The sequence below is a fragment of the Rhodanobacter sp. KK11 genome, from assembly GCF_033345435.1.
In the GTDB taxonomy this organism is placed as follows: domain Bacteria; phylum Pseudomonadota; class Gammaproteobacteria; order Xanthomonadales; family Rhodanobacteraceae; genus Rhodanobacter.
In genome coordinates, this window is record NZ_JAWPMI010000006.1 from 57,672 (window position 1) to 112,720 (window position 55,049).

The window sequence follows — 55,049 nt, forward strand, 5'->3', positions numbered from 1 at the left end:
CCCGCGCCGCTCGCCGCAGCGCGCGCTGGCCCGGCGCAACCTGGTGTTGCAGGAGTTCTTCGAGACCAACCTGATCAGCGCCGCGCAGCTCAATGCCGCGCAGGCGGCGCCGCTGGACATCGTCAAGAACGGCCAGCTGCCGCACAACCGCTTTCCCGCCTTCATGGACCTGGTGCGCAAGCAGATCACCGCCGACTTCGACGAACAGGCGCTGCGCGAGGGCAACCTGTCGATCTTCACCACGCTCGATCCGGCCGCGCAGCTGTACACCGAGCAGGCGATCACCAGCACGCTGAAGGGGCTCGGCAAGCGTGGTGACGGCGTGCAGGCGGCCGCGGTGGTGACCGATGCGCACAGCGGCAGCGTGCTGGCCGTGGTCGGCAGCAGGATTCCGGGCGACCCGGGCTTCAACCGCGCACTTGACGCGCGCCGGCCGATCGGCTCGACGATCAAGCCGTTCGTCTATCTGGTGGCGCTGACCCAGCCCGAGCGCTGGAACCTCGCCAGCATGATGGACGACGGCCCGGTCAGCATGCGCCAGCCCGACGGCAGCTACTGGACGCCGCAGAACGACGACCATCGCAGCCACGATCCGCTGATCATGGTCGACGCGCTGGCACACTCGTGGAACCTGGCCACCATCCACCTCGGGTTGCAGGTTGGCCTGCCGCGGATCCAGGCATTCCTGAAATCGTTCGGCATCGGCGACATCAACCCCAGCCCGTCGCTGCTGATCGGCTCGCAGGACCTGTCGCCGCTGCAGCTGACCCAGCTTTACCAGTACCTCGCCGCCGACGGCCATGCGTTGCCGCTGGTGGCGGTACGCGGCGTGCTCGACGGCAATGGCCGCACCATCAAGCGCTACCAGGTGCAGGGAGGTTCCGGCGAGTACCAGGAAGCGGTGCGGCTGACCACCTGGGCGATGCAGCAGGTGGCCGAGTACGGCACCGCCAGCGCGCTGGGCAATTCCGCGCTGGCCTCTCTGCACGCCGCCGGCAAGACCGGCACCAGCAACGACAATCGCGATAGCTGGTTCGCCGGCTTCACCGGCCAGCACCTGGCGGTGTTCTGGATGGGCCGCGACGACAACAAGCCGACCACCCTGTTCGGCGCCAGCGGCGGCTTGCGCGCCTGGCGCGACCTGTTCGCCAGGCTGCCGACCCGGCCGCTGTCGGCCGCGCCCGGCGCAGGGCTGGAAATGGCCTGGATCAACCCGTCCAGCGGCAGGCGCACCGAGCCGCAGTGCGAAGGCGCGCAGCAGGTACCGGTGATCGCCGGCACTCTGTCGGCCGACACCGAAGGCTGCTTCTGGCAAAGCCTGTTCGGCGGCGGCGATAATCCACCTTCCCCCGGCGCGGCCGACGCCGTGCCCGCCGTGCCAAACGGAAACTGATCATGCCGTACCCGAGCAAACGTTCTTTCCAGGCGCCGTTGCTGCTGGCCACCGTTCTGCTGGCCGGCTGCGGCATGTTCGCCACCACGCCGCCGCCGGCTTCGCCGCCGCCGCTGCCGGCCTACGACCAGGTGGCTGCGATCCGCGCCGCCGGCGAGCGCGAGAAATCGGTCATCGCCGTGAACCCGCTGCGCGACCCCGGCATCGCCGCGCTGCAGGACGCCGCCAAGCGCGACGAGCAGGCCGGCAAGTTCGCCGACGCCGCGGCCACGCTGGACCAGGCGTTGAAACTCAGCCCGGATTCGCCCGACCTGCTGCAGGAGCGCGCAGAGGTGGCGGTGCGCCTGAAGGATTTCTCCGCCGCCGAGAAGCTGGCTCACCGGTCGTGGTCGCTCGGCCCCCGGCTCGGCCCGCTGTGCGCGCGCAACTGGCAGACCGTGGTGGAGGCGCGTCTGCAGGCGCGCGACCAGGAGGGCGCCGACACCGCGCGCAAATGGGTGGCGCAGTGCCACAAGCCGGGGATTCCGCGTTACTGAGCGTGCGCGCGGCGGTTGGCCCGCGCACGGCCCGTGGATGTCAGAACAACGCCGCCAGTACCAGCGCCACGCTCCACGTCAGCATGAACAATCCGGTCGTCATGGCGCAGCTTCCCCGTGATGGTGCTGTCATGCTGAGGCATGGCCGATACGATGGCCAGCGGCGGCCGGCGACGCTACGCCGCGCGCCTGGCCGGGATGCGGGCGAGCAGCTGCTCGACCCGTTCCAGCGGGATGCGGTCGCCGGCGTCGCGGCCGTAGTACGCCTCCACGATGCGGCCGCGTTCGTCGATCAGGAAGTCGGCCGGCATCAGGTTGCCGGTGTTGAGGCCGGCCAGGCCGACCAGGCACAGGCCCTTGAGCAGGGTCGGCACGCGCGTCACGATCGCCCTCAGTTTGCGCCATAACGAGCGCTCGATGCCGTAGAGCTCGTGCGCGCTCGACGTGGGGTCGGCGGCCAGCGGGAACGGCCGCGGCCGCTGTCCGGCGAAGCGCAGCACCTCGGCCTGGCTGGCGCTGAACACGGCCACGATGTCCAGTCCGCGTGCAGCCAGCTCGGCATGCCGCTGGGTCAGCTCGTAGATGCGGAAATTGCAGAACGGACAGGCCGCGTCGCGGAAGAACGACAGCAGGGTGAGGCGGCCGCGGCTGCTGGTCGTGATCGGCTGGCCGCGGATGTCGAGCAGATCCAGCGCGGGTGCCAACTCGGGTGCGAACAGTCTCACGTCGGTTCTCCTTCGTACGGACGGGGGGCGATGTTGCCGAGTTGATGCAGCGGCGGCAGCCGAGGTTCCTGCCGCCGTTTTGCCGCGCGCGGCCGCTCCGCCATACTTGGCCGATGAACGACCTCGATGACGCCGAGTCCGACGACGTCGGCGCCCTGCTCGGTGCCGAGGGGCTGTTCGCGCGCGAGCTGCCGGACTTCGCGCCGCGGCTCGCCCAGCAGGCGATGGCGCGGGCGGTGCAGCAGGCGATCGCCGGGCGCGACACGCTGGTCGCCGAGGCCGGCACCGGCACCGGCAAGACCTACGCCTACCTGGTGCCGGCGCTGCTGTCGGGCGAGCGGGTGATCATCTCCACCGGCACCAAGGCGCTGCAGGACCAGCTGTACTTCCGCGACCTGCCGAAGGTGCGTTCGGTGCTCGGCGCACGGCTGAAGACGGCGCTGCTGAAAGGCCGTGCGAATTACCTGTGCCTGTACCGGCTCGAGCAGACCGTGCGCGACGGCGGCAGCCTGGCGCCGGCGCAGGCCGCGCAGCTGGCGACGATCCGCGCCTGGTCCGCGCGCACCCGCCGCGGCGACCGCATGGAGCTGGCCGAGGTGCCGGAGGAATCGCCGCTGTGGCCGCGGGTGACTTCGACGCCGGAGAACTGCCTCGGCGTGGAGTGTCCGTTCTACGACGACTGCCACGTGTTCAAGGCGCGTCGCGAGGCGATGGAGGCCGACGTGGTGGTGGTCAACCATCACCTGCTGTTCGCCGACCTGGCGCTGAAACAGGAAGGCTTCGGCGAGATCCTGCCGGGTGCGGCGGCCTTCATCCTCGACGAGGCACACCAGCTGCCGGAGCTGGCCGGCCAGTTCTTCTCGCAGAGCGTCAGCGCGCGCCAGCTGACCGACATGGCGCAGGACACGCTGGCCGAATGCAGCGGTGTCACCGGCGCGATCGGCCTGCTGCTGGAGCCGGTCGAGGCGCTGCAGAATGCCTTGCGCAAGCTGCGCCTGGCGATGGAGCCGCTGCCGTCGCGCGGTGCCTTCGCGCTGCTGGAAGACCGCGCCGAGCTGCGCAGCGCGCTGCGCGAGCTGGGCGAACTGCTGGCCACGCTGGCCGAACTGCTCGCCTCGCAGGCCGAGCGCTCGCGCGGCTTTGCCAACCTGCATGAACGCGCCAGGCTGTTCGTCGAGCGGTTCGACCGCATCGTCGAAACACGCGGCGACCACGACGTGCGCTGGTACGAAACCTTCCCGCGCGGCTTCGCGCTGTACGCCACGCCGCTGGATCTCGCCGCACCGATGCGCGGCCTGCGCGAGCGCACCCAGGCGGCGTGGATCCACACCTCGGCCACCTTGTCTGTGGCCGGCAACTTCGACCACTTCGCGCGCCAGCTCGGCCTGGACGAGCCGCGGACGCTGTGCCTGGACAGTCCGTTCGACTACGCGCACCAGGCGCTGTGCTACCTGCCGCCGGGCCTGCCCGATCCGAACGCGCGCGACTACACCGAGCAGGTGATCGACGCCGTGCTGCCGGTGCTGCATGCCTCCGATGGCCGCGCCTTCCTGCTGTTCACCTCGCACCGCGCACTGCGTCGCGCCGCCGAGCTGCTGCAGGACAAGGCGCCGTGGCCGCTGTTCGTGCAGGGCACCGCGCCGCGTCCAAGGCTGCTGGAAGAATTCCGCGCCAGTGGCCACGGCGTGCTGCTCGGTGCGGCGAGTTTCTGGGAAGGTGTCGACGTGGTCGGCGAGGCGCTCAGCGTGGTGGTGATCGACAAGCTGCCGTTCGCCGCGCCCGACGATCCGGTGTTGATGGCGCGTCTTGCTGCACTCGAACAATCCGGCATCAACCCGTTCATGGGCTGGCAGGTGCCCAGCGCGGTGATCGCGCTGAAGCAGGGCGCCGGCCGGCTGATCCGCAGCGTGCACGACCGCGGCGTGCTGGTGCTGTGCGATCCGCGCCTGACCAGCAAGGGCTACGGCAAACTGTTCCTCGCCAGCGTCCCGCCGATGCCGCGCACGCGCGAGCTGGCGGACGTGAAGGCTTTCTTCGATCATGCGGAAACCGCGCGAGCTACCGCGAACTAGAGGAGGCGGCACATGGCCAAGGTGATCGGACTCGGCGGCATCTTCTTCAGATCCCGCGACCCCGCCGCACTGGCTGCGTGGTACGCGAAACATCTCGGCCTCGATGCCGAGGAATGGGGCGGGGCGCGTTTCGTCGAAAACGAACAGCGCCCCGGCTACACGCTGTGGTCGCCGTTCGCCGCCGACACCGGTTACTTCGGGCCAGGCGCGCAGTCGTACATGATCAACTTCCGCGTCGACGACCTCGACGCGCTGCTGGCGCAACTGCGCGGCGCCGGCGTCGCGGTGGACGAGCGCGTCGACCAGAGCGAATTCGGTCGCTTCGGCTGGATCACGGACCCGGAAGGCACTCGCATCGAACTGTGGCAACCGCCAGAGTAGCGACACCTTCGTCGCCGCGGAGCGATCCCGTGAGCCGAACATCGAACAGTGGTCGAGAGCGGACGCCCAATCCCGCCGAACCCGAGCTGGTCACGGCGCCCGAACTGCTACCCGTGCTGGAAGCGCTGCGCCGGCGCGAACCGATCTTCCACCGTCCCGAATTCGGCAGCAGCCGCGCCGACTTCGAACGCATGGCCGCCGCCGACTTCTGGGAAATCGGCGCCTCCGGCCGCCGCTACAGCCGCGGCCACGTGCTCGACGTGCTGGAACACCGCGCCCCCGATCCCGCCGAACACACCTGGAGAACCCGCGACTTCCACTGCCGTGAACTCGGGCCGGATACCTACCTGCTCACCTACACCCTGGAGCAGGGCGAACGGGTCAGCCGCCGCAGCACGATCTGGCGACGCAACGGCGACGAGTGGGTGATCGTGTTCCATCAGGGGACGCTGGTGTCGTGAGGCTACCCGGGAGCCGACATTCAGGTGGCGGGCCGCATCCGACTTCACGCCACCATGCGGCCGCCACTACTCAGCGCGACGTGTTCCAGGCAGGCACCGCAAACGCCTCGACGAGGAAGTCGACCAGCCGGCGCGTCTTGATCGGCAGGTGTTTGCGCGAGGGATACACCGCGTGGATGCCGAGCGTCATCGCCCGGTAGCCCGGAAAAAGTTCGACCAGGTCGCCGCGGCGCAGGTCGTCGGCGACCAGGAAATCCGGTTGCAGGATGATGCCCTGGTGGTCCAGCGCGGCCGCGCGGCAGGTGTCGCCGTTGTTGGCGTGGATGCGCGCGCGGGTGCGCACGACGACCGGGTTGTCGTCGGGTGCGACGAACGTCCACTCGTTCCTGGCCGCCCAGTAGCTGTAGGAAATGACCTCGTGCTGCGCCAGGTCGCGCGGGTGCTGCGGCGTGCCGTGCAGCGCCAGGTACGACGGTGACGCGCACGCCACCATGCGGGTCGACGCGAGTTGCCGGCTGACCAGTTGCGAGCTGGGCAGGTTGGTGATGCGCACCGCCAGGTCGTAACCCTCTTCGACCAGGTCGACGACGCGGTCGCTCAGTTCGATGTCCAGCGACACTTTCGGGTACAGCTGCGCGAAGCGTCCCCACAGCGGCGCCAGGTGCATGACGCCGAAGGTGAGCGGTGCGTTGATCCGCAGCAGTCCGCTGGGCTCGCCGCTGCGCGAACTGATTTCCGACTCCGCCTCGTCGATTGCGGCCAGCATCTCCTTCGCGCGGGCGAAGAACAGTTGGCCGTCGTCGGTCAGCGACAATCGGCGCGTGGTCCGGTGCAGCAGGCGCGCGCCGAGGCGCTGTTCGAGTTCGGCGACATGCCGCGACACCGCCGCCTTGGACAGCCCGGTCGCGTCCGCGGCGCCGACGAAGCTGCCGGCTTCGACCACGGCGACGAAGCTGGCCATTTCCTGGAATTTGTCCATGGCGTTGTCCTATTGCCTCGTTTTACGAGACAGTTAGTCATTTCAAAGCGAGTTTATCCGTATTTCATTGGCCAATAGAGTACTCCCATGCCCCGGATGTCCCGGGCAACAGACGGAGACTACTCATGAACATCACCCTGATCGGCACCGGCAACATGGGCTCGGCGCTTGCCAAGCAACTCACCCGCGCCGGCCATGCCCTGCGCATCACCGCCCGCGATCCGGCCAAGGCCCAGGCCCTCGCCGCCGCGAACCCTGGCGCCGTGGCCGTGGCCCCCGCCGACGCGCTGGCCGGTTCGGACGTGGTCATCGTGGCCACGGGTTACGCCGATGCGGTGCCGGCGTTGCGTTCGCTGGGTTCGCTGGCGGGCAAGGTGGTCATCGACATCACCAATCCGCTGACCGCCGACTACATGGGACTCACCCTCGGCCACGACACCTCGGCCGCCGAGGAGATCGCCAAGGCCGTGCCCGAAGCCGAGGTGGTCAAGGCGTTCAACACGCTGTTTGCCCAGGTGCTGGCCGATGGCCCGCGCTTCGCCGATGGCCAGATCGCCCCGGCGTTCTTCGCCGGCGACAGTGAACGGGCCAAGCAGACCGCGAAGGCGCTGATCGAAAGCCTCGGCTTCGCGGCGGTCGATGCCGGCCCGCTGAAGAACGCGCGCTATCTCGAACCGCTGGCCGCGCTGAACATCTACCTCGGCTACGGCGCCGGCCTCGGCACCTCGATCGCGCCGACCTGGATCCACAAGGCCTGACGCACCGCGCATCGACTACTCATCGCCACTTTCCAAGGAATCCGCATGAACACCTCACTGACTTTGTTCGGCCGCGTCGGCCTCTCGCTGATCTTCATCATCTCCGGCTGGGGCAAGATCGCCGCCTACGCCGGCACCCAGCAGTACATGGCCTCCGCCGGCGTACCGGGCAGCCTGCTGCCGCTGGTGATCGCGCTGGAGCTCGGCGGCGGCCTGGCCGTGCTCACCGGCGCGTTCACGCGCTGGATCGCGCTGGCGCTCGCCGCGTTCTCGCTGGCCAGTGCCGCGCTGTTCCATGCCCATCTCGGCGACGCCGCGCAGGCGATCAACTTCTGGAAGAACGTGGCGATGGCCGGCGGCTTCCTGATGCTGGCCGCCAACGGTGCCGGCACATTCAGCCTCGACCATGTGTGGAACAAGCGCCGCAACGCCTGACTTCCAACCTGCCGTTCAACGCAACGGGCGCAGCAGCGCCCGCTGCCATTTCCAGGAATCGCCATGACCGCTCCCTCGCTCTTCATCTCCCACGGCTCGCCGATGTTCGCGCTGGAGCCGGGCCAGCTCGGCCCGAACCTGCGCGCCATCGGCCAGTCGCTGCATGGCGTTACGGCCGCGCTGGTGGTGTCGCCGCACTGGCAGACCCGGGGCGTGCGCGTCGGCACCAGTGCCGCGCCGGAAACGATCCACGACTTCGGCGGCTTCCCCGCGCCGCTGTACCAGCTGCAATACCCCGCGCCGGGCGCGCCGACACTGGCGCAGGACGCCGCGCGTCTGCTCGCGCAGGCCGGTTTCGAGGTGACGCTCGACGAACGCCGCGGCCTCGACCACGGCGCCTGGGTGCCGTTGCGCTACCTGTTCCCGCAGGCCGACGTGCCGGTGTTCCAGGTGTCGCTGCCGCACGACATCGACGCGGCCGGCGCATTGCGCCTGGGCCAGGCGCTGGCGCCGCTGCGCGAGCGCGGTGTGCTGGTGGTCGGTTCCGGCAGCCTCACCCACAACCTGTACGAATTCCGCCAGCACATCCGTGACCCGGAGTACGCGCAGCACTTCGCCGACTGGGTTCGCGATGCGGTGGCCGCGCGCGATGTCGCAGCGCTGGTCGACTACCGTCGCCGCGCGCCGCATGCCGAGCGCGCGCATCCGACCGAGGAACACTACCTGCCGCTGCTGGTGGCCGCGGGCGCAAGCTCTGGCACGGACGCGACGCGCCTGGTCGAAGGCGGCATGACCTACGGCGTACTGTCGATGGATTCGTTCGCGTTCGGCCTGCCGGAGCCGGCGGCCACCTCGCCGGAGTCTGCCGCATGAAGACCTTGTCACCGCTGTCGATCGATCCCGCCTTCGCGCTGGCGTTCCGCACGCTGCAACCGCCACCGGCGAAGCCGGCGTCGCTGCTGGTGCTGCTGCACGGCGTGGGCGGCAACGAGAACAACCTCGCCGCCCTCGGCGCCGAGGCCGGCAGCGACACGCTGGTGGTGTTGCCGCGCGGTCCGATCACGCTGGGGCCGCAGGCGTTCGGCTGGTTCCGTGTCGCCTTCACCGGCGACGGCCCGCAGATCGTGGCGAGCGAAGCGGAGGCCAGCCGTCGCACGCTGATCGACTTCATCGGGCAGCTGCAGCATGCGCACGGCATCGACGCCGCGCATACCGTCGTCGCCGGCTTCAGCCAGGGCGGCATCCTCAGCGCCAGCGTGGCGTTGACCGCACCCGAACGCGTCGCCGCGTTCGCCGTGCTGGCCGGCCGGATCCTGCCGGAACTCGAGCCGCAGCTCGCCGACGCGCCACGCCTGGCCACGCTGCGCGGCTACATCGCGCATGGCAAGCACGACGACAAACTCCCGGTGAGCTGGGCGCAGCGGGCCAGCGTCTGGCTCGACCGCCTCGGCGTCGACCATCTGACGAAGCTCTATCCGAGCGGGCACGAACTGGGCCCGGCGATGCGCGCCGATTTCCTCGCCTGGCTGGCCCGCGGCGACCAACGCTGGAACCGGCCCGGCGCAAGGCAATAAGCCGGGCCACGCGGGAACGCCATTCAGCCCGCACGGCGGCACGCACGCCGCGCCGACAGCTCATGGCCGCCCGGTTGCCCGCGTTTCGCCCGCGCTTGCCCGCTGCCGCGCCGCCGGCGCTGCTGTGATCGGCACTCCGCATCGAGGGAGCTGATGACATGGGCAAGTGGACGCAGAGCGTGACCGCCAAGGTGCTGGGCATCGGCGTGCTGGCGTTGCTGATGACGATACCGCTGCTGCAGGTGCGTGGCCTGGTCAGCGAGCGCCAGCAATTGCGCGAGGGGGCGATCGCGCAGATCGCGCAGGGCTGGGGCGGCCAGCAGGTGCTGGGCGGCCCGGTGCTGGTGGTGCCGACGCAGCGCCTGTTGGCGCCGGAGGGGCAGGCGGCGCCGCGCTGGCAGGCCGGCAGCGAGAGCATGCTGGCCGACACGCTGAAGCTCGACGTGGCGATGACGGTGGAGACGCGCAGCTACGGCATCTACACGGCGCCGGTGTTTGTCGCCACGGTGCGGCTCGATGCGCGCTTCCGCGCGCAGGACCTCGCCCAGTATCGGCGCGCCAGCAATGCGACGTGGCAGGGCGGCAAGGCCGAGCTGCGGTTGCCGGTCGGTGATCTGCGCGGCCTGCAGGAAATCATCGAGTTGCGCATCAACGGCCAGCCGGCACGCTTCGAATCCTCGGCCGATCGGCTCGGCGCCTGGCCGAACGTGGTGGTGCCGATCGATCTGGATGCGCTGGACGGGCAGCCGATCGACGTGCAGTTGGGCCTGAAGCTGGCCGGCACCGAATCGCTGCAGCTGCTGCCGCTGGCGCGAAGTACGGACGTGGCGATGCGGGCACCGTGGGGCGATCCGAGCTTCGTCGGTGCGGCGTTGCCGCTGGAGCGTACGGTCGACGCCAATGGCTTCAGCGCGCGCTGGCACCTGCTCGACCTCAACCGCAGCTACGGCCAGCATTGGACTGACCGCGACGACGTGCGCAGCGTGCTCGCTGCGTCCACCTTCGGCGTGCAGCTGTACCAGCCGGTGGACGTCTACCAGCGCAACGTGCGCGCGGGGAAGTACGGGCTGCTGTTCATCGCGATGACCTTCGTGGCGTTCTTCCTGTGCGAGGTACTCAAGCGGCTGCGCGTGCATCCGGTGCAATACCTCTTGGTCGGCGCGGCGCTAGCCACGTTCTACGTGGTACTGCTGGCACTGTCCGAGCAGATCGGTTTCGGCGCGGCGTATGCCTTGGCGGCCGTCGCGGTGGCCGTGCTGGTGGGCGGCTACGCGATGGCGGTGCTGCGTGCGCGGCGCGCCGGGCTGCTGCTGGGCGGTGTGCTGGGACTGATCTACGCGATGCTGTACGGGCTGATCGCGGCCGAGCAGTACGCGCTCTTGATCGGCGCGCTGGTGCTGCTGGCGATGGTGGGCCTGATGATGTACCTGACCCGCCGTATCGACTGGTATGCGTACGTACCGACGTCATCTGATCCGACCGAGCCGCCAGCCGCTATCATGGGGAAATCATGAACCTGCTCGCGATCGAAACCGCCACCGAAGCCTGCTCCGTCGCCCTGATCCACGGCGACGAACTGATCGCGCGCAGCGAGATCGCACCGCGCCGGCACACCGAGCTGGTGCTGCCGATGGCCGACGAGCTGCTGGCCGAGGCCGGCATCGGTCGCCACGCGCTGGACGCGATCGCGGTGGGCCGCGGCCCCGGCGCGTTCACCGGCGTGCGTCTTGCCGTGTCGCTGGCGCAGGGCATGGCGCTGGCACTGGACCTGCCGGTGATCACCATCTCCTCGCTGGCCGCGCTGGCGCTGGAAGCGCCGGAGGAAGAAGGCAGCGCGATCCTCGCCGTGATCGACGCGCGCATGGGCGAGATCTATGCCGCCTGCTACCGCCGCTACGACAACGGCGGTTTGATTGCGCTGGATGACGAGCGCATCTGCACCGCCGAGACGCTGGTGTTGCCGGACGCCGCCGTTTGGCAGGTGGTCGGCAGCGGCTGGGCCACCTACGCCACCGTGCTGAGCCAACGCCTCACCGGCACCCTGCACTCGGCCGACGGCGTGCGCTACCCGCAGGCCGCGCATGTCGCCGAGCTGGCGCTGCGCGAGTTCAAGGCGGGCCATGTGCAGGCACCGGAGCTGGCGTTGCCGGTGTATCTGCGCGACAAGGTGGCGTTGACGCTGGTGGAGCAGGGCAAGGCCTGAAGCGGGAACGGGCGTATCCGGTACTTCCTTCCCCTGCCGGCTGGGGAAGGTGCTGACTGCGAAGGCAGGATGCCGAGGCGAACGGCGAAGCCGGTCCGCAGGCATGCCGCAGGAACGCCATGCAAGGCGGAAGGAGCTGCTCTTGCCGTTCCGCTTCCCCGGCGCCTGCACTCACAACCGCCCGACCACCAATTGCACCACCAGGCTGCTGACCGCGACCGCGATCCACACGCCCAATCCCAGCAGGATCGGCCGCGCGCCGCTGGCGGCCATCTTGCGCAGGTTGGCGGACAGGCCGATCGCGGTGAGTGCCACGATGATCAGGAACTCGGCCAGCAGGTGGATCGCCGGCTGGATCGCCACGGGGATCAGGCCGGCGGTGCGCACCGCCGAGGCGACCAGGAACCACAGGATGAACCACGGGAAGATGCGGGCGAGGCTGAACTTGCTTGTGCTGCCTGCTGCGGCATGCCGGCGCTTCTCGCGCGCGGCGACCACCAAGGCGAGTGCCAGGCAGACCGGGATGATCAGGGTGGCGCGGGTCAGCTTGACGATGGTGGCGTAGTCGCCGGCGGCGTGGCTGTAGCTGTAGCCCGCGGCGACCACCGACGAGGTGTCGTTGATCGCGGTGCCGGCCCACAGGCCGAAGCCAAGGTCGGACAGGTTCATCAGGTGGCCGAGCGGCGGAAAGACCAGCACCGCGACCAGGTTGAACAGGAAGATGGTGGAGATCGCGAACGCGGTGTCGTGGTCGTCCGGGCGGATGATCGGGGTCACCGCGGCGATCGCCGAGCCGCCGCAGATCGCGGTGCCCACGCCGATCAGCACCATCAGCTTGTCGTGCACGCCGAGCCAGCGGCCGAGCAGCCAGGCGGCAAGGAAGGCCACGCTCATCGTGACCAGGGTCACCGACAGCGATTCGAGGCCGGTCTTCGCGACCTGGCTCAGGCTGAGTCCGAAACCCAGCGCGATGATCGACCACTGCAGCACCTTCTTGCCGGCGAACGCGATGCCGGGGTTCCAGCGCTCGCCCGGCGACAGCAGGTTGCGCACGAGAATGCCCAGCACGATGCCGATCACCGGCCCGCCGATCAGCGGTGCCCAGCGCCCCAGCAGCAGCGCCAGCAGGCCGATGCCTGTCGCCAGCAACAGGCCCGGTGCGCGCATGCGCAGCGTGGGGTGGACAAGGGTGGCGATGGACGACGCGGTCATGCATGGGCTCCGGCAATCGCGCCATTGTCCGCTTGTGCATCAATCAGGAAAATTTGGAATATATGATCGGATGTATAAGATAGGCTGATGGTCAACATCAGCCCGCGCCAGTTGGACGTGTTCGTGCAGATCGCGCTGCACGGCAGCGTGCGTGCCGCCGCCGAGCGGCTGCACCTGACCCAGCCGGCGGCCAGCATGGCGTTGGCGGAGATGGAACGGCAGCTGGACGCGCCGCTGTTCGACCGCGAGCGCGGCCGCTTGCGCCTGAATGCGCGTGGCCGCGAACTGCTGCCGCTGGCGCAGGAGCTGCTGGAGCGGCACGCGGAATTCGGCCGCCGCGGGCGCGAGGAAGGCGCGGCGCTTTCCGGCGAGCTGCGCATCGGCGCCAGCAATACGGTGGGCAATTACCTGGTCGGCGAACTGCTCGGCGATTTCGTGCGCGCGCACCCGCAGGTGGCGATCCGCCTGCGCGTGGCGAATACCGAGACGATCGCCGCCGCCATGCTCGAGCACAGTCTGGACGTCGGCTGCGTCGAAGGGCCGGTGGCGCACCCGCTGCTGGAAGTGCGGCCGTGGCGCGACGACCGGCTGGTGGTATGCGCGCCGCCGGAACATCCGCTGGCGCGCAAGCGCGGCCTGAAGCCCGCCGATTTCGCCGGCGCGCGCTGGGTGCTGCGCGAGCCCGGCTCGGCCACGCGCGCCACCAGCGAGCGCGTGCTGGCGCAGTTGCCGCCCGGCGAAACCGTGCTGGAACTGGACCAGATCGAGGCGATCAAGCAGGCGGTGGTGGCCGGGCTGGGCATTGCCTGCCTGCCGGCGGTGGCGGTCACCGATGCGCTGGCGACCGGACGGCTGAAGGCGTTGAAAACACCATTCCTCGACCTGCACCGCAAGCTCGCGCTGCTGCTGCACCGGCGCAAATACCGCGGCGCACTGCTGGATGCGTTCCTCGACGGGGTCGACTTCGATCGTAGCCGCTGAGCCGGCGGCAGGCCGTCCCTGGCCTGCGCGCGTGCCGGTCTATTGCTTCATCGCCACGAACGACATGTGGCTGCCATGCAGCTTGTCGTCGATCGCGATGGTCATGCTCTTGCCGTCCGCGGCGACGGTCATCTTCGCCACGCTGATGACCTTGCCGTCGCGCTTGTCGGTTTCCTGCATGACGTGCTGGCCGAGCTTCTTCACCGAGACGCTGGTCGTGCCCGGATCGCCCTTGTAGGGGGCGTCGCTGCCGTCCATCTTCGCGCTGTACGACTCGCCAGTCGGCGAGCTCATGCTGAGGGTGTCGCCGTCGACCGTGTAGCTGCGGGTGAGCGCGTTGTCCGAGACGCTGCCGTAGCTCTCGGTGCGCCACGAGCCGGAGATCGCGTGCGCGCCGGCCGGTCCCTTCGCCACGCGCTGCATGGTGCCGTTGCCGGTGACCGGTTCGGCGCTGCTGTCGCGGTTTTCGGTGAACTCGAAAGTTGCCGTCTTGCCGTCGCCGGCCACGGTGGTGGTCGAGGTCGAGATGACCTTGCCGCCCTTCTTCGTCGTCTCCTGGATGGTATGGTCGTCGACGACCTTCACCGCCAGCGTGTCGAAGTACGGATGGCCGCTGACCGGCTGGTCGCTGCCGTCGGCCTTGACGGTGATCGGCGGAGCGCAGGTCTTGCAGTGGTACATGCCGTCCTGCAGCAGCATGACGTCGGGCTTCTTCGGCGTGTGCACCTGTTTCAGGTCGATCTTCCAGGTGCCGTCGAAGGCGCTCTGCGCGGTGGCCGGCGAGGGCATCAGGAATGCCCCCAGCAGCACGCCCAGAAGAACAGCGACAAGTGACTTGTTCATGATGACACTCCCCATGGCCGTGGATCGGTTCGATGAGATGCGGAGCTGTCGTGCCGGATTCCGGGCGGCGAAGAGCGTGCACGCAGCTGATTCCCCTGAACCGCGAAGATTGCGCCCGCAAATGTAAAGCGCAGCGAAACGATTCGTGACGAGGCGGAGACGAGCCCGGGTTTCAGTGCGGGGCGGCTGCGCCCACGATATCGCTCAGCATCGCCTCGGCCTGCTCGTGGGTATGCGCGCGCAGCAGCTGCGCGGCGTGGCGGCGCAGGTTGGCGTGGTCGAGCGCGGCGAGGCGGTCGCGTACCTGCAGGATCTGCGCCGGGTGCATGCTGAACTGGTCGAGGCCGAGCAGCAGCAGCAGTGCGGTGAAGTTCACGTCGCCGGCGATCTCGCCGCACAGGCTGACCGGTTTCCTCGCACGGCGGCCGGCGCCGAGCACGTGCGAGATCAGCCGCAGCAGCGCCGGCTGCAGCGGGTTGTAGATGTTGTCCAGCGCGTCGTTGCCGCGGTCGGCGGCGAGCACGTACTGGGCCAGGTCGTTGGTGCCGATCGCCAGGAAGTCGGCGTGCTCCAGCAGCGCGCGCACGTTGATCGCGGCCGCCGGCACCTCGATCATCGCGCCCAGCGGCAGCTTCTCCGGCAGGTCGATGGCTTCGCGCTTGAGCTCCTGCCGCGCCAGCTTGAACAGCGTACGCACCGCGATCAGCTCGTCCGGCTGGGTCACCATCGGCACCAGCACGCGCACCGGGCCGTAGCAGGCGGCGCGCAGGATCGCGCGGATCTGGGTAGTGAACACTGCCGGGTAGCGCAGCGACAGGCGCACGCCGCGCACGCCGAGCGCCGGGTTGTCCTCGCCGCGCAGGATGAGCCCGGCGGCGTCGGCCTTGTCGGCGCCCAGATCCAGCGTGCGGATGGTCACCGGCAGACCGCCCATGCCCATCACCAGGTCGCGGTAGGCGATGAACTGCTCGTCTTCCGACGGCAGGCCCTTGTGCTTGAGGAACAGGAATTCGGTGCGGTACAGGCCTACGCCGTCGGCGCCGCGGGCGCGCGCCATGGCCACATCGGCCGGGGTTTCGGCGTTCGCCAGCAGGGCGATCTCGACGCCGTCGCGGGTGCGCGTGGGCGCGTTGGCCAGCTTGTCCAGGCGCCGGCCCTCGATGGCCGCCTCGCGCTGCCAGGCGCGGTAGCGCGACAAATCCTGCGCGGCCGGGTGCACGATCGCCTCGCCGCGTTCGGCGTCGAGCAGGATCAGGTCGTCGTCGTGGATGTTCGACAGCGCGTCGCGGGTGCCCACCAGCATCGGCAGGCCGAGGCTGCGCGCCAGGATCGCGCTGTGCGAGTACGCGCTGCCGGAACTGGCGACCACGCCGAGCAGGCCGTTGCCGGCCAGCTGCGCCATGTCGGCCGGGGCGATCGAGTCGGCGATCAGGATCTCGCCCACGCGCGCGGCCAGTTTGCGTTCCTCCGGGCTGGTCTGTCGCTGCAGCGCGGAGATCACCCGGTTGATCACCTGCTCGACGTCTTCCTTGCGGCTGCGCAGGTAGGGGTCGTCCATCGCCTCGAACACGGCGGACAGGCGGTCGCGTTGCTTCTTCAGCGCGGCACCGGGACGGTAGTGGCCGATCCTGACCAGGTCGTCCAGCCCGCGCAGCAGTTCGGCGTCGTCCAGCAGCAGACTGTGCGCGTCGATGAATTCGTTGACCTCGCGCGCCAGCGCGCCATGCAGCTTGCCGCGCAGTTCGCGCAGCTCCTGCCGCGCGGTGTCCAGCGCCTGGTGCAACTTCGCCAGCTCGTTCTCGATCTCGTCCTCGGCCAGCGGGCGGGTATCGACCGCATAGCGACTGGGCTGCACCAACCGCGCGCGGCCGAGGGCCATGCCGTGGGCGGCGACGGTACCGGTGAGGACGTGCCTCATTTGCAGCCGCTCGCCGAGCCATGAGCCGGGAGTCGGGAGCCCGGCGAGGGGACTTCCCTGCGGTCGTCGGGGATGTGCCGGTGCGCGGCGCGCGCGGGCAGGCGGTTCGCCGTCGGCTGCATGCCGCCGGTTTTGCCGATTCCCGACTTCCGACTCCCGGGTCCCGTGTCCATCATGCTCCCTCGTCGAACTTGCGCTCGAACAGCTCGACCACCGCGGCCAGCGCGGCTTCCTCGTCGGGGCCGTCCACGCGGACGGTCAGCGGGCTGCCGAGGCCGGCGGCCAGCATCATCACGCCCATGATGCTCTGTGCGTTCACTTCGCGGCCCTTGCTGACCAGGTGCACGGTGGCTTTGAAACCCTGCACCAGTTGTACCAGCTTGGCCGAGGCGCGGGCGTGCAGACCCAGCCGGTTGGTGATGACGATCTCCTTTTCAAGCATGGTCGATGAAGATTCCTCCGCGGCCACCACTGGCCGCGATCTCGGCCAGTTCGTCCAGTGGTTTTTCCGCATAGTTGAGTACGCGCAGCAGCATCGGCAGGTTGAGGCCGGAGACGCAGCGCAGGTGCACGCCGAGCGCGCCCAGCGAGAGGCCGATGTTGCACGGCGTGGCGCCGTACAGGTCGGCCAGCACCAGTACGCCTTCGCCCTGGTCGAGTTCGCGCGCGTGGCGCGCGGTGAGCGCGCGCATCACGTCGGGGTCGGCCTGCGGCGGCACCTCCACTGCGTCGACCCGCAGCGGCAGCCGCGGCATCACGTGCTGCGCGGCGGAGATCAGCGCCTGGCCGACCGCTTCGTGAGTCATCAGCAGCACGCCGACGCTCATGGCCGTGGCCTCGCGCGGGAGGGGCTGGCCGACGGCGCGGCCATCAGTCGAGCTCGCGGTGGAAGGTGAGCACGCCCTCGCGCCGGCCGCGGTAGTGCGCGGCGAGCTTTTCGACCAGGTACACCGAGCGGTGCCGGCCGCCGGTGCAGCCGATCGAGATGGTCACGTAGCTGCGGTCGTCCTGGTCGAAGCGCGGCAGCCAGGCGTCCAGCCAGCGCGCGGTGTCGGCGAAGTATTCGCCGACCAGCGGTTCGGCGTCGAGGAATTCGCGTACCGCCGCGTCCTTGCCCGACAGCGGGCGCAGGCGCGGGTGCCAATGCGGGTTCGGCAGGCAGCGCGCGTCGAACACGAAATCCGCGTCCAGCGGCAACCCGCGCTTGAACGCGAACGACTGGAACATCAGGGTCAGCCCCTCGGTGGCCTGCGCGTAGCCGGTAGCGACCAGCCGGCGCAGCTGGTGCACGTTGAGCTCGCTGGAGTCGATCACCTTTTCGGCGATCGCCATCAGCGGGCGCAGCAGCCGGCGCTCCTCGACGATCGCGTCGGCCAGCGACACGCCGCGGTTGGCCAGCGGGTGGCGGCGGCGGGTTTCCGAATAGCGCTTGATCAGCACCTCGTCGCGGCAGTCCAGGAAGATCAGGTGCACCTGCACGCCGGCGCCGGCCAGTTCCGACAGCACGGTCGGCATGTGCGCGAAGTCGGTGCCGCGGTTGCGCACGTCCACGCCCACCGCGATGCGCCGCGGCCGGCCACGGCGGTCGCCGCTGGTGGCGGCGTCGACCAGTTGCGGCAGCAGCACCGACGGCAGGTTGTCGACGCAGTAGAACTCCAGGTCCTCCAGCGCGCGCAGCGCCACCGTCTTGCCGCCGCCGGACATGCCGGTGAGCACGATCAGGTGGGTGTCGTGCGGATCGACCAACGAGCTGGGCGGGTAAGTGTCGTCGCTCAATGCTTTCACCATGGAGGCAGTCGGCGCAGCTGGTGCGCCTGGCGGTCGATGAAGGTCTGTGCCGGGTCGATGCCCTTGCTCTTCAGCGCATGGCTGCGCACGGCGGCCTCGACCAGTACCGCCAGGTTGCGGCCGGAAGCCACCGGGATCGTGATCATCGGTACCTTCACGTCGAACACCTCGCGGTGGCCGATGTCGCCGGTCAGACGGGTCAGCGCGTCGCTGCCGGCGTCGAGGTTGAGCTCGCCGTCGCGCAGCGGCTTCAGGTGCACCACCAGGCGCAGGTACTTGGAGGCCTTCACCGACATGTGGCCGAACATCTCGCGCACGTTGAGCACGCCCAGGCCGCGCACTTCCAGCAGATCCTGCAGCAGTTCGGGACAACTGCCGTCGATCACGTCCGGCGCGATCAGGGTGAATTCGGTGGCGTCGTCGGCGACCAGCCGGTGGCCGCGGCTGATCAGTTCCAGCGCCAGCTCGCTCTTGCCGGAGCCGGCCTCGCCGGTGATCAGCACGCCGATCGAGAACACTTCCAGGAACACGCCGTGCAGGGTGATCTTCGCCGCCAGCGTGCGCGCCAGGTGGTATTGCAGGTAGGTCAGCAGTTCGTGTCCGCGCTTGGGGCTGATCCACAGCGGCGTGTCGGTTTCCTCGGCCACTTCGCGCAGGTCGGCCGGCACGGTCTGGTCCTTGGTCACGATCAGCGCCACCGGCTGGTAGGCGGCGATCTTGTGCATCACCTCCCAGCGCTGGCGCGAGTCCAGCCCGTCGAGGAAGTTCAGTTCCTCGGTGCCGATGATCTGGATCTTGTTCGGGTAGATGACGTTGAGGTAGCCGATCAGCGACGGCCGCCGCGCCTGCGCCGCGCCCGGTTCGAGCATGCGCGATTCCCCGCGCATGCCGGACACCCAGCGCAGGGCCATGCGTTCGTGGACGCCGTCGTAGAGTTGTCGTGCGCTGATCCGGTCCAAGCCTTCGGTCCTTTGCGCCGCGGACAAGCCCCGGCGGGCCTTTGCGGCGATATGGCCATTGTGCCAGCTTGCACGGGCAGGCGTATTCAGGAAAAGCAACGGCCCGCGCGTGGCGGGCCGTGTCGGGGTGGATGCGGGGACGTCCGCTTCAGCCGTACTGGCGTTCCTCGCGCGCCTCGCGCTGGTGCTTGTCGGCGACCTTTTCGCGGTACTTGCGCAACTGGTTGACCAGTTTGTCGAACAGCACGTCGATGGAGGCATACATGTCGGCTTCGGTGGCTTCGGCATGCAGGGTGGCGCCGACCACGCCCAGGGTGCCGTCCGCGCGGTGCTGCAGCTTGTCGACCGACAGCACGATGGCGAGGCTCTTCAATTTGTCGTCGAGGCGGGTAAGGCGGTCGAGCTTGGCGGTGGCATGGTCGCGCAGGGCCGGGGTGACTTCGATCTGCTGGCCGCTGAGTTGGAATTGCATGGTTCGCCTCCTCTCTGGTGGTGCAGTGCCGCGTTTCGCGGCGGGGTGGACGCGCCGGGCCGGGAGCGGCGACGGCACATCGTCAATCATCCTGCTGCAGGTATGGGAGCGTTTTCCGGATAAGCAAGTTCCCCGCGCAGCCTGCGACCATCAGCTCGCGCGCTGGCGTTCGCTGGACGTGGGGATGCGCAGCCCCTCCCGGTATTTGGCGACGGTGCGGCGGGCGACCTGGATGCCCTTGCGCTGCAGTTCCTCGGCGATCGCCAGGTCGGACAACGGCTTGCGCGGGTCCTCGGCGTCGATCAGCTTGCGCAGCATGGCCTGGATCGCGGTGGCCGAGGCGCTGCCGCCGTCCTCGGTGGAGACGCCGCTGGAAAAGAAGTACTTCAGCTCGAAGGTGCCGCGCGGCGTGTGCATGTACTTGCGGGTGGTGACGCGCGAGATGGTGGATTCGTGCATGCCCACCTCCTCGGCCACCTCGCGCAGCACCAGCGGGTGCATCGCCTCGGGACCGTAGTCGAGGAACGCGCTCTGCCGCCGCACGATCGCCTCGGCCACCTTCAGCAGGGTCTCGGCGCGCGATTCCAGGCTCTTGATCAGCCAGCGCGCTTCCTGCAGCTGGCCGCGCATCCAGCTGGCGTCCTCGCCGCGGGCCTGGGCGATCAGGCCGCAGTAGTGCTGGTTCAGGCCCAGCCGCGGCTGCGCGTCCGGGTTCAGGCTGACCCGCCAGCGGGTGCCGTCGCGCAGCGCGTAGACGTCCGGCGCCACGTATTCCACCGGAGTGGCGTCCAGTGCTGCGCCGGGGCGCGGGTCGAGGCTGCGGATCAGCACGGCGGCCGCGGCCACGTCGTCCTCGTTGGCGCGCAGGCGCCGCGCCAGCCGGGCGATGTCGTTGCGCGCGAGCAGGTCGAGTTCGTCGTCGACGATGCGCAACGCCAGCTCGCGTTGCGGCGTGTCCGGGTCGAACTGTTCCAGTTGCACGCGCAGGCAGTCGCGCAGGTCCAGGCTGCCCACGCCGGCGGGATCGAAGCCCTGCAGGCGGCGGCGCACTTCCTCGATTTCCGCGATGCTGGCGTCGAGGTCGGTCGGCAGCGCGGCGAGTATCGCCTCCAGCCCTTCGGCCAGGTAGCCGGCGGGGTTCAGGGCGTCGATCAGCACGGTGGCGATCAGATGCTGGCGCGGGGTGAACGAGGCCAGGTTGAGCTGCCACAGCAGGTGCTGCTGCAGGGTTTCCGGCGCGGCGTTCTGCGGCTCGAAATCGTCTTCGCCGCGTGAACCGCTGCTGCTGCCGACGCTGCTGCTGGAGAAGTCGATCGGCGCCTCGGCGACGCCGCCGCCGTCCGACCAGTCGCTCGCCTCGCCGTCATCGCTGCTGCTGCCGGCGACCGCCTCGGCGCTGGGGTATTCGCTTTCGGCCTCGGCGCTCTCGGCTGCCTCGTCGTCCTCGATTTCCTCGGCGAATTCCAGCAGCGGGTTGCCCTCGGCGATCTGCCGCAGTTCGGCTTCCAGCTCCAGCTGCGACAGCTGCAACAGGCGGATCGCCTGCTGCAGTTGCGGCGTCAGGGTCAGCTGCTGGTGGAGGCGAAACTGCAGTGCGGGTTTCATGCCAGCCTGGTCGAGGGGGGGCTTCGTAATCCTAACGCGTGCCCGTGGACGCGGCCATAGTCGCGTCCACGGCCGTGAGCGGGCCGTGACAGGTACCTCCGGGGCAAGGGAGCGGGCTCTCAGAGCCGGAATTCGCGGCCCAGGTAGACCTCGCGCACTTTCTCGTCGGCGAGGATGTGCGCGGGAGTGCCGCGCGACAGCACCTCGCCCTCGTTCAGGATGTACGCGCGGTCGCAGATGCCCAGCGTCTCGCGCACGTTGTGGTCGGTGATCAGCACGCCGATGCCGCGTTCCTTCAGGTGCCGCACGATGCGCTGGATTTCGCCGACCGAGATCGGGTCGACCCCGGCGAACGGCTCGTCCAGCAGCATGTAGCGCGGGTTGGCGGCCAGTGCGCGGGCGATCTCCACCCGGCGCCGCTCGCCGCCGGACAGGCTGATGCCCTTCTGTCCGGCGATGTGGGCGATCTTCAGTTCGTCCAGCAGGTTTTCCAGTTCGGCATTGCGCTGCTGGGCGTCGAGGCCGTCGCGCAGTTCCAGCACGGCCATGATGTTGTCGGACACGCTGAGCCGGCGGAACACCGACGCCTCCTGCGGCAGGTAGCCGATGCCGAGCCGGGCGCGCGCGTGCATCGGCGCCCCGGTGATGTCCAGCTTGTCCAGCTTGATCGTGCCGGCGTCGGCCTCGATCAGGCCGACCACCATGTAGAAGCAGGTGGTCTTGCCGGCGCCGTTGGGGCCGAGCAGGCCGACCACTTCGCCCTCGCGGATCGAGAAGCCGAAGTCGCGCACGACCTGGCGCGACTTGAAACTCTTTTGCAGGCCTTCGGCGGACAGCATCGGTTACGGGTGTCCCTGCGGCGCCGGGCTGCTCGTGGCCGGCGCCGGGGCGGCGGGTGGCGGCGTCTTGGGCTTGAAGGTCATGTGGACCAGGCCGTCGCCGCCGCTCTCGCCGGTCATCTCGCTGGTCTCGGTGTTGTAGGTGAGCCGGTCGCCGCGCGCGTCGCCGCGGCCCTTCTGGGTCACCGAGGCGTTGCCGCTGAGCACGGCGATGCCCTTGAGGTTGTCGTAGTCGAGCGTGGCGGCGTCGCCCAGCACCAGGTTGCCGCTGTCGTCCAACTGCTCCAGGTGGGCCGGGTTGCCGGTGATGACGACCCGGCTGATCTGGCTGTCGGCGTCGAAATACACCTTGGCCTGCGCGCCGGTGGCCTTCAGCGTGCCCTGGCTGATCACCACGTTGCCGGTCAGCGTGCTGACGCTGTTCGGCTTCTGGAAGCCGTCGAAATTCTTCGCGGCGACATGCATTTCCTGCTGGCGGTCGCTTTTCCTGGCCAGTGCCGGCTGCGCCGCGAGCAGGCCAAGCGCTGCGATGGCGAGCGCGAACCTAGCGCTTGCGTGGCGGGAAGGTGGCATGGACGTCATCGAGCAACTCCAGGTGTTTGTCGTTGAGGTCGGCACGCATGCCGACGCCGCTGATTCTAGTGCCGCCTTGCACCATCTGCGCCGGGGCGGCGGTTTGCAGCCGGTTCTGCTTCGGCCACGCGGTGACGTCGGCGGTCTGCATGTGCGCCGCCGGCGTGTCGCCGAAAGCCTCGCGCTGCATCTCCACCGGACCCTGCAGCTTGAGCTGGCTGCCGTCCTTGTTGACCCAGCCGTACAGCGAGCGGCCCCGCCAGTCGGGCACGCCGGCCTGCTTGGACGGCAGCTGGAAGGTGGGCGCGTTGAGGTACAGCGAGTCGTCGCCCTCGCGGCGCTCCAGATGCGGCGACTGCAGGTGGAAGCTGGGTTGCCCCTCGGCGTTGAATTCGGTCATGCGCGCGTCGCTGAGGGTGTAGCTGGAGCGCGGCGGGCCGACGAAGTCGCTGGTCCGCGGCGCCGGCCCGAACCACCACAGCAGCAGCTGGGCCACGCCCGCGGCGAGTGCGATGGCGATGGTCGCGGCCGGCACGCGCCGATCGCGCAGCCAGCGGCGAAGGCTCACTGCCAGCGCTCCCGTTCGGCGACGCTCTTGCCCTGGGCGTGCAGGATCAGGTCGCAGACCTCGCGCGCCGCGCCCATGCCGCCGCCGCGTGCGGTCTGCCAGTGCGCCGCCTCGGCCACCCACGGGTGCGCGTTCGCCACCGCCACCGCCAGCCCGGCGATGCGCATGGGCGGCAGGTCGGGCAGATCGTCGCCGATGAAGGCGGCCTGTTCCGGAGCCAGCTGCAGCGCGTCGAGCAGTTCGAGCAGGCAGGCGCGCTTGTCGCCCTGGCCCTGGTAGACGTGGGCGATGTCCAGTTCCTCGGCGCGCAGTGCGACCGGATGGCTGATCCGCGCGGTGATGATCGCCACCTGCACGCCGTTCGCCTGCAGCCGCTTCAGGCCGAGCCCGTCGTGCACGTGGAACACCTTGGTCTCGCGGCCGTCCTCGCCGTACCACAGGCGGCCGTCGGTCAGTGTGCCGTCCACGTCGAAGACGGCCAGGCGGATCTTCGCGGCGCAGGCGAGCAGGTCGGCGGAGAGGTTGGTCAGATAGTCAGTGGGCACGGGCGGGATTCTGGGAGAGCAGGATCAAGAGCGGCGTGTCTGATTTGTCTGATACGGCAAGCCGCATCAGACAACACGCGCACGCAGCAGGTCGTGAATGTTCAGCGCGCCGACCACGTGCTGCCCGTCGTCGACCACCAGCAGCGCGTGGATCTGGTATTTCTCCATCAGTTGCGCCGCTTCGGCCGCCAGCTTGTCGGGGCCGATGGTCTTCGGGCCGCGGGTCATCAGTTCGGCCACGGTGGCGCCGCGCAGGTCGACCCCGTCGTCGTCCAGTGCGCGGCGCAGGTCGCCGTCGGTGAACACGCCGAGCAGGCGTTGTTCGGCGTCGACCACGGCGGTCATGCCCAGGTGCTTGCGGGTCATCTCGACCAGGGCGGCGGTAAGGCTGGCGTCGGGCGAGACTCGCGGTATCTCGTCGCCGCTGTGCATCACGTCGCTGATGTGCAGCAGCAGGCGCCGGCCCAGTGCGCCGGCCGGGTGCGAGCGGGCGAAGTCGTCGGAGGTGAAGCCGCGCGCCTCCAGCAGCGCGATCGCCAGCGCGTCGCCCAGCACCAGTGCCACCGTGGTGCTGGTGGTCGGCGCCAGGCCCAGCGGACAGGCTTCGCTGGAGATGCTGCCGTCCAGGTGCACGTCGGCCTGGATTGCCAGCGAGGAGTTCGCGTGGCCGGTAATGGCGATCAGCGGGATGCCCTGGCGCTTGATCACCGGCAGGATGAACAGCAGCTCGTCGGTCTCGCCGGAATAGGAAATCGCCAGCACCACGTCCTGCGGCAGGATCATGCCGAGGTCGCCGTGGCTGGCTTCGCCCGGGTGCACGAAGAACGCCGGCGTGCCGGTGGAGGCCAGAGTGGCGGCGATCTTGCGCCCGATATGGCCCGACTTGCCCATGCCGCTGACCACCACGCGGCCACGACAGCCCAGGATCAGCCGGCAGGCCTCGACGAAGGCCGGCCCGATCCGCGACTCCAGCGCCTCGACCGCCGCCGCTTCGGTGGCGATCACCGTGCGTGCGCTGCGGGTGATGGCGTCCGGGTTCAGCTCGATCGGGGCGGATGGGGCGATGCGTGCGTTCATGGGAGCTCGGTGAAGGGTGGGCGGATGCCCGGGTGATCCCGGCGTGCGGCCCGCCAGGGCCGGCCCGGAACCGCCGTCATTTCTGTGCCAGCGGATTTCCATTACCATGGCAGGTCCGCATTTTAACGTCATAAGCCTGCGCGATGGGTTCCGGTTGCAGCGGAATCCGCAACCGGCTGCCCAGACTCCCGCATGGAACCCTTCCCGATGGACCCTTCCCGCATCCAGGCGATGATCGAGCACGGCCTGCCCGGCGCCCAGGCCGAGGTCAGCGGGGCCGACGGCGTGCATTTCGAGGCTACCGTGATCGCCAGCCAGTTCGCCGGCAAGCTGCCGCTGGCGCGGCACCGGCTGGTTTACGCCACACTGGGCGAGCTGATGGGCGGTGCGATCCACGCGTTGGCACTGAAGACCCTGACACCGGAGGAAGCCGGGATTCGTGACTCGTGATGCGGGATTCGCCGAAACCGAACCCTGCCAACGTCCCGCCTCCCGTTTTTCCGCATCCCGCATCCTGAATCCCGAATATCCATGGCCAAAATCCTGATCAGCGGCGGTACGCCGCTCCATGGCGAGGTCGCCATTTCCGGCGCCAAGAACGCCGTGCTGCCGATCCTCGCCGGCTGCCTGCTGGCCGATGGGCCGGTCAGCATCGGCAACGTGCCGCACCTGCACGACGTCACCACCTTCATCGAGCTGCTCGGCCAGATGGGCGTGCGGCTGGTGCTGGACGACCGCATGAAGATGCACGTCGACCCGCGCACCACCAGCACCTGCGTGGCGCCGTACGACCTGGTGCGCACCATGCGTGCCTCGATCCTGGTGCTCGGTCCGCTGGTGGCGCGCTTCGGCCAGGCCGAGGTGTCGCTGCCCGGCGGCTGCGCGATCGGCTCGCGTCCGGTCGACCAGCACATCCGCGGCCTGCAGGCACTGGGCGCCGAGATCACGGTCGAGAACGGCTACATCAAGGCGAAGGCGTCGCGGCTGAAGGGCGCGCGCATCGTGATGGACATGGTCACCGTCACCGGCACCGAGAACATCATGATGGCCGCAGCCCTGGCACACGGCACCACGGTGATCGAGAACGCGGCGCAGGAGCCCGAGGTGGTCGACCTGGCGCATTGCCTGGCCGCGATGGGGGCGCAGATCGAGGGCGCCGGCACCTCGACCATGGTCATCCACGGCGTCGAGCGCCTGCACGGCGCCGAGTACGAAGTGCTGCCCGACCGCATCGAGACCGGCACCTTCCTGGTCGGCGCGGCGATGACCGGCGGCAAGGTGCGTGCGCGGCACGCCCGCGCCAGCACGCTGGACGCCGTGCTGGCCAAGCTGGAAGAGGCCGGTGCGCACATCTCCACCGGCGACGACTGGATCGAGCTGGACATGGGGGGCCGCCGGCCGAGGGCGGTCAACATCAGCACCGCGCCGTACCCGGCGTTTCCGACCGACATGCAGGCGCAGTTCACCGCGCTGAATTGCGTGGCCGAGGGCACCGGCGTGGTCACCGAGACGGTGTTCGAGAACCGCTTCATGCATGCGCACGAATTGCAGCGGCTCGGTGCCGACATTCGCCTCGAAGGCAACACCGCGGTGGTGCATGGCGTGGCGCAGATGAGCGGCGCGCCGATCATGGCCACCGACCTGCGCGCCTCGGCCTGCCTGGTGCTGGCCGGGTTGGTGGCCAAGGGCGACACCGTGGTCGACCGCGTCTACCACATCGACCGCGGCTACGAGAACATCGAGGAAAAGCTCGGCGTGCTCGGCGCGAAGATCCGTCGCCTGCCGAACTGAGCGTCCCTCTGCGGTACCCCCTCCCCTGCATCGCAGGGGAGGGCCGGGGTGGGGTCGGCTCTTGATCTTTCGGCAGGTCCGGAGCTACCCCCTCCAACCTCCTCCTGCGGGCAGGGGAAGGGATCGAGGCTCCGTTGCTGTGCTGAGGTCGGCCAGGCTCCGCTTCAGTCGACCCGGTAGCTCACCAGTTCCATCACCATGTCGCCGCCATCGTGCTGCGACAGTTTCAACGGCAGCGGGAATCGCTCGGGCGCGTACCAGGCGCTGAAGCCGCGGTCGGCGTCGGTGCGATCGATCCGTTCGGCGTCGAAATGGCCGGCCGGGACGCTGACGGCTTCCTTGCCGACCACCCGGAAGTGCTGCACCTGCACCTCCTGACGCACCGCCACCGGCAGCGCGACTTGCGGCTTGCCGTCGCGCAGGGCCAGGCCCAGCGCCAGCGCCAGGGTGTTGCGCTCGACCATGCCGGGGCTGGCCGGATAGCTCTGCGGGCCCTTGCCCTCGTCGACGGTCACGCGGTGCTGCGGCCAGTCGACCACCAGGCGGCGCTGCTTCTGCTTGACCGCCGCCTGCAGCCGGTAGTCGTAGCTGATGGCCTCGGGCACGTCGCCTTTCCAGCGGAAGCGCGAGCTTTCCGAGACGTTGGCGCCGAGCAGGGCGGCCAGACCACCGGTGCCCTTGATGTCCTTGCGGTAGATCCATTCGCCGTTGCCGGCCGGGCGCAGGCTCACCGTAGCCTGGCCCATCGGCTGACCACCCTGCGACACGTTGTAGACGGCGGTGAAGGCGGGAGGCGTGGCAGCGGGGGCCGCGCGGACGCCCAGCAGCAGGCCGAGGCCGAGCAGGGAAGCAAGCAGGGGGCGGATGGTCATGCGCCGAGTCTGCCCAGACCGGGCTGAACCGGCTTTAAGGAACCAGGCCGTCGGCGCCCAGGCGCAGCGGTGCCGTCAGCGGCTGGCCGTCGAAGCACGGGGCCTGGTCGCTCCACTGCAGGCGCCCACCGACCAGCAGGCCCAGTACGGCGGGCAGCAGCCGATGCTCCAGCGGCAGCAGGCGTTGCGCCAGGCGCTCCTCGTCGTCGCCGGCCTCGATCGCCAGGCGTGCCTGTGCGATCACCGGGCCGCCGTCCAGTTCGGCGGTGACGAAGTGCACGCTGGCGCCGTGCTCGGCATCGCCCGCCTCCAGCGCGCGGCGGTGGGTGTGCAGGCCGCGGTACTTCGGCAGCAGCGAGGGGTGGATGTTGATGATGCGGCCCACCCATGGTTTCAGCGCCTCGCCGTCGAGGATGCGCATGAAACCGGCCAGCACCAGCCAGTCGGCGCCGCTGGCAGCGATGCGGGCGAACAGGTCCAGATCGAACGCGCGACGGTCCGGGTAGCTGCGCGGGTCCAGCGCCAGGGTGGGGACGTTCGCCGCCTCGGCCAGGCGCAGTGCGCCGGCGCCGGCCTTGTCGCTGCCGACCAGCACGAACTCGACCGGCAGTTCGCCGCGCGTGCGCGCGGCGAGCAGCGCGGCGAGGTTGCTGCCGCGCCCGGAGGCGAGCACGGCGACCTTGGCGGGTGCGGTTGCCAAGCGGATCAGCCGATGTGCACGCGCTCGTCGCCCTGCGCCGGCACGATGGCGCCGATCACCGAGCTGGCCAGGCCGTGCTTCGCCAGCAGCGCGGAGGCGCCGGCCACCGCACCCGGCGGCAGGATCACGCTGAAGCCGACGCCGCAGTTGAACGTGCGCCACATTTCCTCGCGCGCCACGTTGCCTTCGCGCTGCAGCCAGTCGAACACCGGCGGCAGCGCGATGGCGGAGGCGTCCAGCGCGATGCCGAGGCCGTCCGGCACCACGCGGATGATGTTTTCCTTCAGGCCGCCGCCGGTGATGTGGGCCATGCCGTGGATGGCGGCGCTTTGCACCCCCAGCAATTCCAGCATCGGCTTCACGTAGATCGTGGTCGGCGCCATCAGCGCGTCGACCAGCTTCACGCCGCCGAGGTCGAGGTCGAGCGGATTGCCGGCGCGCTCGAGGATCTTGCGGATCAGCGAGTAGCCGTTCGAGTGCGGGCCACTGGAGGCCACGCCCAGCACCACGTCACCGGCGACGATCGCCGCGCCGGTCAGCATCCGCGATTTCTCCACCGCACCCACGGTGAAGCCGGCCAGGTCGTATTCGCCCGGCGGGTACATGTCCGGCATCTCGGCGGTCTCGCCGCCGATCAGCGCGCAGCCGGCCAGCTCGCAGCCTTTCGCGATGCCGCCGACCACCGCCACCGCGGTGTCCACGTCCAGCTTGCCGGTGGCGAAGTAATCGAGGAAGAACAGCGGCTCGGCGCCCTGCACCAGCACGTCGTTGACGCACATGCCGACCAGGTCGATGCCGATGGTGTCGTGGCGGCCCAGCGTCTGCGCCAGCTTCAGCTTGGTGCCGACGCCGTCGGTGCCGGACACCAGCACCGGCTCCGTGTAGCGGCCGCTCAGGTCGAACAGGCCGCCGAAGCCGCCCAGCCCGCCCATCACCTCGGGGCGCGAGGTGCGCTTGACCAGCGGCTTGATGCGTTCGACCAGGGCATTGCCGGCGTCGATGTCGACGCCGGCGGCGCGGTAGGTAAGGGCATCGGACATGGCGAAAACCGGCGTGGGTGAAACGTGCAAGTTTACCAGCTTGTGGCGCGACTGCCGGCAGGCCGTGCCGAGCCGGTGACGGCTGCGATGGACGGGAGGGGGCGCGATTGGGCAGACTTCCGCAGAGCTTTCCCGGAAGATGCCCCTCCATGCGCCTGCCCTGCCTGTTGATCGTCACCCTGCTGCTGGTGTTCGCCGCGTTGCCGGCGTCGCACGCGCAGGTCGCCAGCTCGCCGTATGCGGTGGTGGTGCCGGTGGCCGACACCAGCGACGCCCAGCGTGACCAGGCGTTCGCCACGGCGCTCGGACAGGTGTTGACGCGGATCGCCGGCGGGCAGGACCTGCGCAGCAACGCCGGCTATGCCGACGCACTGGGCAAAGCCGGTTCGATGGTGCAGAAATTCCAGTACCAGCGCGCGGCGACCGGGCTGGTGCTGGACGTGGAATTCGAGCCGGGCTCGGTGCGCCGGCTGGTGTCGAGGCTGGGCGTGCAAAGCGCCGGCATCAAGCCGCCGGTGCTGCTGCTGGTGCAGGGCAGCGATGGTCGTCTGCTCGACCAGGCGGCGCTGGCCAGCCTAGCTTCGGCCGCCGCCGCGCGCGGCACCAACGTGGTCTACCCCGACGGCGACCTGCCGGATCTGGCCAGGGTCGCCGCCGCCGACCCGGCTGCCCTGGTAGCGGTCAACCGGCAGTACCACACCGGGCTGGTGCTGCTCGGCAAATTGCGCGACGGCGGCGCCGACTGGACGCTGATCTCCGGCGGCCAGCCGCAGCGCTGGAGCGACCAGGGCGCGAGTGCGGATGCGCTGCTCGATGACGCCGGCAACGGCCTGGTCGATCGCCTCGGCAAGCAGCTCAACGTGATCGGCGCGGGCCCCAGCGAAGGCAAGTTGTGGGTCAGCGGGCTGGATTCGGCGATGGATTACGCGAACCTGGTGGCGATACTGCAGGACGACCCCACGGTGAAACAGGTGCAGACCCTGGGTGCGCAGAACAGCGGTGTGCTGCTGTACGTCAAGGCTTCCGTACCGATCGGTGCTCTGGCCGCGAACCTCGCCGCCGGCGGCCGCCTGCTGCTGCAGGGCGAGCCGCATCCGGGCGCGGACGCGAACCTGCGCTGGTTGCACTGATTTGATGCGAATCCCTCGCAAGACCCCGCACATCCATGTGCGGACTGTTCAAATAGCGGGTAACCATCCTTTGCCGGGGCGTACCGAGTGAATCAAGACAAGGACATTTCGCGCCGTTGGCAGCTGTTCGCCATCACGGCGGTCATCGTTTACCTGATCTGGCTGCTGGCGTCGGTGCTGATGCCGTTCGCGGTGGCTGCGATGCTGGCCTATCTGGGCGACCCGCTGGCCGACCGGCTGGAACGGCTGGGGCTGAACCGGATGTGGGCGGCCACCATCGTGTTCGTGGTGATCATGGTGGCGGTAGTCGGCGTGCTGCTGCTGCTGATTCCGCTAATCGCGCGCCAGATCGAGAACCTGGTCAGCAACCTGCCGCGCTACGGCGACTGGGCGCAGAACACCGTGTGGCCGTGGCTGCAGGCGCGCCTGCACCTTGACCCGCATACCTTCGACAGCGACCGCCTGCTGGCCGCGATCAAGGGACACATGTCCTCGATCGGCGGCGTCGCCTCGGTGGTGCTGGGCAAGGTGTCGCGCGGCGGCCTCGGCATCGCGATGTGGCTGACCAACCTGGTGCTGATCCCGGTGGTGGCGTTCTACCTGCTGCGCGACTGGGACAAGCTGGTGGCGAAGGTCGACGGCATGCTGCCGCGTTCGATCCAGCCCACCATCGCCTATCTGGCCAGCGAGTCGGACAAGATCCTCGGCGCGTTCGTGCGCGGCCAGCTGCTGGTGATGCTGGCGCTCGGCGTGTTCTACGGCGCCGGCCTGGGCGTGGTGGGGCTGACCGTGGGCCCGCTGATCGGCATGGTCGCCGGCCTGCTCAGCTTCGTGCCGTACCTGGGCTTCATCATCGGTTTCGTCGCGGCGATCGTGGCGGCGCTGGTGCAGTACGGCGACTGGGCACATGTGCTGATGGTCTGCGGCGTGTTCGCCGTCGGCCAACTGCTGGAAGGCTACGTGCTGGTGCCGAAGCTGGTCGGCGACAAGATCGGCCTGCATCCGGTGGCGGTGATGTTCGCGGTGCTGGCCGGCGGCTATCTGTTCGGCTTCCTCGGCGTGCTGTTGGCGCTGCCGGCGGCGTCGGTGATCATGGTGCTGCTGCGCTACCTGATCGAGCGCTACCGCATGAGCGAGCTGTACAACGAAGCGGGGCCGGACGACCCGGTGATCGCCGAGGTGGAGCTGGCCGTGCATCGCGATGGCGCAGTCGAAGCCTCGGTCGAGTCGCCACAGGACGACCGGACCGGACCATGATCCCGCAGTTGCCGCTGGCGCTGCGCTGGCCGCGCCGCCAGCGCTTCGAGCATTTCCACGCCGGCGCCAATGCCGCTGCACTGGCCGCGGTGCAGGCAGTGGCGCTGGAGCCCGGTGCGCCGTGGGTCTACCTGTATGGCGCCAGCGGCAGTGGCCGCAGCCATTTGCTGATGGCCGCCTGCCAGGCAGCGAGCGCGGCCGGGCGGCAGGTGCAGTACCTGCCGCTGGCCACGCTCGCCGATCAGCCTGCAGCTCTGCGCGGCGTCGCCGGTAGCGAGCTGCTGGCGCTGGACGATCTCGGGGCGATGGTTGGCAACCGCGACGCGGAACACGCGTTGTTCGACCTGTACAACCGTGCCCGCGCCGAAGGCAGCGCACTGCTGTTCGCCGCCGATGCCACGCCGACGCAGCTCGGCATCGAACTGCCCGACCTGCGCTCGCGCCTCGGCGCCTGCACCCAGTTCGCGCTGAAGCCGCTCGACGACGACGAGCGCCGCGCCGTGCTGAAGGCGCAGGCCGCCTCCCGCGGCATCGAACTGGACGAGGGCGTGCTGGACTGGCTGTTCGCCCGCTACGCCCGCGACCTCGGCGCGCTGCTGGACCTGCTGGACAAGCTGGATCAAGCCTCGCTGGCCGCCAGACGGCGAATTACCGTGCCGTTCCTGCGCGAGTTCCTGCGCGAAGCAGGGCAGTCGGTTCCCTGAGCGCAGCTCGTCAGGCGGGTCGCGCCTTGGATGACGCGGGGAGTGCATCGTCAGTCACCTTGTGCGCCATCGGTGCCGGCGAAAGCCGTGTCGACCGCGCCTGGGGCGCCCGTCGCCGGCCGGGGCCGCTTGATCTCCGTATTCCCTTGGAGCCTGGCGCCTGGTCCCGGGGCTGAGGGAATGACCCTGACGGAAGGGTTGCCGTTGTAAGCTCACCTCGCAACATATTGCGAAATGGACACAGGGGAGTCATCGCATGCTGGATAAGCAAGCCGTGTTGCGGCCGTGTGCCGTGTCTTTTGCCGTTGCATTGGCGTTGGGGTTGTCCGCATGCGGCGGCGGTGGGGGTGGCGGGTCGAATGTCCGGCCTACGCCGCCACCGACAGGACCAGGAGCCGTCGATGTCAGCTTTGACGGCACCACCACGACCACCTGGTCCAACGACATCACTGGCGCAGGCGGCCTGATCAAGGGTGGCACCGGAACGCTGATCCTGACTGGCACCAATACCTATTCCGGCGGTACCAAGATCAACCTCGGTACGCTGCAGATCGGTAACGGCGGCACCACCGGTTCGATCGTTGGCAACGTGACGAACAATGGATCGCTGGTGTTCAACCGCAGTGACGACGTGAGCTTCGGAGGCATCGTCAGCGGCAGTGGTTCCTTGGAGCAGGCCGGCACCGGCAGGCTGACCCTGACCGGTGCCAACACCTACACCGGCGGCACCACGATCAGCAACGGTACATTGCAGATCGGCAACGGCGGCACGACCGGTTCGATCACCGGTAATGTGATGAATAACGGCTCATTGGTGTTCAAGCGTAGCAACGATGTGAGCTTCGAGGGTTCCATCGGCGGCAGCGGTTCGCTGGTGCAGGCCGGCACGGGTACGTTGATCTTGACGGGCACCAACTGGTACGCCGGTGGTACCACGATCAGTTCCGGTACGTTGCAGCTCGGCAATGGAGGTACTAGAGGCAGGATCAGCGGTGACGTGACGAATAATGGGTCGATGGTATTCGACTACGGATACCAGTCTGGTGTCATGCAAGGCTTCTCGGGGGTGATCAGCGGCAACGGCAACGTCGTGAAATCAGGCCAAGGTACATTGATACTGACCGGCGACCATACCTATACCGGTGGCACTACGATCAGCGCCGGTACGTTGCAGATTGGCCAACTTGGCGGTGTGATTGGAACCGCCGGTTCGATTATCGGTGACGTGACGGACAACGGGGCACTGGTATTCGCCCGTGGCGAAGATCTGACCTTCAATGGTGTCATTCGCGGCAATGGTTCGCTGGAACAGGCCGGTACGGGTACCTTGATCCTGACCGGCGCCAATACCTACACCGGCGGCACCACGATCAGTCTCGGCACGTTGCAGATTGGCAATGGTGGCACGACCGGTTCGATTGTCGGTGACGTGACAAACGACACGTATTACGGATCATTGACATTCAATCGAAGCGATGACTTGAGCTATGGCGGTGTCATCAGCGGAAGTGGCAGGGTGGTGAAACTGGGCAACGGCACTCTGACCCTGAGTGGTGCAAATACGTATACCGGCGGCACTGCCGTGAAGGCTGGCACGCTGAAAGTAATCGCTGGCGCGGCGCTTGGTTTAGGAGTTTCGGTAGGCGGTGCCAATCAGGATGCTGCTCTGGAAATCAGTAAGGATGCGACGGTATCAAGCGTCACCCTAGAGCAAGGAGGGCGGCTGGATAATGCAGGGTCCGTTGTGTTGAAAATTCCTGGATCATCGGCAGTGCAGGGATATGTCAACGGTGCTGCGATAGTTGTTTTAAATCATGATGGCGGCCTTATTGAGAGCGATTTTTCGCAATCAGGGTATGACATTCCTGCCATAAATCTTGGATCAAATAGCACCCTGGTTAACAGCTTCGGGAGCACCATTCGCGGTTATACGGGCGTGAAAACCGAAGGGGTCGTGAACAATGCCGGCAGCAGTATTATTGGCATGACTCGTGACGGTGTCAGGGGAGCTGCGGTAGTCAACAACAGTGATGGTGGCAGTATCCTTGCGGGATTAAATGCAAACACACGCATAAATATCAGTTCTGGCGTCTATACTGATGCAACGAATGCTTCAGTAAGTAATACTGGCAACAGCACCATCAGGGGGTTTTATAATGGAGTTGTATTGTCCGATGGTGGTACGGTGACAAATGATGGTGGCAGCATTATTTCCGGCAGCATAGGAGTCAGCATAGCAAGTGGGTCAAGCGCAACAGGGGCTGTGAAAAATAATGGTGGCAGTGTGATTACAGGCGATCGAGCAGGTATCATGTTGAAGTATGGTGGCACGGTGGCCAATGGCCCGGGCTCCACCATCGAGGCAACCGCCCTTGCTTCCAGCGACTGCTCGGTCATGCTTGCCTGCAGCATTTTTGTCCCTGTTTACAGTGGCATTGGTAGCTACGGATCAAACGGAATGCTGCATTTGACAAATGCGGGAGCTATTATCGGCAGCGTGCAAATGGATCCAACGGCCATTAATGACACCACCCTGATGGCCGGTGGTTTCATTCAGGGTGATCTAAGGATTGGTTCGAATGCACAGTCCACTTTGACGCTTGATGGCAGTGCAGGCACCGTGCAGTCGTACTCGAATGCAGTCACGGGGATGACGACGTTTGGCGGCATCCTTGTCAAGAATGGTGGCGGTACCTGGGTTATCGATAACGGCGATCTGCAGGGCGTAGTCGATACATCCGTCAACGCCGGGTCTTTGCAGGCAGCGCAAGCACTCTCTGGCAACGTAACCGTGAACGCTTCCGGCAACCTTGATGGTGTGCCTGGCGTGGCTGGCAATCTCTCCAACGCCGGCAAAGTAGCCGTTCACGGCGGTGATTTAGCAGTGGGCGGCAACTATGTTCAGTCATCCGCCAGCACCTTCGCAGTCAGTCTCGGCAGCAAGCTCGCGGTAACCGGCACTGCCACACTCAACGGCGGCACGCTGGAAGTAACAGGTGCCGATAGCGGCTACGTCAGCAACACTCACACTGATGTACTTACCGCAGCCGGTGGTGTCACCGGCACCTTCGACCAATTGGTCAAGGGCGCTGGCGTGGTGTTCACGGCAACCACCATCAACTACGACGCCAACAGCGTGTGGCTGGACACCACCGGCCTCGATGTGACCATGGCGGCCGCAGGCAATGGCGTGAGCTATACCCCGGCTTCCATGGGCAGCGCGCAGCGCGTGCAGGGCGCGTTCGAGCAACTGGACGGCAAGATTGCGGCCGGCACGCTCTCCGAGGTATCCGGCGACTTCCTGCGTGCCGCCGGCCAGTTCCAGCAGTCGCCTACCCTGCTGGCCGCACAGGCCTCGCTGCAAAGCTTGTCCGGTCAGTTGCACGCGGCCAGCGCGGCGATGACCTTCCAGGCCATCGATGCGTCCAGCCGCGCGTTGTCGGACCGCTTCGACCAGTTGCTCGACAAGGGCACCGGCTTCGGCATGTGGACGCACGACCTCAACCTCGGCGGCGACATGGCGCGCGCCGGTTTCGACGACGTCGGCTTCCAGTTGAACGGGTGGCTGGTCGGCAGTGACCGCCAGGTCGGCCGTTCCGGCGTGGCCGGTTACGCGTTCGGCCAGAGCCGCGGCCAGCAGCGGCTGAACCAGGGGTTCGACCGCGACAACAGCCGCAGCACCGAGGGCATGCTGTACGCGGGCTGGCTCAACGGCAACTGGTATACGCAGGGTCGCGTCGGCTTCGGCCATTTCCGGCAGGACGTCAGCCGGCAGGTTCTGCTGGGCAACAGCGTGCAGGGCGCACGGACCCAGTACAACGGCAGCTACGACGTGGCCTATGGCGAGAGCGGTATGCACTTCGGTCGTGGTGACAGCCGCATCACGCCGTTCGTCAATGTGCAGTACGCGCGCGTCGGTCGCGGCGGCTTCGCCGAGCAGGGCGCGGGCGGCTTTGGCCTGCGCAGCGATGCGCAGACACTGGACCGCTGGCAGGCGGGCCTCGGCGTGCGCGCGGGCCATCGCTGGAACCTGGGCCGTGGCCGCAGCGTGGACTTCAGCGCGCGTGCGCAGTGGCAGCGTACCCTGGCCTCGCATGGCGACGTGTTCAACGCCAGCTTCGTTGGCCTGGAGCAATGGCAGCCGCTGGTCGGCATCGGCTTGTCGCGTTACAGCGGCGTGTTCGGCGTCGGGTTGGACGCGGCACTGTCAACGCGCACGACGTTGAAATTCGGCTATGACTACGAAACGGGTCAACGCAACCATGGACAGACACTGTCGACGCGCCTGAATGTGGCCTTCTAGGGTCAGCGCCCTGCAGGGCAAGAAAAAAGGCGCCGAAAGCGCCTTTTTTCTTGCCCATGAGACGCCGGATTCAGGCCTTGAGCAACCCCGGCGTGGCCTGCTGGCCGATCGCGTCGACCAGCGCCTTGGCCACGTTGAGATTGCCGGCGACGATGTTGCCGCTCTGCGGGATGCCGTCGCGGCCGGCGAAATCGCAGTAGCGGCCGCCGGCTTCGTGCACCAGCAGGACGCCGGCGGCCATGTCCCAGGCTTTCAGGCCGATCTCGAAGTAGCCGTCGTAGCGCCCGGCGGCGACGTAGGCCAGGTCGAGCGCGGCGGAACCGGAGCGGCGGATGTCTTCGGCCTGGCCGAGGATGGCGCGGGTCATGTCGAGTTGCGCGGCAAGGTGCTCGCGCTGGCGGAACGGGAAGCCGGTGGCGATCATCGCGCCGCCCAGGTTCTCGCGCTTGCCCACGCGCATGCGGCGGTCGTTGAGATAGGCGCCGTCACCCTTGCTGGCGGTGTACAGCTCGTCGCGCAGCGGGTCGAAGATCACCGCGTGGATCGGCACGCCCTTTTCCAGCAGCGCGATCGACACGCAGAAATGCGGGATGCCGCGCAGGTAGTTGTGGGTGCCGTCCAGCGGGTCGATCACCCAGGTCAGCGGGCCCTTGCCGATGGCGCCGCTTTCCTCGGCGAGGATCGCGTGGTCGGGGTAGGCGCGGCGCAGTTCCTTGATGATCTCCGCCTCGGCCAGCTTGTCGACCTCGGAGACGAAATCCATCTGCTGCTTCTCGACGACGTTGAGGCCGTCGATGCGGTTCATGTAGCGCAGGATCACATTGCCTGCAGAACGCGCGGCGCGCGCCGCGATCGTGACGTGTGGTCTGGCCATGGGTTTCGACTTTGGGAGAGAGCGGGGGTTGCGGCCGGCGATTCTAGCAGAGGCGGCGCCGGGCCGCCCCGCGTCCATTATCCTTGCCGATTCCTGTCGCCAGGCCGTCCCTCGCATGACCGATCTCCAGCAACTCGCCGACCGCCTCCGTTACGTGCTGGTGCGCACCTCGCATCCGGGCAATATCGGCAGTGCGGCGCGGGCGGTTCGCACGATGGGCTTCACCCGCATGGAACTGGTGGCGCCGCATCGTTTTCCCGATCCGGAGGCGAATGCACTGGCTGCCGGCGCGGACGACGTGCTGGCCAACGCCGGCATCCACACCGACCTGGTGGACGGTCTTGCCGGCAGCAGCCTGGCGCTGGGCCTGTCGGCCCGTCGGCGCGGGGTGCACCTGCCGGAGCTCTCCCCGCGCGAGGCGGCGCAGCAGGCGCTGGCCGCGGCCGCCCGCGGCGAGCAGGTGGCGCTGGTGTTCGGCAACGAGCGCACCGGCCTGGAGAACGAGGAACTGGCGCGCTGCCACGCGATGGTACGGATTCCCAGCGTGGACGATTTCAGTTCGCTCAACCTGGCGCAGGCGGTGCAGGTGATGGCCTACGAGCTGCGCGTGGCGATGCTCGGCGATGAACCGCCGCCGGCGCCGCCGGCACACGACGAGCCGCCCGCCGACGCGGCTCAGATGGAGCAACTCTACCGCCACCTGGCGCAGACGCTGGACGACATCGACTTCCACAAGGGTCGCGAGCCCACCACGATCATGCTGCGCCTGCGCAAGCTGTTCCAGCGCGCCCAGCCGGATGAGCGTGAGCTGCGCGTGCTGCATGGCATCCTCGCCGACGCGCAGCGGATGGCAAGGTTGGCGAAGGGCAAGTAGCGGTTTCCTCCCCCTGCTGCGCAGGGGGAGGGACCGGTCCCGAAGCTGTGCGTCTTGCTCCCTCCCTTGCGAGGCAGGGGAGGGCTGGGGTGGGGTCGCTCTTCGGTCAAGCCAGAATCAAGAGCGCACCCCCTCCTGACCTCCCCCTGCTGCGCAGGGGGAGGGACCAGCCCCGAGGCCGCGCGTCTTGCTCCCTCCCCTGCAGCGCAGGGGAGGGCTGGGGTGGGGTCGCTCTTCGCTCTCAAGCCAAGATCAAAAGCGCACCCCCTCCTGACCTCCCCCTGCTGTGCAGGGGGAGGGACCAGCCCCGAGGCCGCGCGTCTTGCTCCCTCCCCTGCAGCGCAGGGGAGGGCTGGGGTGGGGTTGCTCTTCGCGACGCAGGGTCAAAAGCGCAGCCACTCCTGATCTCCTCCTGCAGGCTGGAAGGAGGTGTCGGGGCTACTGTTCGTCGTCGGACGGTTTCCGCGAAGGGGCGGGGGTGACCAGCAGCTTGTCGATGCGCGCGCCGTCCAGGTCGACCACTTCGAAGCGGATGCCGTGCCAGGCGAACACCTCGCCAGTCTGAGGGATGTGGCCGAGCGCGGTCATCACCATGCCGGCGGCGGTGCGGTAGTCGTGCTCTTCTTCGCCTGGCAGTTCGCCGATCTGCAGCAGTTCGCGCAGATCGTCGGTGGACAGGCTGCCGTCGATCAGCCAGCTGCCGTCGGCGCGCTGCATGATCGGGCTGTCCTCGCTGCTGCCGGCATGACCGATCTGGCTGGCGCCGACCACCGCCGCCAGCAGGTCGTTGACGGTGACCACGCCCTCGATGTCGCCGTACTCGTCGACCACCAGCGCCAGCGGCGTCTCGGCGTCGCGGAACTCCTCCAGCAGGTCCAGCGCGCGCGCGGTGGCCGGCACGAACAGCGGCTTGGCCAGGTGGCCGAACAGCTCCGGCGTGCCTTCGGCGAAGCTGTGCAGCAGGCGCTTGACCTCGACCACGCCGACCACCTCGCTCTCGTCGCCGCGATACACCGGGTAGCACGAGTACGGGGTCTCGCGCAGTACCGCGATGTTCTCCTCGCGGCTCGCCGCGATGTCCAGCCAGGCGATGCGCATGCGCGGGGTCATCACGCTGTCCACGGTGCGGTCGCCCAGGCGCAGCACGCGGTTGACCATGTTGTGCTCGTCCGGGTCGAGCACGCCCTGTTCGGCGCTTTCGGCGACCAGCAGGCGGATCTCCTCCTCGGTGACCACGCCGCTGCCTTGCGTGTCGACCCGCAGCAGGCGCAGCAGCAGGTTGCTCGATGCGTTCAGCAGCCACACGAACGGCGCGGTCAGATACGACAGCAGCAGCATCGGGAACGCTGCATACGAGGAGACCTTTTCCGGCGCCGACAGCGCCAGCCGCTTGGGCACCAGTTCGCCGATCACGATCTGGATGAACGAGATCAGCACGAAGCCGAGCGCAATACCGATGGCTCGGGCGTACGGGGCCAGCCAAGCCCACGTGTCATGTTGCAGCAGCGTGGCGATGTGGCCGCCCATCTTGTCGCCGGCGACCCCGCCGGTGACCAGCATCAGCACAGTGATGCCGACCTGCACCGTGGACAGGAAGCGCTCCGGCGCCTCGGCATGGCGCAGCGCCGCGGCGGCCTTGCGGCTGCTTCGTGCCATCTGCTTGAGGCGGCTCTTGCGCGACGCCACCAGCGCCATCTCCGACAGCGCGAAGAAGCCGTTGCACAGGGCCAGTACGAAAACGAGCGCGATTTCGGTCAGCATCGCGGGGGTGACGGGGGAGGCTGCATGGGCACAGTGTAAGGGCTGCGCGGGCTGCAGTTCACCCGGGTCATGATGCAGGGCAGCACGGCTGTCCTGTAACATTCCCGTCATCCCGATCCCTCAGGCATGGCCCGCATGTTTTCACTGCAGACGATTTTCGGCAAAGGCGACAAGTTCTACGGGCTGCTCGAGCAGAGCGCCGCCACCGTCAGCGAAAGCGCCAAGGCCCTGCACGAACTGCTGACCCAACCTGACAAGGGGCCGGTGATGGCGGCATTCACCGCGACCCGGGCGCGGGAGAAGGCGCTGGCCGCGCAGATCAGCGAGGAACTGGTGAACACCTTCGTCACCGCGCTCGATCGCGAGGACATCGAAGCGCTGAATTCGGCGCTGTACAAGATCCCCAAGACCATCGAGAAGTTCGCCGAGCGCTACGAGATCGTCGCCGATCGCCTGGCCGGGGTGGATTTCGCCCAACGCACGCTGGTGCTGCAGCGTTCCAGCGAAGTGGTCGCCGAGATGATCGGCGAGCTGCGCCGCGGCCTGCGCATCGACCCGGTGAAGAAACTGCAGGACCGCCTGCAGGCACTGGAGTCGGAAGGCGATCGCATGCTGCTGGCGCCGTACCGCACGCTGTACATGGAAGGCGGCGACGCGATGCGGGCGATGCTGGCGAAAGACCTGTTCGAGCTGATCGAGAAGGCCATCGACAAGTGCCGCGACGTCGGCAACATCGTCTATTCGATCGTGCTGAAGAATTCCTGAGGCCGTGCCCGTGATCCCGCGCATTCCGCATTGCCCGGCGCCGGTGCCGGGCGTCTGTTCGTCCACGGCCAAGGATCGCGCATGAGCGTCGTCATCGCGGTGGTGGTGATCGCGCTGGTCTTCACCTACATCAACGGTTTCCACGACACCGCCAACTCGATCGCCACGGTGGTGGCGACCAAGGTGCTCTCCCCCGGCCAGGCGGTGCTGTTGGCGGCGGGTACCAACCTGGTCGGTGCGTTCATGGGCACCGCGGTGGCGGCCACCATCGCTTCCGGGCTGATCAACGCCGGGGTGATCGAGATGAGCTCGCAGCTGCTGGTCTGCGCGCTGCTGGCGGCGATCGTGTGGAACCTGATCACCTGGTGGCTGGGCCTTCCGTCCAGCTCAAGCCATGCCCTGATCGGCGCGCTGGTGGGGGCGGCGCTGGCCGCTTCCGGCAACAACTTCGACGCGGTGATCTGGGTCGAGGGCAGCTTGCTGAAGGGCCATGGCGTGATGCCCAAGGTGGTCATCCCGATGGTGCTGTCGCCGCTGGCGGGTTTCATCATCAGCTTCTTCCTGATGGGGGCGCTGTATGCGCTGCTGGCCTGGTTTGCTCGGCGGCACGGCTGGCTGCGCCGGTTCGGGCGCACCCCGTTCGTCAATTTCTTCTTCGGCAAGGCGCAGATCGTCTCGGCCAGCGCGATGGGCGTGGCGCACGGCATGAACGACGCGCAGAAGAGCATGGGCATCATCGCGCTGGCGCTGGCCGGCGCCACCGCCGCGCACCAGTTCGACCACCTGCCGGCGTGGCTGGGCTTCCTGCGCATCGACGGCGACCCCGCCGGCGGCTTCGAGATCCCGGTGTGGGTGAAGGTGGTCTCCGCATTGACCATGGCCGCCGGTACCGCCGGCGGCGGCTGGCGCATCATCAAGACGCTCGGTCACAAGATGGTCAAGCTGCACCCGATCAACGGCTTCGCCGCCGAGACCAGTTCGGCCGCGGTCATCCTGGCTGCCTCGGCGTTCGGCATCCCGGTGTCGACCACCCACAACGTGTCCGCCTCGATCATGGGCGTGGGCGCGGCCAAGCGTTTCAGTTCGATCCGCTGGTCGGTGGTCGAACGCATGGTGTGGGCGTGGATCCTCACCCTGCCGATCACCGCGCTGCTGGCCTACGGGCTGGTAGTGATGTTCCGGCTGGTGTCCTGACCAGGTTCTTACAGCGCGTCGTCGCCGACGCTGATGATTCGTTCCAGCTGATCGCCAAGCACGCCCAGCTCGCGCACCACGCGCTGCAACTCGGCGCGATCGAGGAATTCATAGGGGCGGTTTTCGCACAGGTGCAGATAGGGCGAGCCGTCCAGATCGGCCACCGCGAGGAAGCCGGTGCGCTGCTGCCAGTTGAAGCGCAGGCAGCGGACCGGGTCGGTACCGGCGAGCGGCCCGATCGGGGTGGAAACCCGCAGATAGCGCAGCCCCGCCTCGTCTTCCAGTTCGGCCAGGTAGATGCCCTGATAGCGGTCCGGCGCCAGTTTCAGGTCGAAGCTGATCAGGTAAGGATCGTTCTGGCGCAGCTCGTGCAGGCTGCCGATGTGGGAACGCACGGCTTCGAAGTGACGCATGCGGCGGCTTCCGCTGGCGAGGGTCGGAAGTTACTCTGCCATGGTTATCCGCTAGCGTCGCGTGAACCATGAATGAGGCCGCTGCCCGCATCTACGCCGCCATCGCCGCGATTCCGCGTGGCCGTGTCGCCAGTTACGGTGCGATCGCGGCCCGCGCCGGCCTGCCGGGACGCGCGCGGCTGGTCGGCCGGCTGCTCGGCGAAGTGCCCGACGGCATGGAACTGCCGTGGTACCGCGTGCTGCGTTCCAGCGGGCACATCGCGATGCCGCCGGGCAGCCGCGGTTTCCGCGAGCAATCGCGTCGGCTGCGCGCCGAGGGCGTGGAAGTGAAGAACGGCCGCGTGCCATTGTCGCGCTTCGGCCTGGACGGCGATCTCGACCACGCGTTGTGGGGTATGCCGGACGCCTGAACAGCGGTGCTGCCGCCGCGTCGCCGCTGCTTTTCCCGGCGGCCGGTCCGGGCGGGTTTGCTAGCATGTACAGGATGAATGTCTCCGCCCTCGAGCTGCTGCAAAGCGTTTTCGGTTATCCCAGTTTCCGCGGCCAGCAGCAGGCGGTGGTCGAGCACCTGACGGAAGGCGGTGACGCACTGGTGCTGATGCCCACCGGCGGCGGCAAGTCGTTGTGCTACCAGATCCCCGCGCTGCTGCGCCAGGGCACCGGCATCGTGGTGTCGCCGCTGATCGCGCTGATGCAGGACCAGGTCGATGCGCTGCGCGAGGCTGGCGTGGCCGCGGCCTACCTCAACTCCAGTCTCGGCGCGGAAGAACAGCGCGAGGTCGAGCGCCAACTGCTGGCCGGCGAGCTGAACCTGCTCTACGTGGCGCCCGAGCGGCTGCTCACGGCGCGCTTCCTGTCCCTGCTGGAACGCACCGAGGTGGCGCTGTTCGCGATCGACGAGGCGCATTGCGTGTCGCAGTGGGGCCACGACTTCCGCCCCGAGTACCGCGAGCTGGCGGTGCTGCACCAACGCTTCCCCCAGGTGCCGCGCATTGCGCTCACCGCCACTGCCGACCCGCGTACGCGCGAGGAGATCGTCGAGCGGCTGTCGCTGCAGCAGGCGCGGCAGTTCGTTTCCAGTTTCGACCGGCCCAACATCGGTTACCGGGTCGGCCAGCGGCACAACGCGAAGCGCCAGCTCGGCGAGTTCCTGCAGGGCCATCAGGGCGAATCCGGCATCGTGTACTGCCTCAGCCGGCGCAAGGTGGACGATACCGCGCAATGGCTGGCCGAGTCGGGCGTCGAGGCGTTGCCGTATCACGCCGGTCTCGACGCGGCCACGCGCGCGAGGAACCAGCAGCGTTTCCTGCGCGAGGACGGCGTGGTGATGGTGGCCACGGTGGCGTTCGGCATGGGCATCGACAAGCCCGACGTGCGCTTCGTGGCGCACCTGGATCTGCCGCGCAGCATCGAGGGCTACTACCAGGAGACCGGCCGCGCCGGTCGCGACGGCCTGCCGGCCGAGGCGTGGATGATCTACGGCCTGTCCGACGTGGTCACCATGAGCCAGATGATCGCGCAGTCCGAGTCCGACGACGAGCGCAAGCGCGTCGAGCGACAGAAGCTGGAGGCATTGCTGGCCTACGCCGAGGCCACCGGCTGCCGCCGCCAGCTGCTGCTGGGGGCGTTCGGTGAAAACTACCCCGGCCCCTGCGGCCATTGCGACAACTGCCTCGCGCCGCCGCAAACCTGGGACGCCACCGTGCCGGCGCAGAAGGCGCTGTCGGCGGTATACCGCACCGGCCAGCGCTACGGCTCCGGCCACGTCATCGACGTGCTGCGCGGCGAGGAGACCGAACGCGTGCTCGCCCTCGACCACCACCGGCTCAGCACCTTCGGCATCGGCGCCGATCTGGACGAGAAGCAGTGGCGCTCGGTGTTTCGCCAGTTGCTCGCCGCCGGCCTGCTCGAGGCTGACGCCGAGGGCTACGGCACGTTGCGCCTCACCGCCGCCAGCCGCAGCGTACTCAGCGGCGGGCGTCAGGTGAAACTGCGCGAGGACGCCCGCCCCGAGCGCGCCAGCCGGCGCCGACGCGACAGCAAGCTGGTCACCGGCAGCAGCCTCGGCATCGAGACCTGGGAGCAGGAGCTGTGGGATGCCCTGCGCGCGCTGCGCACGAAACTGGCCAGGCAGCAGGGCGTGCCACCCTACGTGGTGTTCCACGACGCCACCTTGCTGGCGATGCTGCGCGCGATGCCGGCCAACGAGGACGAACTGGCCACCATCAGTGGCGTGGGCGAGGCCAAGCTCAGGCGCTACGGCAGCGATTTCCTGGCAGTGATCAACGCGCCGGCCTGAGCCCCTCTCCCCCCGGGAGAGGGGTTGGGGTGAGGGTACGGGGCCGCATGGAGCTCCACGCTCCGCCCGCACCCTCATCCGCCCTCCGGGCACCTTCTCCCACGGGGAGATAGGGAGGAATGGCAGCGTAGCCTGCGCGCACCCGCTGCATACGTATTCAACCGGACACGGCCGGGACCCGCGGTGCAGACTCGTGCGCATCTTGAGGCGTTGGGGGAGACGCGATGAGCACGATGGACACGACGGCCGACGGCTTGGGCCAGCGCGCCACCGCACGGGTGGTGCTGATCTCGGCGGCGGCGGCGCTGGGCGGCTTCCTGTTCGGTTTCGACACGGCGGTGATCAACGGCGCGGTCGACGCGGTGCGCGGCGGCTTCGCGCTGGACGCGGCGCAGATCGGCTTCACGGTGTCCTGCGCGCTGCTCGGCTCGGCCGTCGGCGCCTGGTACGCCGGCATGCTGGCCAATCGCTTCGGCCGCGTGCGCACGATGCAGGTGGCGGCGGTGCTGCTGGTGGCCAGCGCGCTGGGCTCCGGATTGGTCACCGCGGTGTGGGACCTGATCCTGTGGCGGCTGGTCGGCGGCATCGGCGTGGGCGTGGCCTCGGTGATCGCGCCCACCTACATCGCCGAGGTGTCGCCGGCGCACATCCGCGGCCGGCTCGGCTCGATGCAGCAGCTGGCGATCGTGCTGGGCATCTTCGCCGCGCTGCTCAGCGATGCGTGGCTGGCCGGCGTGGCCGGCGGCGCGGCGCAGCCGCTGTGGTTCGGGCTGGCGGCATGGCGCTGGATGTTCCTGGTGGCGACGCTGCCGGCGCTGGTCTACGGCACCCTGGTGCTGGGCGTGCCGGAATCGCCGCGCCACCTGGTCGCCAAGGGCCGCATCGACGAGGCACGGGTGGTGCTGCGCAAGGTGCTGAACATGCACAGCGAGGCCGCGCTGGACAGCAAGCTGCGCGACATCGAGGACAGCCTGCGCTCGGAGCACAAGCCGCGCCTGCGCGACCTGTGCGGCAAGACCGCCGGGCTGCTGCCGGTGGTGTGGATCGGCATCCTGCTGTCGGTGTTCCAGCAGTTCGTGGGCATCAACGTGATCTTCTACTACTCGTCCACGCTGTGGCATTCGGTGGGCTTCAGCGAGGCCGACTCGTTCACCATCACCGTGGTCACCTCGATCGTCAACGTGCTGGTGACTCTGGTGGCGATCGCGCTGGTCGACAAAGTCGGCCGCAAGCCCTTGCTGGTGGTCGGTTCGGCCGGCATGGCGATCACCCTGGGGCTGATGGCGTGGTGCTTCTCGCAGGCCACCGGCAGCGGCGCCACGCTGAGCCTGCCCGGCGCCACCGGCGTGGTAGCGCTGGTGGCGGCGAACGCCTACGTGGTGTTCTTCGGGGTGAGCTGGGGCCCGGTGGTGTGGGTGCTGCTGGGCGAGATGTTCCCCAACCGGATCCGCGCCACCGCGCTGGCGGTGGCCGCGGCGGCGCAGTGGCTGGCCAATTTCGCGATCACCAGCACGTTCCCGGCGCTGGCCGAGCTGGGCCTGACTTTCGCCTACGGGCTGTACGCCGGCTTCGCGCTGCTGTCGCTGCTGTTCGTGCTGGCCGGCGTGCGCGAGACCAAGGGCATCGAGCTGGAGGACATGCGCGCATGACGGCCATGTCCCGCGTTGATCACCCGCTCCCGTGCGCCTGCCGCGAGGCGCGGCAGGCGCATACGACAGGCGGTGCGCAAACCGGCTAGGATTCGGTGTCGCCGGCATCGCGCCGGGCAGCAGGTGGACTCCGGATCAGGCTGCGGATGAAGGGAAAAGCCACTTCGATCGACATCGCCCATCTGGCCGGGGTATCCCAGGCCACGGTGTCGCGCGCGCTGCGCGGCAGCCCGCTGGTCAATGAGGAAACCCGGCGGCGCGTCCAGGCCGCCGCCGAGCAGCTCAATTACAAGGTCGACAAGAACGCCTCCAATCTGCGCCGGATGCATGCCGGCACGCTGGCGCTGCTGTTCTTCGAGGACCCCACCGCCGACGAGTCGCACATCAACCCGTTCTTCCTGTCGATGCTCGGCTCGATCACCCGCGCCTGCGCGCTGCAGGGTTACGACCTGCTGATCTCGTTCCAGCAGTTCTCGCGTGACTGGCACGCCGACTTCGCCGACAGCAAGAAGGCCGACGGCCTGATCCTGCTCGGCTACGGCGACTACCTGGCCTACACCGACAAGCTGGAGAAACTGGTCGCCCAGGGCACCCGCTTCGTGCGCTGGGGCGCGGTGCTGCCGGACCAGCCCGGCGTGTCGATCGGTTGCGACAACTTCCGCGGCGGCCAGGCGGTGGCCGGACATCTGCTGGAGCGCGGCTGCCGCCGCATCGCCTTCCTCGGCGACGCTTCCAGCCACTACCCGGAATTCTTCGGGCGCTACCGCGGCTACGTCGACGTGCTGCAGCAGGCCGGAGTGGAGGTGGATCCGGTGCTGCAGGAAAACGCCGAGAGCACCGAGCGCTCCGGTTACGAGGCAATGCGCAACCTGATCCTGCGCGAGGCCGGCTTCGACGCGGTGTTCGCCGCCAGCGACCTGATCGCGATCGGCGCCATGCGCGCGCTCGCCGACCACGGCCTGCGCGTGCCGCAGGACGTGGCGCTGGCCGGCTTCGACGACATTCCCATGGCCAGCTTCGCCAACCCGCCGCTGACCACCGTACTGCAGGACACCAAGCAGGCCGGCGAAGTGCTGGTGGACAGCCTGCTCGCCCTGATCCGCGGTGAGCCGGCCGACAGCGAAGTGCTGCCGGTGAAGCTGGTGGTGCGCCGTTCCAGCCTGCGCTGAGCGCGGTGCGGCGCCGCTATCGCCTTCACGCAAGATCGCCTAATCTGTTTTCCGGCTGCCGTAGCCGCCTGCATGACGGACGCTTGCCATGGACAACCCCCGGCTGGAACTGGATTTTCATCAGGTATTCGAGCGGGTCACCGACGCCTGCGTCGCGCTGGATCGGGACTGGCGCTACACCTACCTGAATGCGACCGCCTGCGAGCTGTTCGGCCGCAAGGCGGAGGAGCTGATCGGCCGGCACATCTGGACGGAGTTTGCGGAAGGCGTCGTGCCGCCGTTCCGTCTCGCCTGCGAAAAGGCGATGACCGAGCAGTGCCCGCAGCAGGTCGAAACGTTCTACCCGCCATACCACCGCTGGTTCGAGAACCGTGTCTACCCGTCGGCGGACGGGCTGACGATCTATTTCCGCGACGTCACCGAGCGCAAGCGCGCCGAGCAACTGGAGGCCGGTCAGCACGAGATCCTGGAGGGGGTGGCGGCACAGCGGCCGCTGGCGGAAAGCCTCGAGCGGATCGCCCGCCTGCACGAGACGATGAACCCCGGCACGTTGTGCTCGCTGCTGCTGCTCGACGACGACGGCCGGCACGTGCTGCATGGCGCCGCACCCAGCCTGCCGGATGCATACAACCGCGTCGTGCACGGGATGGAGATCGGCGAGGCGCAGGGCTCCTGCGGCACGGCTGCGTGGCGTGGCGAGCGTGTGGTGGTGGCCGACATCGCCAGCCACCCGTACTGGGAGAACTACCGGGAACTGGCGCTGGCGCATGGCCTCAGGGCCTGCTGGTCGACGCCGGTGCTCGGCAGCCACAACGAAGTGCTGGGCACGTTCGCGGTGTATTTCCGCGAGCCGCGCGAGCCGCGCGAGGAGGAGCTGCACAGCATCGACCGCATGCTGCCGATCACCGGCATCGCGATCGAGAGCGAGCGCCTGGTCGCGCGCCTGCGCGAGCGCAACCGCTTCTTCGAGATGTCGCAGGAGATCTTCTGCATCCTCGACCCGCAGGCCGAACGGCTGCTGCAGTTCAATCCGTCACTGACACGCCTTACCGGCTACGGCGCCAGCGAGCTGATCTCGCGCCCTTACCGCGAATTCCTGTCGCCGCAGGACCCCGGCGAGGACTCCGACCCGATGCTGGTGCGGGACCGCTCCGGCGAGCGGGTGTACGAGTTCGTCAACCGCTGTCGCTGCCGCGATGGCAGCGAACGCCTGCTGGAGTGGGTCTCCTTCGCCGCGCCCGACGGGCTGCTCTACGCGGTGGCGCGCGATATCACCGAGCGACGGCGGGTCGAGGCCGAACTGGCCCACGCCTCCAGCCATGACCCGGTCACCGGCCTGCCGCAGCATCTGCTGCTCGGGCAGGCGCTGCGGGCCATGCTGAAGAATGCGACGGCGCCGGTCTGGGTGCTGGTGATCGGGCTGGACCGCTTCCAGGGAGTCAACGAATCGGTCGGCCACCTGGCTGGCGACGACGTGCTGCGGCGGCTGGCCGGGCGCCTGCAGGCGGCGCTGGGCGGGCAGGGCCAGGTCGCCCGGTTCGCCGGTGACGAGTTCGTGGTGACGGCGACCGGGCTGACGGCGGACGGCGCGCAGGCGCTGGCCGAGCGCCTGCGCACCGCCGTGGCCGAGCCGGTCGAGGGCAGCGATTATCGCCTGCTGCTGACCGCCAGCGTGGGCATCAGCCATTCGCCTGACCACGGCACCGACCCGAACAACCTGTTGCGCCGCGCCGAGGCCGCGATGAACCAGGCCAAGCGCGAAGGGCGCGACCGGGTATCTAGGTTCTCGGCCGAACAGATGCACGACCTGGAAGACCGCCTGGTGATGGGCAACCAGTTGCGCAACGCGGTCCGGCACGGCGAGCTGGAGTTGCACTACCAGCCGCAGTATCGCGCGGCCGATCGTCGGCTGACCGGCTTCGAGGCGCTGCTGCGCTGGAACAGCCGGCAACTCGGCCCGGTTCCGCCGACCCGCTTCATCCCGATCGCCGAAGCGCTGGGCCTGATGCCCGAGATCGGCGCGTGGGTGCTCGACGCGGCCTGTCGGCAGCTGCGGGCGTGGCGGGACCGAAGCCATCGCGATTTCACCATTGCGGTGAACCTGTCGGCGCAGCAGGTGCAGCGCCCCGGCCTGGCAGCACAGGTCGAGATGGCGCTGCAGCGGCATGCAGTGCCGGCGACGATGCTGGACATCGAGATCACCGAGAGCTCGTTCATGGAGAACGTGTGGCGCGTGCAGCGCACGCTGGCCGAGCTGAAGGCGCTGGGCATCCGGCTGTCGCTGGACGATTTCGGCACCGGCTACTCCAGCCTGGCCTACCTCAAGCAATTCCCGATCGACAAGCTGAAGATCGATCAGGCGTTCGTGCGCTCGCTGCCGGCGGACGCCGCCGATGCAGCGATCGTGCGCACCATCATCGCGGTGGCGCACGAACTGCGCATGGACGTGGCCGCCGAAGGCGTGGCGAGCGGAGAACAGGCGGATTTCCTCGCCGCCGCCGGCTGCGACGAACTGCAGGGCAACCACCTTGGCCCGGCCTTGCCCGTGCAGCAGGCCGAGGAGTGCTTCGGCCGCGGACACGCGTAGCGCGTTCGCGGAGCCCGGCTCAGGCCGTGCCGGGTTCCGGACCCGCGCGTTCCTGCAGCGCCTGCAGGGCGGCGATCGCCCGGCTGGCCGACTCGACGGGTACGAACAGGTGGTCGTGATGTGCGGCGGCGACCACGTTGCAGCTGATGCCCGCCTCGGCCAGCGCCGTCGCCACGGCGGCGGTCAGGCCGACTGCGTGCAGGTCGGAGTGCACGCTGAGGGTGATCCATGCGGCGCGGAACAGCACCGCCAGCCCGGCATCCTGCGCCTGTGGCTCCTCGACGATCAGGGTGAGTCCCTCGCGCTCGCGGAACGTGGCGATCGGCACGAGCCGGTCCGGCACACGGCCTGCGGGCAGCGTGGCGAACGCGTACACCCCGCGATTCAGCACGGGCTGCATCGAGCGCAGCAATTCGGCGAGGTTGGAGACGGCGTGGCCCATGGCGGCGGATCCGTGGAGCGGGCGCAAGCGATCAGCGTGCGCCCGGAAGTGGCCGCCGGCTTATTTCGATGGCGCCCGGCGGAACAGCCGCAACCAGAACGCCAGCTCGAACAGCACGCCGGCAAGTACCAGCACGCTGCCGAGCAGCGGCGCGCCGAAGAACAACGGGCCGAGGCCCACGGCATAGGCGGCGACGGCCGCGAGCAGGATGGCGAAGGTGATCAGGTGCCGCATGGGTCCACCTCACTGGATGGTGCGTTGCGCGTGGTTGTGCGGAAGGCAGGGCCGAGGCCCTGCGGCGTCACAGCGAACGGCCGTCGTAATGCGTGACCGGGATCGCCGCCAGGTCGATGCCTTCGATGCAGCGGATGTTGATGGCAGCCACGGCGTTGCCCTTCGGGTCCGTGCCTTCGCCGTACGGATGCATGCCGCAGGTCGGGCAGAAGCGGTGCTTGATGACGTGCTTGTTGAACGTGTAGCTGCTGGCCGCGTCCTCGGGCGTGAGCAGGTGAAGCTTCTCGCGCGGCACGAACCACAGCAGCGAACCCTTGCGCTGGCAGATCGAGCAGTTGCAAGCCAGCGCGCTGTCGATCTCGCCTTCCACCTCGAAGGCGACCTTGCCGCAATGGCAGCTTCCCTTGTAGTTCATGGCGGATCTCCCGATTTTGGCGTTGTGGTCAGCGGCCCGATGGCGAACCCGCGACGGGTCGCGCCATGACGATGTCCCGCTGTGGATCGCTGCCCAGGGGAAACACGTGCTCGCCGATCTCGACGAAGCCGAATTTCCGGTAGAACGCGATCGCCCGTAGATTGTGCTCCCATACGCCCAGCCAGATCACGTCCGACCCGCGTGCTTCCATTTCTTCGATGCAGGCGTGCATGAGTTCCTGCGCGATCCCCTTGCCGTGCCAGGCATCGGCAACGTACAGCCGCCGGATCTCGCCGGGGGACTGGGCCAGGACGCAATCCGGGGCATCGCCCCAGCGCAGCTGGGCAAACCCGGCCAGCCCTTCGTCGCCTTCGCACAGCAGGGTCAGCATGTGCGGGTCGGCAATCTCGCCGGATTGGATGGCTTCGCCGTAACTGGTGCGGCAATGAAGGTCCATGTCCTCGCCCGTGTTCACGGCACCGAAAGTGCTTCGGAACGTGGTTTCAGCAAGCCGGGAGAGCGGTCCGGCGTCGCGGCGGCTGGCTTTTCGTATGGCGGGCAACGGAATCTCCTAAGGGCGGCCGATGCGCATAACCTCGACCAGGCATCGGCACCGATGTTCCGTTGCCTGGTCGCGCGGACGGCGCCGGGAAAACGTCCCTGGCGTAGTTTCTCCGCTTGCGCCGCCACACCGTCAGTCGCATTGCGTAGGTGGTGTATCAAAACAAGACCTGACCTTGCGGCTGGGTTGTGCAGGTGATGATGTATCAAGACAAGGCCTGGCCCTGCGGATTTGCAGCGGGCCAAGGCCGTCGCCCCGGAAAGGGCCACGCCCGAACAACGCTGGATTTGCTCCCTGGCCGCGCGGCTGCCGTTCGGCAAGGTACTGGTCGCCATTGCCAACAAGCATGCACGCCAGTTGTGGGTGATGCTGACCCACGAGGTGGACTACGACCCCTGCGCCAGTCAGCACCACCCGACGCATCGTCCCGCCCAGCTCGCCTGAGGAGCCCTTGCTTTCGATTCACCGTCAGCGCCACGCGGCAACAACGGGTCAGACCCACCCGGAGAGAACCTGACTAACATTCTGGACGTCCAAACGTGCTTCGGCCGATCCCCGAGCACCGACGACACCGCTGAACGAATGAGGTCTCCGGGCGCGGTTTATACCCTGGTCCGAGCCAGCATCACCGGCTCAACAAGACCGTCTAAGGAAATGCAGTCTGGCAACGTTCGACGCCGCATCCCACTGACAAAGCAGCAAGCAACAAAGGACAAACACGACCACCAGCAGTCGCCCGAAAGCTCAGGGCAAAAGCATCATGCGCCCGGGGTTGACGGGAAGTCTCCTAAGGAGATGTTAGGCCACGCCGGAGGTTACGCTACCTGCGCGCGGGCTGGATGAGTAAACCCGATAGACCACGTAGAACACTGCGGGAAAAATCAGAACGATTGCGGCGACGCCGGCACCTTTGAGCTGCCCATGGTCAAAGAAGGCGAGGCCAACGACGAAGCTATATAGGCCGATTGCGAGATACGAGAGCGCTAGCAGCTTGGCGGTTTGCCGATTGACCAGAAAACAGCAAATCGCAAGGGAAACGACAGAGAAGGATGCCCACAGATAATAGTCGGGGTTGGACATGAACGCGGCTACGTTACCGAGGGCGTGCATCGCGAGCAACGAGCTAGCAACAGACTTGTTCAATACCTGCTCCCAGACGGCCTAACGCTGGAGTTAAGCGGCGGCGGAGCCGTCCGCCTTGAACGATTGGTTAGGCGCCGCTACTCGAAGTGGATGCGCCGGATTGTCACGAATGAAAGCCTCTACGTCCGCGAGTCTGTTGGGCAGAGACGGCCCTGAAGTGCTGCGATAGCTGAAGAAGCGGAAGCCTGCGGCAAACAAGGCTTGTACTTTTGCCCATTGCTCCAAGTCTTTTGCAGGTGGCGCCTTGAATGAGCGACCCATCTCATGAAGCGTGCCTCCGCAGTTTGGGCAGATGGCAACGTAGTCAGGACGCGGAGCCACCTTGAAGCTCTTGCGGCAGCCAAAGCACGCGTGGGCAATCAGGTACTGCGGGCTAGGCATGCGATTTTTCCTGTATAGGCGCCTAACGCCAAAACTCAGCTGCCGTCGAACCGCGTAGCGGTTGGGCGGTCGGCTGGAGTGCCCCGTTAGGTATCATGCTACGGCGAGCCCATGCCGTGGCTAAGAGAAATCGCCTGTTGATCTTGCATGTAGCAAAAGGCAAAAGCGGCGACGATGCACGCAGCCAATACGAGAGCCCCAAACGTAACCAATCCGGCGCGAGATTGACGATTGGAAGCGAGCCCTATTTGCAAGACCTCGACACCCTTGATTACGAGATAAAAGGCGAGCAGATACGTCAGAATTTGAAGCATGCCAGCCATGTTGTGCCCCCTGTGTGTTTGATGCCTAACGCCCGAGGTAACCGGCGCAAAGACCGCGTAGCGAGATTTGCGTCCGGTTGACCGAGTTGTTATGCGCCGCCGCCACAGCAAGAACTCCCTTGCTGGATTGGTGGGCACTTGACCGAACCGTATGAACAGAAAACACAGCAGTCTCCGGGGAGCGGCTTGAGCAAAGCGTGACACGCCTTGCACTCGTAGAACCACTGGCACGCATTGGTTGGCATGGTTTCCTGCGCGGTGGCACCACACTCCGGACAGGTAATAACTGACTCTAGCTCGACACGCGACACGTTGGCACCTTGACGGGACGAAGCAGATCTAGGACTGACATGAACAGCATGAGCGCAATGCCTGCGTAGAACATGTAGATGCTCCAGCCTTGGCTCCAGACCACCAGCAGCGCAACCAATACAGCGACCGGGCCAAGCACCGAGAGCAAGCCGCGCGCGAGCTGGCGATGCCGATACCACGCCCAGGCGTTTACCAAGAGCGCGAGCACCGCCAAGCCGGGCAGCAGCTTGTGAAACAGAAAACCCTCGTACTGCCCGAGGAAGCCGAGGCCGATGGCGGCGCCCAACGACCCCAGCACGGGAAAGCAGCCGGCGCAGGACATTGCAGAAACCAGCGCGCCTAAACTGCTGGTCTTGTCGAGTACACGTGTGACGCTCAATTCATGACCTCAATTTGCGAAGTTGTTTTTTAGGCGCATAACGCTAAGTAGATTTCAAATTGCAGTCTAATCCCACAGCCTATCCCGTGCCATTGGGGCTGTTTTGCCGTTGCACACTCCAAGAATCAAGGCGTTAGCTTCCTGCAGGCCGTCTAATCCAGCAGCCTAATCCGGCAGTGTTTGATTGGGCGAATCAGCGCTCAGGATGCCCGCGCTCCTGCATCAGCCGGGTGAGTTCGGCGACCAGATCGGGACGGGTGGCCGCCGCATCCAGCAGCCAGACCTGCACGTCGTGCGCGGCGACGCTGGCGCGCAAGTGGCCGCCTGCGGGCACGTCGATCGCGCTGCCGCCGAGCGCCGGTGTCCAGCGGCCGGCCTGCAGGTAGTCGCCGATGTCGAACTGCGCGGCGACGTCGCCCTTGTTGAGCAGCACCAGCGCGATCTGGTGCACGTCGCCTTGCTGGTACACGCGATAGAACGCGGCCTGGTTGCCGGCGAAGCGTAGCGGCAGCATCAGGCCGCGTTGCAGGGCGGGGGTGTTTTCGCGCAGCTGGGCGATGCGCTTGAGCTGGCGGTAGA

The 55,049-nt window shown here is 67.9% G+C and carries 58 protein-coding genes and 1 pseudogene (2 of these 59 cut by a window edge); 27 read left to right on the plus strand and 32 right to left on the minus strand.

From position 1 onward, the window contains the following. Positions 1-1,393, plus strand: the 3' portion of a protein-coding gene (mrcB, locus tag R5H19_RS17025) for a penicillin-binding protein 1B (RefSeq protein WP_318160252.1). 941 nt of this gene lie to the left of the window's left edge; only the last 1,393 of its 2,334 coding nucleotides appear in the window; the start codon falls outside the window, past its left edge; its stop codon occupies positions 1,391-1,393. A 2-nt stretch (positions 1,394-1,395) separates the two neighbouring features. Next, the gene (locus tag R5H19_RS17030) at positions 1,396-1,929 is read left to right on the plus strand and encodes a tetratricopeptide repeat protein (protein ID WP_318160253.1); all 534 of its coding nucleotides are present in this window, start codon (positions 1,396-1,398) and stop codon (positions 1,927-1,929) included. A 176-nt stretch (positions 1,930-2,105) separates the two neighbouring features. Here the strand turns inward: R5H19_RS17030 and R5H19_RS17035 are convergent, their stop codons facing one another. Next, the gene (locus tag R5H19_RS17035) at positions 2,106-2,654 is read right to left on the minus strand and encodes a redoxin domain-containing protein (RefSeq protein ID WP_318160254.1); all 549 of its coding nucleotides are present in this window, start codon (positions 2,652-2,654) and stop codon (positions 2,106-2,108) included. A 113-nt stretch (positions 2,655-2,767) separates the two neighbouring features. On the opposite strand from R5H19_RS17035, the gene R5H19_RS17040 reads away from it, so the two are divergent. From R5H19_RS17040 to R5H19_RS17050, 3 genes are read left to right on the plus strand one after another with little or no spacing between them, the layout of a single operon-like run. After that, the gene (locus R5H19_RS17040) at positions 2,768-4,726 is read left to right on the plus strand and encodes an ATP-dependent DNA helicase (RefSeq protein WP_318160255.1); all 1,959 of its coding nucleotides are present in this window, start codon (positions 2,768-2,770) and stop codon (positions 4,724-4,726) included. A 12-nt stretch (positions 4,727-4,738) separates the two neighbouring features. Beyond that, entirely contained in the window at positions 4,739-5,107 is a 369-nt protein-coding gene (locus R5H19_RS17045) for a VOC family protein (RefSeq protein ID WP_318160256.1), read from the plus strand. 29 nt (positions 5,108-5,136) lie between these two features. Further along, positions 5,137-5,568 carry a DUF4440 domain-containing protein gene (locus tag R5H19_RS17050; protein WP_318160257.1) on the plus strand — a complete coding sequence of 144 codons (432 nt, stop codon included), beginning with the start codon at positions 5,137-5,139 and terminating at the stop codon, positions 5,566-5,568. 70 nt (positions 5,569-5,638) lie between these two features. Here R5H19_RS17050 and R5H19_RS17055 read toward each other — a convergent pair whose 3' ends face one another. Then, positions 5,639-6,547 (minus strand): LysR family transcriptional regulator, encoded by a 909-nt coding sequence (locus tag R5H19_RS17055; RefSeq protein ID WP_318160258.1) that lies wholly within the window; start codon positions 6,545-6,547, stop codon positions 5,639-5,641. A 125-nt stretch (positions 6,548-6,672) separates the two neighbouring features. Here R5H19_RS17055 and R5H19_RS17060 point away from each other — a divergent pair, with 125 nt between their 5' ends. The 6 genes from R5H19_RS17060 (at position 6,673) to tsaB (ending at position 11,517) form a co-directional block, all read left to right on the plus strand. Next, positions 6,673-7,305, plus strand: coding sequence for an NAD(P)-binding domain-containing protein (locus R5H19_RS17060; RefSeq protein ID WP_318160259.1), 633 nt, complete (start codon positions 6,673-6,675; stop codon positions 7,303-7,305). 45 nt (positions 7,306-7,350) lie between these two features. Then, positions 7,351-7,740, plus strand: coding sequence for a DoxX family protein (locus R5H19_RS17065; RefSeq protein WP_318160260.1), 390 nt, complete (start codon positions 7,351-7,353; stop codon positions 7,738-7,740). A gap of 63 nt (positions 7,741-7,803) precedes the next feature. Beyond that, positions 7,804-8,613 carry a class III extradiol ring-cleavage dioxygenase gene (locus R5H19_RS17070; RefSeq protein ID WP_318160261.1) on the plus strand — a complete coding sequence of 270 codons (810 nt, stop codon included), beginning with the start codon at positions 7,804-7,806 and terminating at the stop codon, positions 8,611-8,613. Beyond that, the gene (locus R5H19_RS17075; RefSeq protein ID WP_318160262.1) at positions 8,610-9,314 is read left to right on the plus strand and encodes a phospholipase; all 705 of its coding nucleotides are present in this window, start codon (positions 8,610-8,612) and stop codon (positions 9,312-9,314) included. The genes R5H19_RS17070 and R5H19_RS17075 overlap by 4 nt, the downstream gene beginning before the upstream one ends. A gap of 158 nt (positions 9,315-9,472) precedes the next feature. Further along, positions 9,473-10,828 (plus strand): cell envelope integrity protein CreD, encoded by a 1,356-nt coding sequence (gene creD, locus R5H19_RS17080; RefSeq protein ID WP_318160263.1) that lies wholly within the window; start codon positions 9,473-9,475, stop codon positions 10,826-10,828. Next, positions 10,825-11,517: a tRNA (adenosine(37)-N6)-threonylcarbamoyltransferase complex dimerization subunit type 1 TsaB gene (tsaB, locus tag R5H19_RS17085; RefSeq protein ID WP_318160264.1), complete on the plus strand. Its 693-nt coding sequence runs from the start codon at positions 10,825-10,827 to the stop codon at positions 11,515-11,517. The genes creD and tsaB overlap by 4 nt, the downstream gene beginning before the upstream one ends. 171 nt (positions 11,518-11,688) lie before the next feature. Here tsaB and R5H19_RS17090 read toward each other — a convergent pair whose 3' ends face one another. Next, positions 11,689-12,729 (minus strand): putative sulfate exporter family transporter, encoded by a 1,041-nt coding sequence (locus R5H19_RS17090; protein WP_318160265.1) that lies wholly within the window; start codon positions 12,727-12,729, stop codon positions 11,689-11,691. A gap of 87 nt (positions 12,730-12,816) precedes the next feature. Here R5H19_RS17090 and R5H19_RS17095 point away from each other — a divergent pair, with 87 nt between their 5' ends. Next, positions 12,817-13,710, plus strand: a complete 894-nt coding sequence (locus R5H19_RS17095; RefSeq protein ID WP_318160266.1) for a LysR family transcriptional regulator — start codon at positions 12,817-12,819, stop codon at positions 13,708-13,710. 39 nt (positions 13,711-13,749) lie between these two features. Here R5H19_RS17095 and R5H19_RS17100 read toward each other — a convergent pair whose 3' ends face one another. The 13 genes from R5H19_RS17100 to R5H19_RS17160 all read right to left on the minus strand — a co-directional run bounded on the left by R5H19_RS17100 (position 13,750) and on the right by R5H19_RS17160 (position 24,897). Then, positions 13,750-14,553 (minus strand): hypothetical protein, encoded by an 804-nt coding sequence (locus R5H19_RS17100; RefSeq protein WP_318160267.1) that lies wholly within the window; start codon positions 14,551-14,553, stop codon positions 13,750-13,752. Between the two features lie 172 nt (positions 14,554-14,725). Continuing rightward, positions 14,726-16,471 carry a phosphoenolpyruvate--protein phosphotransferase gene (gene ptsP / locus R5H19_RS17105; protein ID WP_318160268.1) on the minus strand — a complete coding sequence of 582 codons (1,746 nt, stop codon included), beginning with the start codon at positions 16,469-16,471 and terminating at the stop codon, positions 14,726-14,728. 172 nt (positions 16,472-16,643) lie between these two features. After that, the gene (locus R5H19_RS17110) at positions 16,644-16,913 is read right to left on the minus strand and encodes an HPr family phosphocarrier protein (RefSeq protein ID WP_318160269.1); all 270 of its coding nucleotides are present in this window, start codon (positions 16,911-16,913) and stop codon (positions 16,644-16,646) included. Continuing rightward, positions 16,906-17,298 (minus strand): PTS fructose IIA subunit family protein, encoded by a 393-nt coding sequence (locus tag R5H19_RS17115; RefSeq protein ID WP_318160270.1) that lies wholly within the window; start codon positions 17,296-17,298, stop codon positions 16,906-16,908. Before R5H19_RS17115 ends, R5H19_RS17110 begins: the two co-directional genes overlap by 8 nt. A 43-nt stretch (positions 17,299-17,341) precedes the next feature. After that, entirely contained in the window at positions 17,342-18,247 is a 906-nt protein-coding gene (gene rapZ, locus R5H19_RS17120) for an RNase adapter RapZ (RefSeq protein ID WP_318160422.1), read from the minus strand. A 5-nt stretch (positions 18,248-18,252) separates the two neighbouring features. Then, complete coding sequence (gene hprK, locus R5H19_RS17125) at positions 18,253-19,218, minus strand: HPr(Ser) kinase/phosphatase (protein ID WP_318160271.1); 966 nt, start codon at positions 19,216-19,218, stop codon at positions 18,253-18,255. 148 nt (positions 19,219-19,366) lie between these two features. Then, entirely contained in the window at positions 19,367-19,690 is a 324-nt protein-coding gene (gene raiA, locus R5H19_RS17130) for a ribosome-associated translation inhibitor RaiA (protein WP_318160272.1), read from the minus strand. A 150-nt stretch (positions 19,691-19,840) separates the two neighbouring features. Further along, the gene (locus R5H19_RS17135) at positions 19,841-21,295 is read right to left on the minus strand and encodes an RNA polymerase factor sigma-54 (RefSeq protein WP_318160273.1); all 1,455 of its coding nucleotides are present in this window, start codon (positions 21,293-21,295) and stop codon (positions 19,841-19,843) included. A gap of 119 nt (positions 21,296-21,414) precedes the next feature. Continuing rightward, positions 21,415-22,134 carry an LPS export ABC transporter ATP-binding protein gene (gene lptB, locus R5H19_RS17140; RefSeq protein WP_318160274.1) on the minus strand — a complete coding sequence of 240 codons (720 nt, stop codon included), beginning with the start codon at positions 22,132-22,134 and terminating at the stop codon, positions 21,415-21,417. A gap of 3 nt (positions 22,135-22,137) precedes the next feature. Then, complete coding sequence (gene lptA / locus R5H19_RS17145) at positions 22,138-22,716, minus strand: lipopolysaccharide transport periplasmic protein LptA (protein ID WP_318160275.1); 579 nt, start codon at positions 22,714-22,716, stop codon at positions 22,138-22,140. Then, positions 22,679-23,275 carry an LPS export ABC transporter periplasmic protein LptC gene (lptC, locus tag R5H19_RS17150; RefSeq protein ID WP_318160276.1) on the minus strand — a complete coding sequence of 199 codons (597 nt, stop codon included), beginning with the start codon at positions 23,273-23,275 and terminating at the stop codon, positions 22,679-22,681. The genes lptA and lptC overlap by 38 nt, the downstream gene beginning before the upstream one ends. Then, positions 23,272-23,820 (minus strand): HAD hydrolase family protein, encoded by a 549-nt coding sequence (locus R5H19_RS17155; RefSeq protein ID WP_318160277.1) that lies wholly within the window; start codon positions 23,818-23,820, stop codon positions 23,272-23,274. The genes lptC and R5H19_RS17155 overlap by 4 nt, the downstream gene beginning before the upstream one ends. Before the next feature lie 66 nt (positions 23,821-23,886). Then, the gene (locus R5H19_RS17160) at positions 23,887-24,897 is read right to left on the minus strand and encodes a KpsF/GutQ family sugar-phosphate isomerase (RefSeq protein ID WP_318160278.1); all 1,011 of its coding nucleotides are present in this window, start codon (positions 24,895-24,897) and stop codon (positions 23,887-23,889) included. Positions 24,898-25,104: 207 nt separating this feature from the next. Here R5H19_RS17160 and R5H19_RS17165 point away from each other — a divergent pair, with 207 nt between their 5' ends. After that, on the plus strand, positions 25,105-25,347 hold the full coding sequence (locus R5H19_RS17165; RefSeq protein ID WP_318160279.1) for a BolA/IbaG family iron-sulfur metabolism protein: 243 nt from the start codon (positions 25,105-25,107) through the stop codon (positions 25,345-25,347). 81 nt (positions 25,348-25,428) lie between these two features. Next, positions 25,429-26,688, plus strand: a complete 1,260-nt coding sequence (gene murA / locus R5H19_RS17170) for a UDP-N-acetylglucosamine 1-carboxyvinyltransferase (RefSeq protein ID WP_318160280.1) — start codon at positions 25,429-25,431, stop codon at positions 26,686-26,688. A 164-nt stretch (positions 26,689-26,852) separates the two neighbouring features. Here murA and R5H19_RS17175 read toward each other — a convergent pair whose 3' ends face one another. Genes R5H19_RS17175 through purM form a run of 3 tightly spaced genes read right to left on the minus strand, consistent with a single transcriptional unit; the run spans position 26,853 to position 29,300 of the window. Continuing rightward, positions 26,853-27,560, minus strand: a complete 708-nt coding sequence (locus R5H19_RS17175) for a DUF3108 domain-containing protein (protein WP_318160281.1) — start codon at positions 27,558-27,560, stop codon at positions 26,853-26,855. 34 nt (positions 27,561-27,594) lie between these two features. Then, positions 27,595-28,260: a phosphoribosylglycinamide formyltransferase gene (purN, locus tag R5H19_RS17180; protein WP_318160282.1), complete on the minus strand. Its 666-nt coding sequence runs from the start codon at positions 28,258-28,260 to the stop codon at positions 27,595-27,597. 5 nt (positions 28,261-28,265) lie between these two features. Next, entirely contained in the window at positions 28,266-29,300 is a 1,035-nt protein-coding gene (purM, locus tag R5H19_RS17185) for a phosphoribosylformylglycinamidine cyclo-ligase (protein ID WP_318160283.1), read from the minus strand. Between the two features lie 149 nt (positions 29,301-29,449). Between purM and R5H19_RS17190 the strand changes: the two genes are divergently transcribed. The 4 genes from R5H19_RS17190 (at position 29,450) to R5H19_RS17205 (ending at position 36,694) form a co-directional block, all read left to right on the plus strand. Next, positions 29,450-30,430, plus strand: coding sequence for a DUF2066 domain-containing protein (locus R5H19_RS17190; protein WP_318160284.1), 981 nt, complete (start codon positions 29,450-29,452; stop codon positions 30,428-30,430). Positions 30,431-30,517: 87 nt separating this feature from the next. Further along, the gene (locus R5H19_RS17195) at positions 30,518-31,687 is read left to right on the plus strand and encodes an AI-2E family transporter (protein WP_318160285.1); all 1,170 of its coding nucleotides are present in this window, start codon (positions 30,518-30,520) and stop codon (positions 31,685-31,687) included. Further along, on the plus strand, positions 31,684-32,391 hold the full coding sequence (gene hda / locus R5H19_RS17200; protein WP_318160286.1) for a DnaA regulatory inactivator Hda: 708 nt from the start codon (positions 31,684-31,686) through the stop codon (positions 32,389-32,391). The genes R5H19_RS17195 and hda overlap by 4 nt, the downstream gene beginning before the upstream one ends. 256 nt (positions 32,392-32,647) lie before the next feature. Then, positions 32,648-36,694, plus strand: a complete 4,047-nt coding sequence (locus R5H19_RS17205) for an autotransporter-associated beta strand repeat-containing protein (RefSeq protein ID WP_318160287.1) — start codon at positions 32,648-32,650, stop codon at positions 36,692-36,694. A 70-nt stretch (positions 36,695-36,764) separates the two neighbouring features. Here the strand turns inward: R5H19_RS17205 and R5H19_RS17210 are convergent, their stop codons facing one another. Further along, positions 36,765-37,568, minus strand: a complete 804-nt coding sequence (locus R5H19_RS17210) for an inositol monophosphatase family protein (protein ID WP_318160288.1) — start codon at positions 37,566-37,568, stop codon at positions 36,765-36,767. A 115-nt stretch (positions 37,569-37,683) separates the two neighbouring features. On the opposite strand from R5H19_RS17210, the gene R5H19_RS17215 reads away from it, so the two are divergent. Further along, complete coding sequence (locus R5H19_RS17215) at positions 37,684-38,442, plus strand: RNA methyltransferase (RefSeq protein ID WP_318160289.1); 759 nt, start codon at positions 37,684-37,686, stop codon at positions 38,440-38,442. A 438-nt stretch (positions 38,443-38,880) separates the two neighbouring features. On the opposite strand, the gene R5H19_RS17220 is transcribed toward R5H19_RS17215, so the two are convergent. After that, positions 38,881-40,203: a hemolysin family protein gene (locus R5H19_RS17220; RefSeq protein WP_318160290.1), complete on the minus strand. Its 1,323-nt coding sequence runs from the start codon at positions 40,201-40,203 to the stop codon at positions 38,881-38,883. 135 nt (positions 40,204-40,338) lie between these two features. On the opposite strand from R5H19_RS17220, the gene R5H19_RS17225 reads away from it, so the two are divergent. Both R5H19_RS17225 and R5H19_RS17230 read left to right on the plus strand, forming a co-directional pair. Next, positions 40,339-40,968, plus strand: a complete 630-nt coding sequence (locus tag R5H19_RS17225) for a pit accessory protein (protein ID WP_318160291.1) — start codon at positions 40,339-40,341, stop codon at positions 40,966-40,968. A gap of 81 nt (positions 40,969-41,049) precedes the next feature. Beyond that, positions 41,050-42,162, plus strand: a complete 1,113-nt coding sequence (locus R5H19_RS17230) for an inorganic phosphate transporter (protein ID WP_318160292.1) — start codon at positions 41,050-41,052, stop codon at positions 42,160-42,162. A gap of 8 nt (positions 42,163-42,170) precedes the next feature. Here the strand turns inward: R5H19_RS17230 and R5H19_RS17235 are convergent, their stop codons facing one another. Next, positions 42,171-42,575, minus strand: coding sequence for a hypothetical protein (locus tag R5H19_RS17235; protein ID WP_318160293.1), 405 nt, complete (start codon positions 42,573-42,575; stop codon positions 42,171-42,173). A 68-nt stretch (positions 42,576-42,643) separates the two neighbouring features. On the opposite strand from R5H19_RS17235, the gene R5H19_RS17240 reads away from it, so the two are divergent. The 5 genes from R5H19_RS17240 (at position 42,644) to R5H19_RS17260 (ending at position 50,279) form a co-directional block, all read left to right on the plus strand. Next, positions 42,644-42,985: an MGMT family protein gene (locus R5H19_RS17240; RefSeq protein WP_007511540.1), complete on the plus strand. Its 342-nt coding sequence runs from the start codon at positions 42,644-42,646 to the stop codon at positions 42,983-42,985. A gap of 74 nt (positions 42,986-43,059) precedes the next feature. Continuing rightward, positions 43,060-44,874, plus strand: a complete 1,815-nt coding sequence (recQ, locus tag R5H19_RS17245) for a DNA helicase RecQ (RefSeq protein ID WP_318160294.1) — start codon at positions 43,060-43,062, stop codon at positions 44,872-44,874. A 224-nt stretch (positions 44,875-45,098) separates the two neighbouring features. Further along, the gene (locus tag R5H19_RS17250) at positions 45,099-46,523 is read left to right on the plus strand and encodes a sugar porter family MFS transporter (protein WP_318160295.1); all 1,425 of its coding nucleotides are present in this window, start codon (positions 45,099-45,101) and stop codon (positions 46,521-46,523) included. Between the two features lie 146 nt (positions 46,524-46,669). Then, a complete protein-coding gene (locus R5H19_RS17255) occupies positions 46,670-47,692 on the plus strand; it encodes a LacI family DNA-binding transcriptional regulator (RefSeq protein WP_318160296.1) in 1,023 nt (340 codons plus the stop codon). Between the two features lie 88 nt (positions 47,693-47,780). Next, entirely contained in the window at positions 47,781-50,279 is a 2,499-nt protein-coding gene (locus tag R5H19_RS17260; protein ID WP_318160297.1) for an EAL domain-containing protein, read from the plus strand. A gap of 19 nt (positions 50,280-50,298) precedes the next feature. On the opposite strand, the gene R5H19_RS17265 is transcribed toward R5H19_RS17260, so the two are convergent. From R5H19_RS17265 to R5H19_RS17280, 4 genes are all read right to left on the minus strand, one after another. Beyond that, entirely contained in the window at positions 50,299-50,721 is a 423-nt protein-coding gene (locus R5H19_RS17265; RefSeq protein WP_318160298.1) for an ACT domain-containing protein, read from the minus strand. Positions 50,722-50,781: 60 nt separating this feature from the next. Continuing rightward, entirely contained in the window at positions 50,782-50,955 is a 174-nt protein-coding gene (locus R5H19_RS17270) for a glycosyl transferase family 39 (RefSeq protein ID WP_318160299.1), read from the minus strand. A gap of 67 nt (positions 50,956-51,022) precedes the next feature. Continuing rightward, positions 51,023-51,370 (minus strand): GFA family protein, encoded by a 348-nt coding sequence (locus R5H19_RS17275; RefSeq protein ID WP_318160300.1) that lies wholly within the window; start codon positions 51,368-51,370, stop codon positions 51,023-51,025. 28 nt (positions 51,371-51,398) lie between these two features. Next, positions 51,399-51,932, minus strand: a complete 534-nt coding sequence (locus R5H19_RS17280) for a GNAT family N-acetyltransferase (RefSeq protein WP_318160301.1) — start codon at positions 51,930-51,932, stop codon at positions 51,399-51,401. A gap of 225 nt (positions 51,933-52,157) precedes the next feature. Between R5H19_RS17280 and R5H19_RS17285 the strand changes: the two are divergent. After that, positions 52,158-52,376: pseudogene (locus R5H19_RS17285) on the plus strand (IS110 family transposase); the annotation flags it as partial. Between the two features lie 354 nt (positions 52,377-52,730). Here R5H19_RS17285 and R5H19_RS17290 read toward each other — a convergent pair. From R5H19_RS17290 to R5H19_RS17315, 6 genes are all read right to left on the minus strand, one after another. Beyond that, positions 52,731-53,075: a hypothetical protein gene (locus tag R5H19_RS17290; RefSeq protein WP_318160302.1), complete on the minus strand. Its 345-nt coding sequence runs from the start codon at positions 53,073-53,075 to the stop codon at positions 52,731-52,733. A 30-nt stretch (positions 53,076-53,105) separates the two neighbouring features. Continuing rightward, complete coding sequence (locus tag R5H19_RS17295) at positions 53,106-53,456, minus strand: hypothetical protein (RefSeq protein WP_318160303.1); 351 nt, start codon at positions 53,454-53,456, stop codon at positions 53,106-53,108. 98 nt (positions 53,457-53,554) lie between these two features. Continuing rightward, positions 53,555-53,779, minus strand: coding sequence for a hypothetical protein (locus R5H19_RS17300; protein WP_318160304.1), 225 nt, complete (start codon positions 53,777-53,779; stop codon positions 53,555-53,557). Positions 53,780-53,868: 89 nt separating this feature from the next. Continuing rightward, on the minus strand, positions 53,869-54,090 hold the full coding sequence (locus tag R5H19_RS17305) for a GDCCVxC domain-containing (seleno)protein (protein ID WP_318160305.1): 222 nt from the start codon (positions 54,088-54,090) through the stop codon (positions 53,869-53,871). Further along, complete coding sequence (gene merC, locus R5H19_RS17310; protein ID WP_318160306.1) at positions 54,072-54,470, minus strand: organomercurial transporter MerC; 399 nt, start codon at positions 54,468-54,470, stop codon at positions 54,072-54,074. The genes R5H19_RS17305 and merC overlap by 19 nt, the downstream gene beginning before the upstream one ends. Before the next feature lie 193 nt (positions 54,471-54,663). Next, on the minus strand, positions 54,664-55,049 hold the 3' portion of the coding sequence (locus R5H19_RS17315; RefSeq protein ID WP_318160307.1) for an alpha-amylase family glycosyl hydrolase. It continues 1,300 nt past the right edge of the window; only the last 386 of its 1,686 coding nucleotides appear in the window; the start codon falls outside the window, past its right edge; it ends in the stop codon at positions 54,664-54,666.

Excerpts from the sequence above, each read along its gene's own strand:
- R5H19_RS17275 (WP_318160300.1), bottom strand. The coding sequence starts at position 51,370 with ATGAACTACAAGGGAAGCTGCCATTGCGGCAAGGTCGCCTTCGAGGTG.
- R5H19_RS17300 (WP_318160304.1), bottom strand. The coding sequence starts at position 53,779 with ATGGCTGGCATGCTTCAAATTCTGACGTATCTGCTCGCCTTTTATCTC.
- murA (WP_318160280.1), top strand. The coding sequence starts at position 25,429 with ATGGCCAAAATCCTGATCAGCGGCGGTACGCCGCTCCATGGCGAGGTC.
- R5H19_RS17215 (WP_318160289.1), top strand. The coding sequence starts at position 37,684 with ATGACCGATCTCCAGCAACTCGCCGACCGCCTCCGTTACGTGCTGGTG.
- R5H19_RS17225 (WP_318160291.1), top strand. The coding sequence starts at position 40,339 with ATGTTTTCACTGCAGACGATTTTCGGCAAAGGCGACAAGTTCTACGGG.
- R5H19_RS17100 (WP_318160267.1), bottom strand. The coding sequence starts at position 14,553 with ATGAACAAGTCACTTGTCGCTGTTCTTCTGGGCGTGCTGCTGGGGGCA.
- R5H19_RS17220 (WP_318160290.1), bottom strand. The coding sequence starts at position 40,203 with ATGCTGACCGAAATCGCGCTCGTTTTCGTACTGGCCCTGTGCAACGGC.
- R5H19_RS17165 (WP_318160279.1), top strand. The coding sequence starts at position 25,105 with ATGGACCCTTCCCGCATCCAGGCGATGATCGAGCACGGCCTGCCCGGC.
- R5H19_RS17190 (WP_318160284.1), top strand. The coding sequence starts at position 29,450 with ATGCGCCTGCCCTGCCTGTTGATCGTCACCCTGCTGCTGGTGTTCGCC.
- R5H19_RS17040 (WP_318160255.1), top strand. The coding sequence starts at position 2,768 with ATGAACGACCTCGATGACGCCGAGTCCGACGACGTCGGCGCCCTGCTC.
- R5H19_RS17115 (WP_318160270.1), bottom strand. The coding sequence starts at position 17,298 with ATGAGCGTCGGCGTGCTGCTGATGACTCACGAAGCGGTCGGCCAGGCG.
- R5H19_RS17160 (WP_318160278.1), bottom strand. The coding sequence starts at position 24,897 with ATGAACGCACGCATCGCCCCATCCGCCCCGATCGAGCTGAACCCGGAC.
- purM (WP_318160283.1), bottom strand. The coding sequence starts at position 29,300 with ATGTCCGATGCCCTTACCTACCGCGCCGCCGGCGTCGACATCGACGCC.
- R5H19_RS17075 (WP_318160262.1), top strand. The coding sequence starts at position 8,610 with ATGAAGACCTTGTCACCGCTGTCGATCGATCCCGCCTTCGCGCTGGCG.
- R5H19_RS17240 (WP_007511540.1), top strand. The coding sequence starts at position 42,644 with ATGAATGAGGCCGCTGCCCGCATCTACGCCGCCATCGCCGCGATTCCG.
- R5H19_RS17255 (WP_318160296.1), top strand. The coding sequence starts at position 46,670 with ATGAAGGGAAAAGCCACTTCGATCGACATCGCCCATCTGGCCGGGGTA.
- R5H19_RS17095 (WP_318160266.1), top strand. The coding sequence starts at position 12,817 with ATGGTCAACATCAGCCCGCGCCAGTTGGACGTGTTCGTGCAGATCGCG.
- recQ (WP_318160294.1), top strand. The coding sequence starts at position 43,060 with ATGAATGTCTCCGCCCTCGAGCTGCTGCAAAGCGTTTTCGGTTATCCC.
- R5H19_RS17230 (WP_318160292.1), top strand. The coding sequence starts at position 41,050 with ATGAGCGTCGTCATCGCGGTGGTGGTGATCGCGCTGGTCTTCACCTAC.
- R5H19_RS17065 (WP_318160260.1), top strand. The coding sequence starts at position 7,351 with ATGAACACCTCACTGACTTTGTTCGGCCGCGTCGGCCTCTCGCTGATC.
- raiA (WP_318160272.1), bottom strand. The coding sequence starts at position 19,690 with ATGCAATTCCAACTCAGCGGCCAGCAGATCGAAGTCACCCCGGCCCTG.
- R5H19_RS17070 (WP_318160261.1), top strand. The coding sequence starts at position 7,804 with ATGACCGCTCCCTCGCTCTTCATCTCCCACGGCTCGCCGATGTTCGCG.
- R5H19_RS17270 (WP_318160299.1), bottom strand. The coding sequence starts at position 50,955 with ATGCGGCACCTGATCACCTTCGCCATCCTGCTCGCGGCCGTCGCCGCC.
- hda (WP_318160286.1), top strand. The coding sequence starts at position 31,684 with ATGATCCCGCAGTTGCCGCTGGCGCTGCGCTGGCCGCGCCGCCAGCGC.
- R5H19_RS17060 (WP_318160259.1), top strand. The coding sequence starts at position 6,673 with ATGAACATCACCCTGATCGGCACCGGCAACATGGGCTCGGCGCTTGCC.
- R5H19_RS17210 (WP_318160288.1), bottom strand. The coding sequence starts at position 37,568 with ATGGCCAGACCACACGTCACGATCGCGGCGCGCGCCGCGCGTTCTGCA.
- R5H19_RS17045 (WP_318160256.1), top strand. The coding sequence starts at position 4,739 with ATGGCCAAGGTGATCGGACTCGGCGGCATCTTCTTCAGATCCCGCGAC.
- R5H19_RS17295 (WP_318160303.1), bottom strand. The coding sequence starts at position 53,456 with ATGCCTAGCCCGCAGTACCTGATTGCCCACGCGTGCTTTGGCTGCCGC.
- ptsP (WP_318160268.1), bottom strand. The coding sequence starts at position 16,471 with ATGAGGCACGTCCTCACCGGTACCGTCGCCGCCCACGGCATGGCCCTC.
- R5H19_RS17030 (WP_318160253.1), top strand. The coding sequence starts at position 1,396 with ATGCCGTACCCGAGCAAACGTTCTTTCCAGGCGCCGTTGCTGCTGGCC.
- R5H19_RS17175 (WP_318160281.1), bottom strand. The coding sequence starts at position 27,560 with ATGACCATCCGCCCCCTGCTTGCTTCCCTGCTCGGCCTCGGCCTGCTG.
- tsaB (WP_318160264.1), top strand. The coding sequence starts at position 10,825 with ATGAACCTGCTCGCGATCGAAACCGCCACCGAAGCCTGCTCCGTCGCC.
- R5H19_RS17260 (WP_318160297.1), top strand. The coding sequence starts at position 47,781 with ATGGACAACCCCCGGCTGGAACTGGATTTTCATCAGGTATTCGAGCGG.
- R5H19_RS17250 (WP_318160295.1), top strand. The coding sequence starts at position 45,099 with ATGAGCACGATGGACACGACGGCCGACGGCTTGGGCCAGCGCGCCACC.
- R5H19_RS17090 (WP_318160265.1), bottom strand. The coding sequence starts at position 12,729 with ATGACCGCGTCGTCCATCGCCACCCTTGTCCACCCCACGCTGCGCATG.
- R5H19_RS17055 (WP_318160258.1), bottom strand. The coding sequence starts at position 6,547 with ATGGACAAATTCCAGGAAATGGCCAGCTTCGTCGCCGTGGTCGAAGCC.
- R5H19_RS17265 (WP_318160298.1), bottom strand. The coding sequence starts at position 50,721 with ATGGGCCACGCCGTCTCCAACCTCGCCGAATTGCTGCGCTCGATGCAG.
- creD (WP_318160263.1), top strand. The coding sequence starts at position 9,473 with ATGGGCAAGTGGACGCAGAGCGTGACCGCCAAGGTGCTGGGCATCGGC.
- lptB (WP_318160274.1), bottom strand. The coding sequence starts at position 22,134 with ATGCTGTCCGCCGAAGGCCTGCAAAAGAGTTTCAAGTCGCGCCAGGTC.
- R5H19_RS17135 (WP_318160273.1), bottom strand. The coding sequence starts at position 21,295 with ATGAAACCCGCACTGCAGTTTCGCCTCCACCAGCAGCTGACCCTGACG.
- lptA (WP_318160275.1), bottom strand. The coding sequence starts at position 22,716 with ATGACGTCCATGCCACCTTCCCGCCACGCAAGCGCTAGGTTCGCGCTC.
- R5H19_RS17235 (WP_318160293.1), bottom strand. The coding sequence starts at position 42,575 with ATGCGTCACTTCGAAGCCGTGCGTTCCCACATCGGCAGCCTGCACGAG.
- R5H19_RS17205 (WP_318160287.1), top strand. The coding sequence starts at position 32,648 with ATGCTGGATAAGCAAGCCGTGTTGCGGCCGTGTGCCGTGTCTTTTGCC.
- R5H19_RS17110 (WP_318160269.1), bottom strand. The coding sequence starts at position 16,913 with ATGCTTGAAAAGGAGATCGTCATCACCAACCGGCTGGGTCTGCACGCC.